This window comes from Paenibacillus sp. FSL H7-0323 (assembly GCF_038002725.1).
Lineage (GTDB): Bacteria > Bacillota > Bacilli > Paenibacillales > Paenibacillaceae > Paenibacillus_AQ > Paenibacillus_AQ odorifer.
On the sequence record NZ_JBBODB010000001.1, the window covers coordinates 5,478,359 to 5,536,029 of the forward strand.

General features: G+C 45.2%; 52 protein-coding genes and 2 riboswitches (2 of these 54 running past the window's edge). Of the genes, 44 read left to right on the forward strand and 8 right to left on the reverse strand.

Annotation, left to right across the window (positions count from 1 at the left end):
* The 11 genes from ctaD to MHH89_RS24710 all read left to right on the forward strand — a co-directional run.
* Window positions 1–1,452 carry the 3' portion of a cytochrome c oxidase subunit I gene (ctaD, locus tag MHH89_RS24660; protein WP_076124740.1) on the forward strand. 396 nt of this gene lie to the left of the window's left edge, so 1,452 of the gene's 1,848 nt are visible here — the last part of the coding sequence; its start codon lies off the left edge, out of view; the stop codon is at window positions 1,450–1,452.
* Window positions 1,449–2,075, forward strand: coding sequence for a cytochrome (ubi)quinol oxidase subunit III (locus MHH89_RS24665; RefSeq protein ID WP_038568531.1), 627 nt, complete (start codon window positions 1,449–1,451; stop codon window positions 2,073–2,075). The genes ctaD and MHH89_RS24665 overlap by 4 nt, the downstream gene beginning before the upstream one ends.
* Window positions 2,076–2,080: 5 nt before the next feature.
* Window positions 2,081–2,407 carry a cytochrome C oxidase subunit IV family protein gene (locus MHH89_RS24670; protein WP_036682505.1) on the forward strand — a complete coding sequence of 109 codons (327 nt, stop codon included), beginning with the start codon at window positions 2,081–2,083 and terminating at the stop codon, window positions 2,405–2,407.
* A gap of 85 nt (window positions 2,408–2,492) precedes the next feature.
* Window positions 2,493–3,413: a cytochrome c oxidase assembly factor CtaG gene (gene ctaG, locus MHH89_RS24675; protein ID WP_341088379.1), complete on the forward strand. Its 921-nt coding sequence runs from the start codon at window positions 2,493–2,495 to the stop codon at window positions 3,411–3,413.
* A gap of 26 nt (window positions 3,414–3,439) precedes the next feature.
* The gene (locus tag MHH89_RS24680) at window positions 3,440–3,904 is read left to right on the forward strand and encodes a DUF420 domain-containing protein (RefSeq protein WP_076124485.1); all 465 of its coding nucleotides are present in this window, start codon (window positions 3,440–3,442) and stop codon (window positions 3,902–3,904) included.
* Between the two features lie 833 nt (window positions 3,905–4,737).
* Window positions 4,738–5,466 carry a hypothetical protein gene (locus tag MHH89_RS24685; RefSeq protein WP_076124484.1) on the forward strand — a complete coding sequence of 243 codons (729 nt, stop codon included), beginning with the start codon at window positions 4,738–4,740 and terminating at the stop codon, window positions 5,464–5,466.
* A 61-nt stretch (window positions 5,467–5,527) separates the two neighbouring features.
* Window positions 5,528–5,923: a GntR family transcriptional regulator gene (locus tag MHH89_RS24690; protein ID WP_076124482.1), complete on the forward strand. Its 396-nt coding sequence runs from the start codon at window positions 5,528–5,530 to the stop codon at window positions 5,921–5,923.
* Window positions 5,924–5,941: 18 nt separating this feature from the next.
* The gene (locus tag MHH89_RS24695; RefSeq protein ID WP_076124480.1) at window positions 5,942–6,871 is read left to right on the forward strand and encodes an ATP-binding cassette domain-containing protein; all 930 of its coding nucleotides are present in this window, start codon (window positions 5,942–5,944) and stop codon (window positions 6,869–6,871) included.
* Window positions 6,872–6,875: 4 nt separating this feature from the next.
* Window positions 6,876–7,778: an ABC transporter ATP-binding protein gene (locus tag MHH89_RS24700; RefSeq protein ID WP_036676693.1), complete on the forward strand. Its 903-nt coding sequence runs from the start codon at window positions 6,876–6,878 to the stop codon at window positions 7,776–7,778.
* Complete coding sequence (locus tag MHH89_RS24705; protein ID WP_076124479.1) at window positions 7,771–9,051, forward strand: ABC transporter permease; 1,281 nt, start codon at window positions 7,771–7,773, stop codon at window positions 9,049–9,051. Before MHH89_RS24700 ends, MHH89_RS24705 begins: the two co-directional genes overlap by 8 nt.
* 31 nt (window positions 9,052–9,082) lie before the next feature.
* Entirely contained in the window at window positions 9,083–9,274 is a 192-nt protein-coding gene (locus MHH89_RS24710) for a hypothetical protein (RefSeq protein WP_312150298.1), read from the forward strand.
* 464 nt (window positions 9,275–9,738) lie between these two features.
* On the opposite strand, the gene MHH89_RS24715 is transcribed toward MHH89_RS24710, so the two are convergent.
* From MHH89_RS24715 to MHH89_RS24725, 3 genes are read right to left on the reverse strand one after another with little or no spacing between them, the layout of a single operon-like run.
* Window positions 9,739–10,191 (reverse strand): hypothetical protein, encoded by a 453-nt coding sequence (locus MHH89_RS24715; RefSeq protein WP_341088380.1) that lies wholly within the window; start codon window positions 10,189–10,191, stop codon window positions 9,739–9,741.
* 40 nt (window positions 10,192–10,231) lie between these two features.
* Window positions 10,232–10,753 carry a hypothetical protein gene (locus MHH89_RS24720; protein ID WP_076282510.1) on the reverse strand — a complete coding sequence of 174 codons (522 nt, stop codon included), beginning with the start codon at window positions 10,751–10,753 and terminating at the stop codon, window positions 10,232–10,234.
* Window positions 10,754–10,767: 14 nt separating this feature from the next.
* Window positions 10,768–11,322, reverse strand: a complete 555-nt coding sequence (locus tag MHH89_RS24725; protein ID WP_076124474.1) for a hypothetical protein — start codon at window positions 11,320–11,322, stop codon at window positions 10,768–10,770.
* Between the two features lie 68 nt (window positions 11,323–11,390).
* A riboswitch (cyclic di-AMP (ydaO/yuaA leader) is annotated at window positions 11,391–11,555 on the reverse strand.
* 419 nt (window positions 11,556–11,974) lie between these two features.
* Window positions 11,975–12,164: riboswitch (cyclic di-AMP (ydaO/yuaA leader) on the forward strand.
* Window positions 12,165–12,414: 250 nt separating this feature from the next.
* Between MHH89_RS24725 and MHH89_RS24730 the strand changes: the two genes are divergently transcribed.
* From MHH89_RS24730 to MHH89_RS24750, 6 genes are all read left to right on the forward strand, one after another.
* Complete coding sequence (locus tag MHH89_RS24730; protein WP_341088382.1) at window positions 12,415–12,831, forward strand: hypothetical protein; 417 nt, start codon at window positions 12,415–12,417, stop codon at window positions 12,829–12,831.
* A 126-nt stretch (window positions 12,832–12,957) separates the two neighbouring features.
* Window positions 12,958–13,035 (forward strand): K(+)-transporting ATPase subunit F, encoded by a 78-nt coding sequence (gene kdpF / locus MHH89_RS31380; protein WP_076101420.1) that lies wholly within the window; start codon window positions 12,958–12,960, stop codon window positions 13,033–13,035.
* A 12-nt stretch (window positions 13,036–13,047) separates the two neighbouring features.
* Complete coding sequence (gene kdpA, locus MHH89_RS24735) at window positions 13,048–14,724, forward strand: potassium-transporting ATPase subunit KdpA (RefSeq protein ID WP_076141854.1); 1,677 nt, start codon at window positions 13,048–13,050, stop codon at window positions 14,722–14,724.
* Between the two features lie 16 nt (window positions 14,725–14,740).
* On the forward strand, window positions 14,741–16,774 hold the full coding sequence (gene kdpB / locus MHH89_RS24740) for a potassium-transporting ATPase subunit KdpB (RefSeq protein WP_341088383.1): 2,034 nt from the start codon (window positions 14,741–14,743) through the stop codon (window positions 16,772–16,774).
* Between the two features lie 76 nt (window positions 16,775–16,850).
* Window positions 16,851–17,438, forward strand: coding sequence for a potassium-transporting ATPase subunit KdpC (gene kdpC, locus MHH89_RS24745; RefSeq protein ID WP_076124738.1), 588 nt, complete (start codon window positions 16,851–16,853; stop codon window positions 17,436–17,438).
* Between the two features lie 104 nt (window positions 17,439–17,542).
* Window positions 17,543–19,867 carry a histidine kinase gene (locus MHH89_RS24750; protein WP_341088384.1) on the forward strand — a complete coding sequence of 775 codons (2,325 nt, stop codon included), beginning with the start codon at window positions 17,543–17,545 and terminating at the stop codon, window positions 19,865–19,867.
* A 99-nt stretch (window positions 19,868–19,966) separates the two neighbouring features.
* Here the strand turns inward: MHH89_RS24750 and MHH89_RS24755 are convergent, their stop codons facing one another.
* Both MHH89_RS24755 and ytxJ read right to left on the reverse strand, forming a co-directional pair.
* Window positions 19,967–20,206, reverse strand: coding sequence for a glutaredoxin family protein (locus tag MHH89_RS24755; protein WP_076124465.1), 240 nt, complete (start codon window positions 20,204–20,206; stop codon window positions 19,967–19,969).
* Window positions 20,203–20,529 (reverse strand): bacillithiol system redox-active protein YtxJ, encoded by a 327-nt coding sequence (gene ytxJ, locus MHH89_RS24760; protein WP_042123836.1) that lies wholly within the window; start codon window positions 20,527–20,529, stop codon window positions 20,203–20,205. The genes MHH89_RS24755 and ytxJ overlap by 4 nt, the downstream gene beginning before the upstream one ends.
* Window positions 20,530–20,757: 228 nt before the next feature.
* Here ytxJ and MHH89_RS24765 point away from each other — a divergent pair, with 228 nt between their 5' ends.
* The 7 genes from MHH89_RS24765 (at window position 20,758) to MHH89_RS24795 (ending at window position 27,254) form a co-directional block, all read left to right on the forward strand.
* On the forward strand, window positions 20,758–21,480 hold the full coding sequence (locus MHH89_RS24765; RefSeq protein ID WP_076124464.1) for an SDR family NAD(P)-dependent oxidoreductase: 723 nt from the start codon (window positions 20,758–20,760) through the stop codon (window positions 21,478–21,480).
* A 49-nt stretch (window positions 21,481–21,529) separates the two neighbouring features.
* A complete protein-coding gene (locus MHH89_RS24770) occupies window positions 21,530–22,165 on the forward strand; it encodes a ThuA domain-containing protein (RefSeq protein ID WP_341088385.1) in 636 nt (211 codons plus the stop codon).
* A gap of 145 nt (window positions 22,166–22,310) precedes the next feature.
* Window positions 22,311–22,703, forward strand: coding sequence for a MerR family transcriptional regulator (locus MHH89_RS24775; protein ID WP_076185170.1), 393 nt, complete (start codon window positions 22,311–22,313; stop codon window positions 22,701–22,703).
* Window positions 22,704–22,740: 37 nt separating this feature from the next.
* Window positions 22,741–23,067 carry a thioredoxin family protein gene (locus tag MHH89_RS24780; RefSeq protein WP_076124458.1) on the forward strand — a complete coding sequence of 109 codons (327 nt, stop codon included), beginning with the start codon at window positions 22,741–22,743 and terminating at the stop codon, window positions 23,065–23,067.
* Between the two features lie 111 nt (window positions 23,068–23,178).
* Window positions 23,179–24,927, forward strand: a complete 1,749-nt coding sequence (locus MHH89_RS24785) for a spore germination protein (protein WP_341088387.1) — start codon at window positions 23,179–23,181, stop codon at window positions 24,925–24,927.
* A gap of 27 nt (window positions 24,928–24,954) precedes the next feature.
* The gene (locus MHH89_RS24790) at window positions 24,955–26,046 is read left to right on the forward strand and encodes a GerAB/ArcD/ProY family transporter (RefSeq protein WP_076282506.1); all 1,092 of its coding nucleotides are present in this window, start codon (window positions 24,955–24,957) and stop codon (window positions 26,044–26,046) included.
* Window positions 26,043–27,254, forward strand: a complete 1,212-nt coding sequence (locus MHH89_RS24795; protein ID WP_076310501.1) for a Ger(x)C family spore germination protein — start codon at window positions 26,043–26,045, stop codon at window positions 27,252–27,254. The genes MHH89_RS24790 and MHH89_RS24795 overlap by 4 nt, the downstream gene beginning before the upstream one ends.
* 28 nt (window positions 27,255–27,282) lie before the next feature.
* On the opposite strand, the gene MHH89_RS24800 is transcribed toward MHH89_RS24795, so the two are convergent.
* Entirely contained in the window at window positions 27,283–28,170 is an 888-nt protein-coding gene (locus tag MHH89_RS24800; protein ID WP_076124450.1) for a CHAD domain-containing protein, read from the reverse strand.
* A gap of 239 nt (window positions 28,171–28,409) precedes the next feature.
* On the opposite strand from MHH89_RS24800, the gene MHH89_RS24805 reads away from it, so the two are divergent.
* The gene (locus tag MHH89_RS24805) at window positions 28,410–29,303 is read left to right on the forward strand and encodes a lipoate--protein ligase family protein (protein WP_076310500.1); all 894 of its coding nucleotides are present in this window, start codon (window positions 28,410–28,412) and stop codon (window positions 29,301–29,303) included.
* A gap of 102 nt (window positions 29,304–29,405) precedes the next feature.
* On the opposite strand, the gene MHH89_RS24810 is transcribed toward MHH89_RS24805, so the two are convergent.
* The gene (locus MHH89_RS24810) at window positions 29,406–30,191 is read right to left on the reverse strand and encodes a carbon-nitrogen family hydrolase (protein WP_341088824.1); all 786 of its coding nucleotides are present in this window, start codon (window positions 30,189–30,191) and stop codon (window positions 29,406–29,408) included.
* A 158-nt stretch (window positions 30,192–30,349) separates the two neighbouring features.
* Here MHH89_RS24810 and MHH89_RS24815 point away from each other — a divergent pair, with 158 nt between their 5' ends.
* The 8 genes from MHH89_RS24815 to MHH89_RS24850 all read left to right on the forward strand — a co-directional run bounded on the left by MHH89_RS24815 (window position 30,350) and on the right by MHH89_RS24850 (window position 37,101).
* Entirely contained in the window at window positions 30,350–30,778 is a 429-nt protein-coding gene (locus MHH89_RS24815) for a MarR family winged helix-turn-helix transcriptional regulator (RefSeq protein ID WP_076304354.1), read from the forward strand.
* 33 nt (window positions 30,779–30,811) lie between these two features.
* The gene (locus MHH89_RS24820) at window positions 30,812–31,447 is read left to right on the forward strand and encodes a nitroreductase family protein (protein WP_076101373.1); all 636 of its coding nucleotides are present in this window, start codon (window positions 30,812–30,814) and stop codon (window positions 31,445–31,447) included.
* Between the two features lie 58 nt (window positions 31,448–31,505).
* Window positions 31,506–31,799, forward strand: a complete 294-nt coding sequence (locus MHH89_RS24825) for a putative quinol monooxygenase (RefSeq protein WP_036676736.1) — start codon at window positions 31,506–31,508, stop codon at window positions 31,797–31,799.
* Window positions 31,800–31,974: 175 nt separating this feature from the next.
* On the forward strand, window positions 31,975–33,543 hold the full coding sequence (locus MHH89_RS24830; protein WP_341088389.1) for a phospholipase D-like domain-containing protein: 1,569 nt from the start codon (window positions 31,975–31,977) through the stop codon (window positions 33,541–33,543).
* Between the two features lie 62 nt (window positions 33,544–33,605).
* Entirely contained in the window at window positions 33,606–33,983 is a 378-nt protein-coding gene (locus tag MHH89_RS24835; RefSeq protein WP_076185165.1) for a hypothetical protein, read from the forward strand.
* Window positions 33,984–34,057: 74 nt separating this feature from the next.
* The gene (locus tag MHH89_RS24840) at window positions 34,058–34,384 is read left to right on the forward strand and encodes an ArsR/SmtB family transcription factor (RefSeq protein ID WP_036676741.1); all 327 of its coding nucleotides are present in this window, start codon (window positions 34,058–34,060) and stop codon (window positions 34,382–34,384) included.
* Window positions 34,385–34,491: 107 nt separating this feature from the next.
* A complete protein-coding gene (locus tag MHH89_RS24845; RefSeq protein ID WP_341088391.1) occupies window positions 34,492–36,255 on the forward strand; it encodes a SulP family inorganic anion transporter in 1,764 nt (587 codons plus the stop codon).
* 150 nt (window positions 36,256–36,405) lie between these two features.
* Window positions 36,406–37,101: a DUF1361 domain-containing protein gene (locus MHH89_RS24850; protein ID WP_076103907.1), complete on the forward strand. Its 696-nt coding sequence runs from the start codon at window positions 36,406–36,408 to the stop codon at window positions 37,099–37,101.
* Here MHH89_RS24850 and MHH89_RS24855 read toward each other — a convergent pair.
* Window positions 37,098–37,415 (reverse strand): MGMT family protein, encoded by a 318-nt coding sequence (locus tag MHH89_RS24855; RefSeq protein ID WP_076124439.1) that lies wholly within the window; start codon window positions 37,413–37,415, stop codon window positions 37,098–37,100. The two genes, MHH89_RS24850 and MHH89_RS24855, sit on opposite strands and share 4 nt — an antisense overlap.
* A 214-nt stretch (window positions 37,416–37,629) precedes the next feature.
* Here MHH89_RS24855 and MHH89_RS24860 point away from each other — a divergent pair, with 214 nt between their 5' ends.
* From MHH89_RS24860 to MHH89_RS24910, 11 genes are all read left to right on the forward strand, one after another.
* On the forward strand, window positions 37,630–38,682 hold the full coding sequence (locus MHH89_RS24860) for a LacI family DNA-binding transcriptional regulator (protein ID WP_076193723.1): 1,053 nt from the start codon (window positions 37,630–37,632) through the stop codon (window positions 38,680–38,682).
* A 67-nt stretch (window positions 38,683–38,749) separates the two neighbouring features.
* Complete coding sequence (locus tag MHH89_RS24865; protein ID WP_341088393.1) at window positions 38,750–41,164, forward strand: hypothetical protein; 2,415 nt, start codon at window positions 38,750–38,752, stop codon at window positions 41,162–41,164.
* 93 nt (window positions 41,165–41,257) lie between these two features.
* Complete coding sequence (locus MHH89_RS24870) at window positions 41,258–42,658, forward strand: extracellular solute-binding protein (RefSeq protein ID WP_076193728.1); 1,401 nt, start codon at window positions 41,258–41,260, stop codon at window positions 42,656–42,658.
* Between the two features lie 34 nt (window positions 42,659–42,692).
* Window positions 42,693–43,670: a carbohydrate ABC transporter permease gene (locus MHH89_RS24875; RefSeq protein ID WP_081383334.1), complete on the forward strand. Its 978-nt coding sequence runs from the start codon at window positions 42,693–42,695 to the stop codon at window positions 43,668–43,670.
* A complete protein-coding gene (locus MHH89_RS24880) occupies window positions 43,670–44,548 on the forward strand; it encodes a carbohydrate ABC transporter permease (protein ID WP_081383335.1) in 879 nt (292 codons plus the stop codon). The genes MHH89_RS24875 and MHH89_RS24880 overlap by 1 nt, the downstream gene beginning before the upstream one ends.
* 19 nt (window positions 44,549–44,567) lie before the next feature.
* A complete protein-coding gene (locus MHH89_RS24885) occupies window positions 44,568–51,014 on the forward strand; it encodes an S-layer homology domain-containing protein (RefSeq protein WP_341088395.1) in 6,447 nt (2,148 codons plus the stop codon).
* Window positions 51,015–52,417: 1,403 nt separating this feature from the next.
* Window positions 52,418–53,968: a spore germination protein gene (locus tag MHH89_RS24890; protein ID WP_139330151.1), complete on the forward strand. Its 1,551-nt coding sequence runs from the start codon at window positions 52,418–52,420 to the stop codon at window positions 53,966–53,968.
* On the forward strand, window positions 53,965–55,122 hold the full coding sequence (locus MHH89_RS24895) for a Ger(x)C family spore germination protein (RefSeq protein WP_076278130.1): 1,158 nt from the start codon (window positions 53,965–53,967) through the stop codon (window positions 55,120–55,122). Before MHH89_RS24890 ends, MHH89_RS24895 begins: the two co-directional genes overlap by 4 nt.
* Before the next feature lie 239 nt (window positions 55,123–55,361).
* Window positions 55,362–56,474, forward strand: a complete 1,113-nt coding sequence (locus MHH89_RS24900) for a GerAB/ArcD/ProY family transporter (RefSeq protein WP_076303404.1) — start codon at window positions 55,362–55,364, stop codon at window positions 56,472–56,474.
* 240 nt (window positions 56,475–56,714) lie between these two features.
* The gene (locus tag MHH89_RS24905; RefSeq protein WP_340397694.1) at window positions 56,715–57,233 is read left to right on the forward strand and encodes a DJ-1/PfpI family protein; all 519 of its coding nucleotides are present in this window, start codon (window positions 56,715–56,717) and stop codon (window positions 57,231–57,233) included.
* Window positions 57,234–57,256: 23 nt separating this feature from the next.
* Window positions 57,257–57,671, forward strand: partial view of a hypothetical protein gene (locus MHH89_RS24910; RefSeq protein WP_340397695.1) — the 5' portion only. It continues 212 nt past the right edge of the window; only the first 415 of its 627 coding nucleotides appear in the window; it begins with the start codon at window positions 57,257–57,259; its stop codon lies off the right edge, out of view.

A 57,671-nucleotide genomic window follows, 5' to 3' on the forward strand; every position in this document is an offset into this window, starting at 1 on the left:
TACAGCACTACACACGGTGTAGACTTCTATACGATCGGCTTGCAAATTGCCGGATTAGGGACCCTCATCGGGGGGATTAACTTTCTAGCCACGATCATTACGATGCGTGCGCCGGGAATGACCTATATGCGGATGCCGATGTTCGCCTGGACTACATTTATTACTTCCGCCATTATTTTGTTTGCTTTTCCAGCAATAACAGTAGGTTTAGTACTGCTGACATTCGACCGGATTCTAGGAGCCAATTTCTTCGAAGTCGGAGCCGGAGGAAGTCCAGTGCTATGGCAGCATATCTTCTGGATATTTGGTCACCCGGAAGTGTATATTCTCATTCTGCCTGCCTTCGGGATTATTTCTGAGGTCATCCCAACCTTTTCGCGTAAAAGACTGTTCGGATATAGCTCCATGGTGTTTGCAACCATCTTGATCGCCTTCTTAGGTTTTATGGTTTGGGCTCACCACATGTTCACAACTGGACTTGGACCTGTAGCTAACGCGTTGTTCTCCGTATCAACGATGTTAATTGCGGTTCCGACCGGGATTAAAATTTTTAACTGGTTGTTCACGATGTGGGGCGGGCAAGTACGTTTCACAACCCCTAACCTGTTCGCTGTAGGATTTATTCCTACATTTACTATGGGGGGAGTAACTGGAGTGATGCTGGCGTCCGCACCTGCTGACTTTCAGTTCCATGATACGTATTTTGTTGTAGCGCATTTCCACTATGTTATTGTAGGTGGTTTGGTGCTTGGCCTGTTCGCAGGTCTGCACTACTGGTGGCCAAAAATGTTCGGAAGGATGCTGAGTGAGACGCTGGGCAAGTGGACTTTCTGGACGTTTATCATCGGATTCCATCTGACCTTTTTTGTACAGCATTTCCTTGGGCTTATGGGGATGCAGCGCCGCGTATTTACTTATTTACCAAATCAGCAATTTGATTTGCTAAATCTAGTCAGTACCATTGGTGCAGGACTTATGGGTGTTGGTATGATTATTTTCTTGGTGAACATCTTCCTGACTTCCAGAAAACCAGCGGATGCAGGCAATGATCCGTGGGAGGATGGACGTACATTGGAATGGACCATTCCTTCACCGCCGCCAGAATATAACTTCAAGCAAACACCTCTTATTCGGGGGATTGATGCCTTCTGGAAAGAAAAAGTAGCAGGGAATAAAGGCATGACACCAGCAGAGCCGGTGGGCTCAATTCATATGCCGTCAGCAACGATTTTACCGTTTACGATGTCTATCGGAATTTTTATCGCTGGGCTTGGCTTTATGTTTAGCCGTGATGAATTCGGCAATGCTTTTATGAGCTTCCTGTTTAATAATTATATCGTTACAGCCATCGGTCTTATTATTACATTTGGATCCATGCTGATGCGTTCGCTGTATGATGATCACGGATGGCATATTGAACCTGAAGAGCTGGAAGGAAGTGAGCGGACATGACAACGGCACATGCAGAAGCTTCTAAGGATACCTTTCCGCACGAGCCGGAAAAAGCTACGCTCGAAGGACGCAACAAGGTTCTTGCCTTTTGGCTGTTTCTAGGCGGCGAAGCGGTATTGTTCGGCACGTTGTTCGCTACTTTCCTCGCACTGCGTAATCAGACGAATGAGGGGCCTTCGGCGAATGAACTGTTTCACCTGCCGCTTGTAGCCGCTGCAACATTCATCCTGCTGGTAAGCAGTCTGACGAGTGTATTCGCTATTCAAGCAATGCACAGAAATCGGCCGGCACTGCTACGGAATTGGCTTTTAGTTACTGTAGGTTTAGGTTTAGGTTTCCTGGTTTTGGAGATCTATGAGTTTACTCAATATGTAAGACACGAAGAATTCGGAATGACCACAAGTGCATTCAGCTCGGCATTCTACACACTGGTAGGATTTCATGGTGCGCACGTAGCCTTCGGGATCGCTTGGATCTCCATCTTGATCGGGCAGCTCGCCCGCAAGGGGTTAACGGTAGTTACTGCACCAAAAGTGTATGTGTCAGCCATGTACTGGCATTTTATCGATGTAGTATGGGTCTTCATCTTTACGGTTGTATACCTACTCGGAAAGGTGGGCTAGGCACTATGACGACGGATCAGCATATGCCAGATAGCGGCGGGTATAAGCAACGTCATCGGCATGAAGGACCACAGAAACATATTGTTGTCTTTATTTTCTCCATTGTCTTAACATTGATTGCTTTCGCTGCTGTTGCGGCTGGGGGCGTAAATGCAACCTTTGCGATTATTTTGCTGCTGGTAATGGCTGTTCTTCAGGTCATTGTGCAGATGGGCTTCTGGATGCATCTAAAAGATAAAGGGCATCTTCTGCCGATTCTCTTCATGCTGGGTGGCTTCTTTATCGCTGGGACCTGTATTGTTATGTCGCTGTATTGGGTTTGGTGGAATTAACGGACGATAATGAAAGAGGTGGGCTGCGATGCCCCCTCTTTTTGATGTTTAGATATATGAATTCCTGCGCTAGGAGGTTGGGATTATGCTGGGATTAGAATACTTTAGTTTTGCTGAACTATGGAGTCCGCTTTTTCTAGCGGTAATGCTGCTGCTGACAGCAGGTTATTTTGTGTGGATTGGTCCGATTGCTGGGCGTTATGCCGATTCATTACCGGTGCCATTTTGGCGTAGAGCGTTATTTGTCTGTGGGATGCTTGCCCTTTACCTGGCACAAGGAGGACCCATTAGCCTTTTAGGGCATATGATGTTTTCCTTCCACATGGTCAGTATGGCCTTGTCTTATCTGGTAGCGGTGCCGCTGATTATGCTTGGAATTCCAGATTTTATCTGGCGCAGGATACTAAAGGTGAATCCGCTTCGGCGGTTATCTTTTTTAGCTCATCCGGTAGTAGCTACTCTATTGTTTAACGGACTTTTTTCCTTGTACCATATTCCTGTTATTCATGATTATGTGATGCTGCATTTTACTGTTCATCGTATTTATTACATTGTTTTGTTCCTGACTTCTGCTTTAATGTGGTGGACACTGATTAATCCGCTGCCGGAACATCGTATGGCGAGTGGGCTTGGGAAGATTGGATTTATTTTTCTGAACATGGTATTGCTGACGCCGGCTTGCGGGCTGATTATATTTGCCGATCATCCGCTCTACGCCACTTACAGTGATCCAGAGACTTGGGCGCGTGCTATGGGCTATTGTATCTCGGGAGACCCCTCTGTTTTACTTCAGAATTTTGGAGGTCCTGCATTCTTTGAAGTGATGTCGCCGAAGGTGGATCAACAGGTGGGAGGCATCGCGATGAAGTTCATTCAGGAATTTATTTTTGCCTCTATGCTTGCTTATGTGTTCTATCATTGGTATAAAAAAGAGAACGGACAAGACGACGATGAATTGTCGACGCCATCCTCAACACTTCAGGAGAGCAACTTGAACCGTGCATAACTGGTAGACTGCCGAGGGGGAGAATCATGGATATTTTCACAGTGTTTCCGACTATTAGTACGTCATTCATCGTGATCAGCGCGGTGCTGGTGGCTATAGGTTGGTGGCTCATTATCAAGGGCAAACGCGAGGCGCATAAGAAAACGATGATTGCTGCCGCTATCGCTGCGCTGCTGTTTTTTATTGTTTACGTATCGAGAACGTTGTTTGTGGGAAATACCTCATGGGGTGGACCGGATGAACTGAAGACAATTTATCAAGTGTTTTTGATCTTCCATATCGTTCTGGCAACCGTAGCTGCGGTATTCGGACTTACTACGTTAACACTTGGTTTCAAGGCGAAGTATTCCAAGCACCGTAAGTGGGGCAGAGTGACATCCATAATCTGGTTTATCACAGCGATTACAGGCGTTATGGTGTACGTGCTGTTGTATGTTTTGTATCCAGGTGGACACACCAAGCCGGTGTGGGAAGTTATTTTGGGTGCGTAAAATAAGTGCTTGAATAGAGCACAGAGTTTAGTGCGTTGAGCGAATGAACAGCACTAGAGTAGCAGAACCGTAAATAGTTATGAAATAAGCCTATATATCTGCATGTTCCTGAGTAGGGATTGCGGGTGATGGGCTTATTTTGGTTTGTAGAGCTTCGGGATCTGTCCTGAAATTGAACGAAGTTAGCTCGAAAAAGACGCAATTAGGGAAAACCTCCCTGATAATGCACGAAATTAGCTAAAAAAGGCCATAATTAGGGAAATCCTCCCTGAAAGTGAATGGATTTAGCTCAATAACGGAGTAATAGCTGAAATTTTGGGGAGGATTTCCCTAAAAACTAATAATCTAAGCTCGGTTGGGCAGATTTTAGGGAGTTTTTCCCTAATGTTAATCCGCCCGGCAGTCGCTCATATCCGAACCCCCGCCCGAACTTGAACCAGTATCCGCTCCGGCACTCGCCTCCATAACGAACATCACACCAACACATTGCATAGAAGCAGAGAGTGAGCTCTTACTACTTCATTTCCAGAATGAATTATCTAATAAACTCAATTATCCCAGTTACATTCGCCCCGTAGCATTCTGCCTCAATTCCCCTTCATTGTATTTAATCTCAATAAATAAGCGTTACCTAACGTTTGAGAGTGTCTTCATAAGCTTGAAGTAGGAGGTTGACCAAACCTCCTATTTCTTTTGAATAATTTCCAGTTACAGGATTGACAATAAAAAACCAAGGTCATATACTGTGTATATAGATATATACAGTAAGCACAGGGATATGAACACCTGCTTCTGCTAGACGCTGAAGACATTGTAAAGCGAGGTTAGCATTAATGAGAACATTAAAAGATTCATGGTTTATGTTGCGCTCTGATTTTCGCGGAGACAAATTAAAAATATTAGGGACCCTCGTAATAACAGTTGTTTTTATGAGTTATCTTGGTGGACTGACTAGCCTGATAGCAAATGATGTACTAGGTGAGCAGGATCGGACGATGCTAGCGGATTTCTTATTTCTCTCCTTTATCCCCTTATTGGGATTAACATTCTCTCGCCGCTCCATGAAATATTGGAGTGAAGACTCTTACACAAAAATGTTGGTTTACTTACGAACTTTACCGATCCCAGCTGCAGTAATATTATCGCGGAGGAAACTTCAGGGTGTGGGCTCCTTTACTCTAAATGGTACGTTATTCTTCGTTATTATTTACTTGTTAGGAGAGAATTTCCGGGCAGAACTGGCGGTTCCTTCGTATATAGCTTTTGCGATTACTTGGCTCGGCTTCGGATTCATGGTCTCAGGTCTATATATTTTTATTGAATATCTTTTTAGCGGCAAAGCTTATCTATGGCTAACATTGCTTATCGTAGTTTTATCGTGGGCAACATCGTTCTTAGTTACACTGGGCGGAGGCAGTTTGTTCTTATACAGTATCTCCTATTCGAAGGAGTGGGGGCTGTTATCTCCGATCATGTGGGGGTCACTTCTGCTGGGAACAATATCTGTGCAGTTATTCTCTAAATGGACTATACATCGGCTGAAAAGTCGCAATCTCATATAAAAAATCGGAAATGGCAAGGACTGCGCTCTAGCACGCTAGAGTGGAAGGCGAGGTGTAAATAATGTGGATACCGGTACAAATCAACGAAAATAGTGCAGAGCCCCTCTATCATCAAATAGAGACTCAGCTTAGATCATTAATCATTAGCGGAGTCATTACAGAAGGTACGCTGCTGCCCTCGATTCGTGAGTTCGCAGGAGATCTGAAATGCAGTGTAATTACCGTGCGGCGGGTATATCAGGATCTGGAGAACGAAGGTTTGCTGCGAACGCGACAAGGAACAGGTACCTTTGTATCCCATGTAGGTGACGGAGCCATGGAAGAATATAAACGTGAAACGGTTGGCAAAGCACTTGAAAGTGCAGTGGATATCGCCCGATCGGTACATTGCAGCAAGGATGAACTTGAACAGATTTTTATGGAGATTGTAGAACGCAAGTATAGAGAAAAGGATTGAGAGGGGGCGCTTACTCATATGGTACAGATGGCTATAGAATTGCGGAATGTACTTAAACGGCGGCGAAACAAGACGATAGGGCCACTGACCCTGAATCTGCCTAAAGGATATATTACAGCTTTGGTAGGTCAGAATGGATCCGGCAAAAGCACGCTGCTGAATCTGCTGATGCAGCTGACTAATCCAGAGGAAGGCGAGATATATTGGTTCGAGAACAGGTATGATAGCGGGTTGTCTCTGGAGCTTCGCCAGACCATTGCCTATGTTCCTGAAACGTCAATTACTGAGGAGAACCACTGGAATGCAGAGGAGGCAGCTCGATTTCGGAAGTATTGGTATCCAAATTGGGACGATCAGTATTTTCACGAGCTGATGGATCGCTTTGAGGTTCCGTATCATATGAGACTTTCGAAGATGTCTAAAGGGGAGCGCCGGAAATTCGAAATTGCTGCAGCACTTGCGGCACGGCCAAGTCTGCTGCTATTGGATGAACCTTCATCGGGTCTTGATCCTTTTGCATGGAAGATTATGATCGAGACACTTCGTAAATATATGGATGAGCACAACGCAACGATTATCATCTCCACACACATTGTGGATGAGGTGCGAAGGCTGGCGGATTATATCGTCCTTATGCATCGGGGAGAACTGCTGGGTATGGCTGAAAAAGACAGTCTGTTCGGTGCTTGGACCGAGGTTTGGGTGAATGCTGCGGATGAAGAGGAGCTTGCGGAGTTATCGGCTGAGTTGCCAGGAGGCTTGCACTTTACCATGGATACACCGGGTGTAGCTTCTTTTATCATAGAACAATTTTCTGAAAACGAGAAACGCATTCATGACTTGGGCGTAAAGGTTATCAAGAGCCGCAGTTTGGAACTGGACGAAATATTAAGTTTATGGACACAGGGTCATCGTCCTATTCTAATTGACCACAAGAGAGGGGACTAGAGAAATGGAAGCCTTAAAGCTGGAAAGTGTAGTTAAGCAATATGGAGAAAAAACCGCAGTAAACGGAATTAACCTAACCGTAGGTAAAGGGGAAATTTACGGATTACTGGGGGCGAACGGCGCGGGGAAAACAACCACGATGCGTATGGTGCTCGGCCTAATCTACCCTGATGAGGGCAAGATTTTGTATAATGGAAAACCTTTCAACAGTGAACTGCAGCAACTTATGGGTTATCTGCCCGAAGAACGTGGACTATATCCTAAGGTGAAGATCAGCGATCAAATCGTTTACTTGGCCCGCCTGCGTGGGATGTCAGCTAGTGATGCAGATAAGAGCTTGCGCTATTGGCTGGATCGATTCGAGGTTCCGGATTATTACAATAAAAAAATAGAAGAGCTTTCCAAAGGAAATCAGCAAAAAATGGGCTTTATCGCCGCTGTCGTTCATAAGCCGCAGATTCTGATTCTAGATGAAGCTTTCAGCGGGCTGGATCCAGTAAACGTGGAGCTGCTGAAAGATACGGTCAAAGAATTACGTGATTCGGGAACAAGTATCCTCTTCTCTACGCACCGGATGGAGCATGTGGAAGAGCTATGCCGTAACATTACGATTCTCGATCGATCCAATACGGTCGTTCAAGGGGATATCCGCACGATCAAGAATGGCTACCCGCGGGAAGAAGTATTGCTGCGTACAGCTAATGAGGTAAAAGGTTTGGAGTCCATCGCAGGTGTTACAGCAGTTAAACGGCTGGAGCGTGGGTATCTGTTATCGATCAGTGAGATCGGTGCAGCACAGCGTATTTTACAGCAGGCGATAGCACAGGGTGAAGTGGAGCATTTTGAAATCAAGGAACCTACGTTAAACCAAATCTTTATCAGAGCGGTGGGTGAATCTAATGAATAAGATGGGGACAATTATCGGCTTTACCTTTAAAAATAAAGTTAGAACGAAATCATTTATGATTACTACTTTGATTCTAGTATTATTGCTCAGCATAGGGATGAATCTTCCCTATATCATCGATCAGTTTAAGGGTGATTCGGCCAAAAGTGAAGTTACTCAAATTGCTGTGATTGCTGAAGAGGGAAATCAGGTTGCAGAATTGTTGAAGGCTTATACTGCGCCAGAGGGCATGCCACAGGCTAAGATAGTACAATATGCTTCTGCGGAGGATGCCGAGTTAAAGAAAGCATTAGATGAAGAGACCGTAGAAGGTTATGTTACTTTTGCGGAACCTACTGGTGAAGGGCTTCCACCCGTTACTTATCATAGTAATGATGGGGAACTAAACGGAGATGTGCAAGTTTATCTCCAAAATGCACTTCAGCAAGCAAACACACAATTCATCGTTGGCGACAAGCTGACCTCTGAACAGATTGCTGCAATGTCAACGCCTGTGCAGATTACTACACAACAGCTTAACGCAGGCGGTGGCAGTGAAAGCTCTCAGGAGGACACTCCAGCCATTAACTACATTATCGTATATGCCATGCTTATGTTGTTCTTTATGTCCATTATGATGACAGGCAACATGATTGCTGCTGAGATAACTTCTGAGAAAAGCTCGCGGATTATGGAGATTCTGATTACAAGTGCCTCACCTTTAGCGCAAATGTTCGGTAAAGTTATCGGTGTTTTCCTAGTAGGAATATTGCAAATTGGGATCTTTGTCGCAGCGATCGTCGTCAATTTGACGCTCCCGCATAATGCGACTGTATTGGCTGATTTTGATCTCGATTTAGGCCAGCTCAATATTAACTTGCTGCTCTATGGATTTGTCTTGTACGTATTAGGTTACTTCCTCTATGCCTTGATGTATGCGGCTGTAGGTTCGATTGTCAGCCGTACGGAGGATCTCGGTCAGGCGGTAATGCCAATCATGATGTTAGGCTTCGTAGCGTTCTATGTTCCACTGTTCAGTATCTCCAATGCAGATACTCTAGTGGTTAAGATAGCGAGTTATGTGCCTTTCACCTCACCATTGACGATGCTGCTCCGAATTGGTGTCGGCGAGGTGGCGATCTGGCAAGTCATTGTATCGCTGCTGATCCTGCTTGTGACTACCTTCATCTTCGGATGGCTGGCAGCCAAGATCTATCGTACCGGCGTACTGATGTACGGCAAACGCCCAAGTATTAAAGAAATCAGAAAAGCAATGAAAGCTTACAAGATCTAAGATGACCTCATATAACTTTTAAGGAGTGCTAATGATGTCTACAAGCGAACAATATACCATTATGCTTTTAATGAGTTCTGTATCGCTGGCTACGGTTAGTAGAATGCTTCCGGATGGCTCCACTTTTATGGATTTCGTTCAAGGCCTATTGACTGGTATTGCTATAGTGGGGATGTTGGCGGGATTGTGGATGTACGGTAAGGCGCGTAAGAGTAAAGCGTAATAGTAAGCACTGAGTTTTCGGGGGTATCCTAACAGCCGTTTATGGTTGCTGGGATATCCCCGTTTTTGAGTTGGCAATCTCTTTGTATACGAGCTGATATAGCTAACGGACCCAGCAGCACTTAAATGCAGCAATCATCGAGATTTAGCAAGATATCGGACACTATAGTCGCTATTGGCATGAAAAAGGGTGAATTAGTAGCTCTTTTAACCAAATAGTTGCACTGGAGTCCGATACTATGCTCAAAAGGCGATAAACGTGCAAGTAACGTCATCTGGGTCCGTAAGGCTTGTCTTGGTGGAAGATGATTAGGGCTTGCTTTAAGACGATCCAAGACGTTCATCGCTCGGGATTTCTACTGGAGTCCGAACGCCGGCCATATTTGTGGAAAAGCTTCAATTAAAGGCTCCTGAGTCCATTAGTCGCTTCATGCGCTCAAAGATCGTTTGAATTCTAGTCAGAGACTAAATTATAGAAAGATTTGCGCTCGTTAGTATATCCGTTTGGGTGGTCATCTGCTCCCGTAGAGCTCTAAGCTGTGTTTTCAGTGCGGGAACACTTTTTTGCAGAATAATGCTTATTTGAGAAAGAGGCAGCTTTAAGCCGTACCACAATACCTTCACAAGCTGTTCCTCCCAAGGTAATGCCTTAGCCGATAGAAGCGAGCGCCGGGCAAAAGAATCAGCACACTGGTGAATACAAGTGCGGTAAGCGTGGATAGAGAATAACTGAGGATCAAAATCATCCTGACGATATATTTTATGAAGCTCTATGAAGGTGCGGATAGTAATCTTGTCTGCCTCATTAGATTGTTCTAACAACATGGAACTAAGTACGTAGACTTCATTAGTATACTTTTGAACACACTCTGCAAATTTAGTACTGTAGGTGGACTCGGGAGGTAAGGGGTCAGGCATGGTGAACACGATCCTTTCAGATTGAGAGATTTGCTTGAATCTATAATATAGAAAAGTAAGAGATGGATTTATTGATGAGATCGGCGGTGTCTGGTTCCGGGCAACTGTGTTTCTGCTGGGAGGCAGTGGATAAAGCTTTTGAAGGCTTGTAGTAGAGCCGTTCACTTCTGGAATTGCTCCCCCCTGCTGCAACACTGTACAGACGCCCTTGCTGAATATGCCCTGCCAAGGATTTACCCTGGAGCTTGGCCTTTAAATCCTGCAAAGCACCCTGAACTAGCTCAAGCTTAACCTGCTCCCAATCTGAACCTTCGCGGCGGACCTTATCCAGCGCTTCTTCAAGACGGCAATGACAGATGGCCCGTAAAAAAGAACTCCATTTAATAAGATCGAAATTTTTGGTGTTGGCAGAGATCAGACAAGCCCCCCAACTGCAGCCTCCCCTACAGGTGAGCTTCAGAATACCATAACGGCAGCCTTCAGCCCCTTCCATTCCATAGTGAATAGGCTCGGGTTCATCCAATACAAATACTTCAATGCGGGATAGTCTGCGCTGGTCCATAGTAGGGTTCCTCCTTAGATTTCCAAAAGCTTTAAGTCAACATGATGAGTGACACTAGCCTTTTCTACACAAGCGAGCATCTCCATTTTATTCTCACAGACTGCGGTATGCTCTAGCCATAGTCGGAACTTCTCTTTTCGTATAACAGATAGATGTAAGGGAAAGGTGCTGCGGGATCTCAAGACATACCAACCGGCGCTTACATCTTTCCAAGGCTCCTTGAAGGCTGTAAACCACGGGAGCTTTTGGTGTGATGACCAATCCTGCTGCTGCTGTTGTTCTCGAATTTTTTTATATATCTCATATACAATCTTAGAGTCTAAACAGTCTTTACAAGAAGAAGGTGTGCTGAACTGGCGAAGGGCTTGGATCTGGTTCTGGCCAAATGCATAGCCTACAATGTACCTGTGATTATGTTCTTCGAACCACAAGGCCCCGAAACAAACGTAATTTAGACTTATCGGCTCAAGCAGCCCTTGATGTATCCCTAAATAATAGTGCTTCAAAACATTCACCCCATCCAGCGTGCTATCACCTAATAAGCTTAGGTAACGCAAAAACCGCAGCAAGAGGAGGACCTCTGCTGCGGTTTTGGATTACAGGCAGATATACCTGGGCCAAAGCGTGGCGGATCAAGGGTCTCTCTCTTTACGCTTACGAGGTTAGCTGTCGGATTCGGACGGTGAGAGTCGCCCTACCTATTGAGACTTATGCAGTCTCCTTTGGATTCACCCCAAGTAGGCCAGGTGGCCTGATGGTTCCCCCGTTCCCTGCGAATGCAGGAACTCAGCGTTGATTGTTTTTCATGAATTAGATTCAACCCGAATCATACTCTTTTCAAGATTTTCTGTAAAAAACGGAAAATGTTCTTTTAGAGCAATTTTAACCATATCCTGCCGACTACGACTGAAAAACGAGGTAAATAGGTATTTATGGCGTGTTATCGCGCCTCTTTCTCGCTCAGCCTCAGCTTCTTGCGTTTCTACCTATAATGGGAATTTGCAGTATTTTCGCTCTAAAAAGGTGAATAAAATCACATGGGTTATAGATAGCGATTAAACGCTCCAAACTCGAGTAAACAAGAGATATAGAGAGATTAGATATCAAGTAAGCGCTATCTAATGGGAAAATAGTTTTTAATTTGCATTATTTTGGCATCATTCAGGTTTTACAAGTCTTCGTGCATAAGAGTATGATTACTCCTGTTTCAACGACAATCGAATATTTGATCCGCTTAATTTCCGGTAAGGAAAGCGGGGGAACCAACAATCGGCAGCCGATGTGAGAGTCGGAAGCCGATTATGGGGTGAATCCTGTAGAGGGTGCGAGTGAGCTCGCATCTATACAGGTAGGGCGACTCTCACCGCCCGAATCCGACAGCTAACCTCGTAAGCGTATGGAGAGAGGATGAGTGCAATGTGACCGCTAGCGAGCCACAGAGGAGATCCTTTGTGGCTTTTTGCTGTGCTCTTAGAAGCAAAGCATTTATGGAGGCCTCCCCTAAGAGGTCGCTAAATTCATCATTAGCGGTATTTGTAAGGCAGCGTCTAATGACGTGACACAACCGAGCTTTAGGTTGTGCCCGAAAATGACGATAGGTCAACATCCTTTCGGAGATTTTCGTTGCCTCCTTGTTGTAAATGAGCAGGAGGAGAAAAAAGATGACGGATCAGAATGAATATGTGCTTGTATGTGCGCCTACAAAGGCGGGAGAACATTTCATTAAACTTCTGAAGTTCAGGGGTATTAAGATGGCGGGATTAACCAACAATGTGGCTGAGAAAGCTTTACTTGAGGAGCTCGGGATTGAGCAGGTTATTCTAGTGGATACCCGCCATCAGAACACTTGGTTTCGCCCATCGTTCCCGGTAGGCAGGGTATATCTGTTTGAGAGCAGCTTTCCGCTTTGCTGCCGCTATATTCAGATGTGCCGTACCTGGACGACACAGCCGATTTTTGTGATTACAAGTTCAATAAATCCTAGATTGGTCTATAAAAGACTTGGTGCGAGCTATGTAATCTATTCCCATAGTGGTGATGCTGATTTTCTAATCGATAGATCACCTCATCAAGGATAATGGAAGGAGTGCGGAAGATATGATGGATCTGTATATGGTGGCTTCGTTAGCTGTAATTTACGGGTTATTTTATGGTTTTATGCGCTGGTGCGCAGGTGTAGTTGAGGATACGGGGAGGGATAAGCTGTGATTCTAGTAATCGCTGTTACCCTACTGTTGTTTATATATCTGGTTTACGCGTTGATTCATCCTGAGAAATTTTAAGGAGGGGCATTCATGGGCATTTTGCAAATAGTCGTCGTAATTGTAATTCTCATCTTGCTGGTCAAGCCGATGGGAACGTATTTATATCATGTATTTTCTAACGAACCGAATCGTACGGATCGCTGGTTTGCAGGCACAGAGAAAGGTATTTATAAGCTGATCGGCCTGAAAAAACGGGACGGAATGTCCTGGAAGAAGTATGCACTCAGCTTTGTTTTAACTAATATCGTACTGGTTGCTTTCAGTTATATTTTTCTAAGATTACAGCGGGGATTGCCGCTGAACCCGAATGGAATTGCCGATATGGAACAGACGCTTTCATTCAATACGGTGATCAGCTTTATGACCAATACGAACCTGCAGCATTATAGCGGGGAGACGGGACTATCGTATTTTTCACAAATGGCAGTCATCACGATGATGATGTTCACGTCTGCAGCGAGCGGATTTTCTGTTGCGGTTGCTTTTGTCAGAGGGATTACAGGACAGAAATCAGTCGGGAACTTTTTCGAGGACTTCGTAAAAGCACATATTCGTGTATTCATTCCATTAGCTCTGCTAGTTTCATTGGTGCTGGTAGGATTGCATGTGCCACAAACGCTCAAGCCATCGCTTGAGGTCACTACACTTGAAGGGCAGACGCAACAAATCGCTATCGGTCCAGTCGCTTCTTTGGAATCAATTAAACACTTAGGTACGAATGGTGGCGGCTTCTTCGGAGCCAATTCAGCACATCCTTTTGAGAACCCTAATCCACTTACGAACGTTCTGGAGATTCTCTCTATGTGGATGCTGCCAGCCTCTTTGCCATATATGTACGGATTGTTCGCTAAGAACAAACGTCAGGGCTGGGTGATTTTCACAGCAATGATGACCTTGTTCGTATTACTGCTGGGATTGAATTATTATGCGGAAACCAAAGGCAATCCAGCTATCAATGCGCTGGGGATCGAGTCTTCGCAAGGCAGCATGGAAGGTAAAGAGGTACGTTTTGGTATCCCGCAATCTTCGCTGTTCACTTCGGTAACAACGGCAGCTACGACAGGTAGTGTTAACAATATGCATGATACGCTGACACCGCTGGGTGGCATTACCCCTCTGGCCCTAATGATGCTCAACAACGTCTTCGGGGGAAAAGGTGTCGGACTAATCAATATGCTGATGTATGCCATCATGGGTGTCTTCTTATGTGGACTAATGGTTGGCAGAACACCAGAGTTTCTCGGGCGAAAGATAGAAGCCAAGGAGATGAAGCTAATTGCGATTGCTATCCTAGTGCATCCATTCATTATCCTTGTACCAACAGCAGGTGCGTTCTTAACGGACTTGGGCAACGGTTCCATCACGAATCCCGGATTCCATGGACTTAGCCAAGTGTTATATGAATATGTCTCTTCTGCCGCGAACAATGGTTCAGGATTTGAAGGGCTTGCGGACAACACCACCTTTTGGAATGTTACAACCGGGATCGTAATGCTGCTTGGCCGTTATGTCTCTATAATCGCGATGCTGGCAGTTGCAGGCTCACTGATCCAGAAGAAGCCAGTTCCTGAGACGATTGGCACATTCCGCACAGACAATGGTCTGTTCACCGGAATTCTGATTGGTACCGTTGTAATTATCGGGGCTCTGACGTTTCTGCCAGTCATTGTGCTCGGCCCGATTGCAGAATATTTGACCTTACGGTAGGAAGAGGGAGAACAAGATGAGTACTGTAAAAAGAAAAAAGCTGCTGACGGGACCCATACTCCTAAGCGCTGTAAAGGATAGCTTTATTAAGCTTAACCCGGTGACGTTAATTAAAAATCCGGTCATGTTCGTAGTCGAAATCGGTACGATTATTGTATTGCTTATGGTACTGGCCCCCGGATATTTTAATGCAGAGAAATCGGTAGGCTTCAATATCACAGTGTTGTTCATTCTGCTATTCACAGTGCTGTTTGCCAACTTCGCTGAAGCGCTGGCTGAAGGCCGCGGGAAAGCCCAGGCGGATTCACTCAAGAAAACGAAACAGGATATCACAGCTAACAAACTCGTTGGAGGGTCTGTGAAGACCGTTTCTTCTTCCGAGCTTCGTAAAGGAGATATTGTCATCGTCAGTCAGGGAGAACTTATCCCTGGCGATGGTGAAGTAATTGAAGGGCTGGCCTCCGTAGATGAATCTGCAATTACAGGTGAATCTGCACCTGTTATTAAGGAAGCCGGCGGAGATTTTGGCTCAGTCACAGGCGGCACCCGGGTAGTCAGTGATGAGATTAAAGTCAAAATTACCAGTGATCCCGGTGAGTCATTCCTGGATCGGATGATCTCCCTCGTTGAAGGGGCGAAACGTCAAAAGACACCCAATGAAATTGCACTAAATACACTCTTGATCAGTCTGACGTTGATTTTCCTGATTGTAGTAGTGACCTTGCGGCCAATTGCGACTTATCTGGGCGTTGATCTAGATATTCCTGTTATGATCGCCTTGCTGGTCTGTCTGATCCCGACCACAATCGGGGGACTGCTCTCCGCTATCGGGATAGCAGGGATGGACCGCGTCACACAGTTTAATGTCCTTGCTATGTCAGGGAAGGCCGTTGAAGCTGCCGGCGACATTAATACAATGATTCTAGATAAGACCGGTACGATTACTTTCGGAAACCGGATGGCGAGTGATTTTGTGCCTGTTGGAGATGAAACGGAAGCTGAGCTTACGGCTTGGGCAGCTATTAGTTCGCTAAAGGATGAGACTCCGGAAGGACGTTCGGTTATTGAGCTGGCTAAGAAGCTGGAGCGCAGCTATGACAGCAAACTTGCTGAAGGCGGAGAGTTCGTAGAGTTTAAGGCTGAGACCCGGATGAGTGGTATAGATCTCTTTGATGGACGATCTGTTCGTAAAGGGGCAGTCGATTCCGTGAAGAAATGGGTACAGTCGAAGGGCGGAGTCATTCCCGCGAACCTCGACAGTAATTCCGATGCTATCGCTCGGATGGGGGGGACCCCGCTTGCTGTTGCGGTAGACAACCGGATTTATGGACTTATTTACTTAAAGGATACGGTTAAGCCAGGCATGAAAGAGCGGTTTGATGAGCTGCGAAAAATGGGAATCAAGACTATCATGTGTACAGGGGACAATCCGCTGACCGCAGCTACTATTGCCCGTGAAGCAGGGGTAGATGATTTTATTGCAGAGAGTACACCTGAGGATAAAATAGCGGTTATCCGCCGTGAGCAGAACGAAGGCAAGCTGGTGGCAATGACTGGTGATGGTACGAATGACGCACCTGCCCTTGCCCAAGCTGATGTGGGCTTAGCGATGAACAGTGGGACTACAGCCGCTAAGGAAGCAGCAAACATGGTTGATCTGGACTCCGATCCCTCGAAGATCATTGAGGTTGTAGCTATTGGTAAACAGCTACTGATGACGCGGGGCGCGTTGACAACGTTCAGTATTGCGAATGATATCGCTAAATACTTCGCAATTATTCCGGCAATGTTCATGCTCGCCATTCCTGAAATGGAAGCCCTGAATGTCATGGGATTGGGTTCACCTAGCTCGGCAATTATATCTGCATTAATATTTAATGCGATTATTATTCCGCTGCTGATCCCATTGGCTATGAAAGGTGTCTCGTATAAAGCGATGAGTTCTACGAAGCTGCTGGGACGTAATATTTTTATCTATGGTTTAGGTGGAGTAGTCGTTCCTTTTGCGGGCATCAAGCTTATTGATTTGCTCGTAAGTGTATGGATTTAACAACGGATTGACTAATCATTGAAAGGGTGAGAGCATCGTGAATAACAGAAAATCGATTGCGGACGCTGAAGAACAGTTGTCATCATCGAAGGGTGCTAATTTCTTTATTATATTACGGCTATGTCTAGTGTTTATTGTTCTTTGCGGAGTGATTTATCCTCTGACTACTACAGCGATTGCTCAAGTTCTGATGCCATCGCAAGCGAACGGCAGTCAGCTGAAGAATGACGCTGGAGTAGTTGTGGGCTCAGAACTCATCGGGCAAAGCTTTACGGACCCGGCATTATTCCATGGCCGTGTATCCAGCATTGATTATAAAGCGGAAGCCTCAGGCTCCAATAACTACGGCCCATCCAACCCGGATATGCTGCAGCGGACGAAGGATTCCATTACACAGTGGCAGCTGGATAATCCGGATGTGCCTGTAAACAAGCTGCCGGTTGATTTAGTAACCAACTCGGGTTCAGGTCTTGATCCGCATATCACTCCTGCGTCGGCAATTGTGCAGATTCCCCGGATCAGTAATTTGACTGGGATTCCAGCCGCGCAGCTGGAAGAGCTAGTGAATAAGCAGACCGAAGGTCGTGATCTAGGGCTGTTTGGTGAAAAGCGGGTAAATGTTCTGAAGCTGAACATGGAGCTGCAGAAATTAACGAACAAATAAATATAGCTAATATCCCTGCCCGATTGTTCAAACTGGGTCAGGGATATCTTGCTTTCTGGCATAGAAGAGTGAATGGATGAACGGGTTATTAAGGAGTGGTCTTGATGGGAACATATCGGAGGAAGACGCCGGAGGAACTGCTGCTCTCTATTTATGAGCTGCATCGTGGACGCCTGAAGATCTATATAGGTCCGGTCAGTGGATCAGGCAAGACCTATCAGATGCTGCGTGAGGGTCAGGCGCTGAAAGCACAGGGCATCGATGTTGTAATCTGTGCGGTTTCAACCAACCAAAGTCCAGAAACAAGGGATCAGCTGGGTGACTTGGAACGGATTCCAAGTATTCATTGGTTTCAGAAGGAGATCGAGAAGAAGGATCTGGACGTGGGGGCCATTGTGGCGCGTAATCCAGAGGTTGTACTGACCGATGGATTGGCTCATCATAATCGCGAGGGTGCGGTGAGATCAACTAGGCTGGAGGATATCAAATATTTATTGGGCTGTGGAATTAGTGTCATCACAACTGTAAACGTATACGAGCTGGAGGGCGCAGCAGATCTTGCGCGGAAGTGGACGGGGATTGAGGTGGAATATTCCTTGCCTGCGGAAGTGCTCACCCTTGCAGATGATATCGTTCTAATTGATGTGACTCCGGAAAAGATACTTCAACGTTTGTCCGAAGGACATTTGGGCAAGAAGCAGCGGACTTCGCTTTTTAACAAAGGGAATCTAAGCAAGCTGCGGGAGCTGGCGCTGAGAATGGTTGCGGAGGATGTTAATGGTTCGCTGGAGAAGCATCGGGAGGAGCAAGGATTGCTGGGGGCTTCGGGGATTGCCGAAAAAGTGTTGGTGTCCGCACAGTATTATTGGAATGGCTCGATTCATATCCGCCGTGGGCAGCAAATCGCTAAACGGTTAAACGGAGATCTGGCGGTGGTATCCTTCTGGAAGCAGGGCCTGACGCCCTCTAAGGAAGCAGCAACCTTCAAGCGATCCCTATGGAAGCTGACTGAGAAGATTGGGGCCTCGATGGAGGAGATTTCTTTTCGCTCGAAGAGGGAGATTCCGGGACTTCTAGTGAAATACGCCATCCAGCATAATATTACCCGTATCGTTATGGGTCACTCTAAGCAAACGGCGTGGCAGGAGCTGTGGAAGGGTTCGATTGCTAACTCATTGTTAAAGCAAATCCGTGGAGTAGATGTGTTTTTCGTGGCTGATCGTGCTGAGCGTGAGGGAGAACGTGTTCTTCCTACCCGGCAGAGCCGAAATGAGCGGAAAGCTGATGCCTATCACAGATTAAGCACTCAGGAAGTAAAGGATAAAATCGATGCGATTCGTGGGGGCACATTTAAAGTGTACATTGGTGCTGCTCCCGGGGTGGGCAAGACTTATAAGATGCTGCGAGAAGGAAATGATCTCTTAAAGAGAGGGATCGATGTTGTTATTGGACTACTAGAAACGCATGGACGTAAAGAAACCCTTGAACAGATCGGTGAGCTGGAGATCCTTCCGCGACTGAGCATTGACTATCGGGGGACTGTCCTTGAGGAAATGGATACGGCAGCTATTATTAAGCGTAATCCGGAGGTCGTACTGGTAGATGAACTGGCACATACCAATATGCCGGGCAGCAAGCATAAGAAGCGGTATATGGATGTTATGGAGTTATTGGATGCGGGGATCTCTGTAATCTCCACAGTGAATGTTCAGCATTTAGAAAGCTTGAATGATGCAGTAGAACAAATTACCGGAGTTAGAGTTAGAGAGACTTTCCCGGACAGCATTCTGCAACGGGCCGACGAAGTTGAACTTATCGATGTATCCCCCAAAACACTGCAAGAGCGGATGAAGGATGGAAAAATATATGCGATGACCAAAGTGGATCAGGCGCTGGGTGCTTTTTTCAAAATCGGCAATCTAATCGCCCTCCGTGAACTGGCGCTGCGGGAAATTGCTGATGATGTGGATGAACGTCTGGAGGCCTGGGAACGTGTCGGGTCGCTGCGGGGACCTTGGCGGCGGCAGGAAGTGATCTATGTGTGCATCACCTTAGGAGATCATGCGGAACGTCTGATTCGGCGCGGTTTTCGGATTGCCTATCGTCTAAAAGCTTGCTGGTATGTTACGTACGTACAGGAATATAAGCAGAGCGGGCCTTCTTACGATAAACGAATTAATGATTTGAAAGAATTGACGGAACGACTGGGTGGAACGTTTAAGATGATTCCTAACGTGCTCCCGGCACGAGTGTCTTCCTTGCTGCTTGAAAGGTCTCAAGCCTTACAGAGCACACAGATTATTATCGGCCAGTCCCAACGCTCATGGGTGCGCAAATGGCTACGCGGGGATGTCACTAAACAGATTTTGCGTTCGGCCAGAAATGTAGATGTACTGGTCGTGGCAAATCTTATGCGTGAGGAACCCTAAGCTTTAGAACAATGAAAAAAAGGGATTCCTTGCCGAGTGGCTGCTGGAATCCCCTTTTTTGTAAGCATATATCAAGTGCTAAATAATTAAACGAATGAATTACTGAGCAGCTTCGAGAAGTGCTTTCAGCTCGGGAAGATTGAATCCTTTGGTGGCGTGATCCCCTGCTACAGTAACAGGAACACCCATGAAACCAAGCTTTTCGACTTCCTCTTGATAGACGGTGCTAGTCATAACATCTCTTACTTCAAAAGGGATACCTTGCTCCGTAAGATATTGTTTGACCAGATTACAGTCGCTGCAGCCTGCTGTTGAATAAACAATCACTTGCTGGCTCATTGGTTCACAGCCTCTTTGATAGCATCTCTTGTGATCTTCCAGTGGGAAGTGTTCCAGCGGACCTCATTATCCTCAAGCAGGAAGAGCTGTGGAGATTCATGCTTAATCCCGAAATCCTCGGCAATTTGATTGGAAACTGGACGATCCTCGATGACTAGAACTACTGCTGCTGCAGTATCCGCATCCTTTAGATAAGCCTGGAATTCTTCATTAGCTTTGGCGCTAATCGGGCAGGTAGTGCTGTGTTTGAACAGCAGCTTCTTGCCAGGTTTAGCCACATACTGCTCAAGATCTTCCAATGTATGAAGTTGTTGAATAGACATAGATATCACCCTCCTGGGATCGGTATTTTGCTAACCATTGTGTTGTTAACAACCTGTAATCATGATTGTAACATATATTAAATTTAAAACAAAAAGGATTCTGGAGCAGCTAATCCAAGGATGACTAAACCCTCATTTTAGTGCGTTGAAAAAAAGAGGACGGCATGCTAAGGTGAAAGGAAGACAACTTGCTTCAATAATCCTTACTAGGTAGGAGTGTTGATAAGAATGAACAGAGTCGCATGTGTGACTGGAGCTGATCGGGGTCTCGGATTGTCTCTTGTGCACTCTCTTTTAGAGAAACAGTTCTCAGTATTTGCTGGACAATACATGAGAGATACAGATGAATTGAAAGCGCTTAAAGAGGAGTATCCGGAACAGCTGGAACTTATTCCACTCGATATTGGTAGTAAGGACAGTGTAAAGCAGGCAGCAAGGGCTATCGCCAGCAGAACTGGGCATGTTGATATTCTTATTAATAATGCCGGAATTATTCATTCCGCAGATGATGCTACGATGCTGGTGGATATGGATGATGAGGGCATGGCGGAGATTTATAATGTGAATACGCTAGGCGCGTTGAGAGTCAGCAATGCACTTATGGGACTTTTATTGCAAAGTAAGGATAAATTGATTGTTAATATTTCTTCGGAAGCGGGCAGCATTGGCAGAAATAAACGTATTAATATGTACGGCTACTGCATGTCTAAGGCGGCTCTCAATATGCAATCCTCCCTGATGCACAATCATCTAAAGACGCTTGGGGGTCAAGTGATGGTGTTTCACCCCGGCTGGATGAAGACTTATATGCATGGCGAAAAAAATGAGCAAGCGGATATTTCACCCGATGTGTCTGCAGACCAGATTATAAGTCAGGTTATGGAGTATAAAAAGCATCTAGGGGATGAGCCGGCCTATCTTGACGTGGATGGAAATACATGGCCTTGGTAGATGGGCTTCCCGTAATCAAAAAAACTACACGAAGAAAGGCGATGATAGGATGTCTACACTAAAAGCACTGGCACTCGGAAGTTATTCGGAGGTTAAATATCACCCATTTGCGGGAGTAGACCGGGAGATTGAGCAGATCCTTGCCAATGATCTGCAGGTATTCTCCTCGGAGGATTATGGGCTGCTTAATAAAGAAACATTATCTGACTACAAGCTGGTGATCTCTTATACCGAATTCTCCGATTATAAAATACCGGCGGAACAAAGCAGCGCATTGCTCTCCTATGTGGTTAACGGTGGCGGATTACTAGTGGTACATAACGGAATCTCCTTACAGCGTAATCAGGAGCTAGGCGCTATGCTGGGAGCGCATTTCACTCATCATCCAGAATTCACTTCGCTCCAGATGTCCATACCGGCACGGGAGCATCCCATTATGCAGGGGATCGAAGAATTTGTGATCGATGATGAGCCTTATTATTTTGAGCAGCATCCCTATTTCGAAACAACTGTGCTTATGGAATATCCTCATGATGGGGCAATGAGACAGGCAGCTTGGTGCCATGAATTTGGTCTAGGCCGGGTTGTTTATTTAATGCCTGGTCATCATTTGCCGTCATTTTCCGTAGAGCCCTTTCGCCAGATGATTCTTAGAGGTGGACTTTGGGCGGCAGGATTATTGTAGGATATAAGCGGATATACCTGTTGTAAAATAAAACACGAGTCCAACTGCGGGTTAGCCGCGGTTGGATTTTTTTTGTTGACTCTAACATTGGTGTCAGGGTTTATACTGGTGTAGAACAATTCTCATGAACCCCGGGGAGAATGCTATGAAAATAGGTGAGCTTGCTAAACTGACGGGCGTAAGCGTCCGTTCACTTCGTTACTATGAGAGTCAAGGATTAATCTCGCCGATCCGTCAGGCCAACGGATATCGGGAGTATTCTTCACTTGCTGTAGAGACGGTAGAAACGATTAAACTATATTTGAACCTGGGTCTGTCGACAGAGCAGATCGCGGGCTTTCTACATTGTGTCTTGAAGAACAAAGAAGCTTTCTGCGCAGAAGTGATGCCACTATACCGCAGTAAATTGGAAGATATTGAACGTCAGCTTGTAGAGCTGAATCAGATCAAGAGAAATTTGGAAGAACGAATGGCATCTATTCTGCAGGAGCAGGATGAGAGCAAGTTGGGAACGTGTCCACTGGAGAACTTGGAATAGTACTGCTGGTGTTGAAAAATATGAGGAGGAATGGCAAATGTCTATTATAAATGCCGATAGTGCGGATTGGGTGCGGTCAGAAATACGTGGTGGAGGAACGGTACTGGTGGATTATGGTGCGCCATGGTGCCCCCCTTGTAAGGTGCTGCTGCCTGTTCTGGAAGATCTTCACCAGGAATATGGAGACGATGTTTCTATTGTTAAGGTGAATTGTGATGAACTGCCGGATTTGGCTGGAGAAGCGGGTGTTATGGGGATGCCTACAGTCATTGTATATAAAGAGGGGCAGCCTGTGGAAAAGCTGGTCGGTCTGCGTCCGAAAGCAGCCTACCAAGGCATACTGAACAAGGTTCTTCAAGCATAAGGCGATAATTTTAAAGATGAAATTAGGGAGACTCCATATTGTGGGGTCTTTTTTGCGTGCATGATTTACCCATCTTCGGTAAAAAATACGAACACAGTTATAAAGGAGGTGATGAGGGTGTGGAATATTATTCTAGAGATAATTCCTAAATGGAGTGTGATTTTCCAAGCTATTATGATCTTTTTCGTTCCGTTTATTCTAATCCGGATGATGAGTTGGGCTAATGTAAAGGAAGATACGATAAGTACTAGAGCAAAAAAAGCTGCCGGCAGCATAGGTGGGGGTGTTCCTTACGGAGAAGCCTCTCTAGGTTCTAGCAATACGAAAAAGGTTGCTAAGGCGGACGATTCTGTTGGAATCATTGAAGAATCTTCTACAGGAGCAAGCTATAGCGGTCAATTTCGGGAGGATTTGCAAAGATTTAAAGAGATGAGCACAGATATGCATGATGTGAGTTTTCGGGAGTTACGTATCGGAGGTATAAAGCTGCAAGCGGCCCTTATATTTGTAGATGGACTGACAGATAAAGATAAAATGGATCGGAATATTCTGAAGCCTTTAATGAATGCCTATAAGGTTTTTAAGGATCCCCATACGATACCGGAAGCAAAGGATCTAAAAGATATTCTCATTCATGAGATCGTGCTTATTTCGGAAGTTGAGTTTACAGATGATGTGAAGCTCTCCCTTCAAAAGGTGTTGTTCGGCTCTGTAGTGCTGTTAGTAGAAGGGATACCGGAGGCTATTGTGCTCAGCACCCCGAAGGGGAACACAAGAGGGATAGAGGAGCCTGAATCAGAAGCTGTCTTGCGGGGATCTCGAAGCGGATTTAATGAGACGTTAAGTGACAACACGGCATTACTGCGCCGACATGGGCAGAGCACAGAGCTAGCCATGATTTCTTTTACTGTAGGCAAGAGGATGAAGAAGGATCTGGTTCTAACTTATATCAAGGACATCGCGAATGATGAACTGGTCGAAGAAGTCAAAAGAAGAATCAGGACGATTGATATAGATGATGTGCAAGAATCTGGTTATGTGGAGCAATTAATCGAAGATAATAGCTTCACGCCATTCCAGCAGATTCAGAATACGGAAAGACCTGACCGCGTAATGGCAGCGTTATTGGAAGGGAGAGTAGCTATCCTGCTGGATGGCACACCCTTTGCCTTGATCATGCCCGTGTCCTTCGGGATGCTGCTGCAATCCCCAGAGGATTATTACGATCGGTGGATGGTGGGGTCGTTGGTGCGCTTACTGCGTTTTCTCGCCGCATTGATATCAATGTTTGCACCGGCACTATATATTTCCTTCCTCTCCTTTCAGCCGGGATTGATTCCGACAAAGTTGGCCATTTCAATCATCAGCTCCCGCCAAGGTGTACCTTTTACAGTATTAATCGAAGCCTTAATCATGGAGACCTCGATTGAAATATTACGGGAGGCTGGACTCCGGCTACCTAAACCTATCGGTCCTGCAATGGGGATTGTAGGCGGTCTGATCATCGGCCAAGCCGCGGTAGAAGCAGGAATCGTGAGTCCTATTCTAGTTATCGTTGTTTCAGTTACAGCAATTTCCTCCTTCACCATCCCTATGTATAGTGCAGGAATGACGCTGCGTATGCTCCGTTTTGTAGCCATGTTTTTTGCAGCAGTCTTTGGATTATATGGAGTGGTGTTATTCTTTCTTTTCATCAGTGCCCATTTAATCAAGCTAAAAAGCTTTGGCATGCCTTATCTTGGCATGTTTATCCCGTATAAGATTAAGGATTGGAAAGATTTTATATTCCGTATGCCGCTGCAATTTCTAACAGGCCGCCCTACGCTGTTGAAGCCGAAGGACCCCCGACGCAAAGGGTGAGAGATCGAAGTAAAGGAGGAAGCGAATATGAGTACCGAGGTGAAGGACCGAATTACTGCTGTTCAAGCGACGATCATATTAGCCAATTATACTATTGCGGCAGGGATACTTACACTTCCTCGGACGATTGTAGAGGCGAGTGAAACTCCAGACGTGTGGATCTCCGTTTTTTTAGGGGGAGTAATTACCTTTTTAACGGGTTTAATTATAGTGAAACTTAGCCAACGGTTTCCAGGTCAAACTATTTTTCAATTTAGCGGGAAAATCATTGGCAAGCCACTTGGAGTGATGCTCTCTATATTAGTGATTGTTTATTTTCTGTGTATAGCCAGTTTTGAAGCACGTTCCGTACAGGAAGTGACCTCTTTTTTTCTGCTGGAGGGAACCCCTCCTTGGGCTATTGTTGCTGTGTTTATTTGGATAGCCTTCTATTTATGCAGAGGAGGACTTAATGCTATCACTAGCATGTGTAGGTTGATTGTTCCGATTACTTGGACAGTTTTTGTTGGAGTATGCTTGCTTAGTATTGAAGTTTTCGATATCGATAATTTGCGGCCTTTTCTTGGAGATGGTTTAGGACCGGTATGGAAGGGCATCAGGCCAACCATTCTGACTTTTACTGCTGGTGAAGCGATGCTGTTCGTTGTTGCTTTTATGGATAAGCCACAAAAAGCAGTAAAGGTAATTATTGCTGGATCATGTATATCAACGTTCTTTTATCTTTTAGCTGTTGTAATGACTATTGGTGCGTTTTCTATAGATGGAGTGGTCACAAGAACTTGGCCATTTCTTGATCTAGTGAGAAGCTTTGAGGTGAATTATCTTATTTTTGAGAGGTTTGAATCGCTGCTGCTGGTAATCTGGATTATGCAAATTTTCTGCACCTTCTGCATCACTATTTATGCTGCTGCTTTGGGAGTTTCTCAAATATTTCATAAACGATTTAATAGCTGCTTATTGGCTATACTTCCAGTAGCCTATCTAGTTTCCAGAATGCCACCAAATGTGAATGCTCTATTTGCATTAGGGACAGTCGTAGGTAATTGGATGATCGTTTTATTTGGATTAATTCCATTGCCGCTATTGATCATCGCACATTTCCGGAGGGCGGCTTCATGAAAAAATGGAGAGTGTCGATTACATTTCTTATAGTATGTATTCTGTTGACCGGTTGCTGGAGCAGTACACCTGTTGAGGAGTTAAGTATGGAGATTGGTGTTGCCCTGGACAGTGCGGAGCAGAACGAGAACGAAGAGGCTACTCAGCAAGGAGGTGGGGGGAAGCCCATGCCTAAACAAATCATGAGTACTTATCAGTTTGCGATTCCTCAAGGCTCGGGAGGGTCAGGTATGAAGTCTGGTGCGGCCTCATCCTCAACCAGAAATTACTATAACATGAGTGAAGTAAGTGATTCTATGTTTGAAGCATTACGGGCACTTTCACTGCGTACTAGACGTACTCCAATCGGACATCACCTTAAGGTCATTGTGATCGGTGAGAAGCTTGCACGCTCTACCAAGTTTTCTGAGTTAATTGATTTCTTTAGCAGGGATAACGATATCCGTCCCAGTGTTCTACTATATGTCAGCAAGGGAAAAGCCAGAGATGTATTGGAAAATGCGCTGCCGGGCCAAACCCCGTCATTTGTATTAGAGGGGATTTTTGTGAATAGAAGTCGGAGCACGAGGATATGGGAGCCGGTTTCAATAGCTAAAGTGGCGGGTCCTTTGCATGGTAAAAGAAGTTTCATGTTGCAGAATGTAATTTCTTTAGAAAAAGAGAAGGAGACAAAGCTGGATGGAGCAGGCGTAATTAAAGGGAAAACGGGAAAGCTCGTTGGTTTTTTAGATGCATCGGAGCTGGAAGGTATGGTTTGGCTGACTGGAAAGGGAGAGGGGGGTGCTCTCAAAGCATACGACCCGTCTAACAATAAGCTCATTACCTATGAAATCAAATCTCTGGGTAGTAAGTATAAAGCTAATGTGAAGGATGGGAAGATCTCTTTTCATGTGAAAATAGAATCTACGGGGAGATATGGTGAGGCTTTTGCCAAGAGTGCAAAGAAGTTACATGACGGCATTGTAAAGGAGGATAAAGCAGTGCTGGAGAAGCATGTCTTAGACATGCTTCAGGTCACTGTGAAAAAAATGCAGAAGGAGCTGCATACAGAGGTTGCAGGTTTCGGCAACGCTTTGCGTATTCAACATCCAGCCGTATGGCGGAGCGTAGAGGATAACTGGGATGAAACCTTTAGTGAGATTCCGATTACCTATGAAGTGAAACTGAATATTGAAGAGTATGGTGCATCAGATACAACGGCTGAATAGAAAGGACCATTTGCAATGTTGTATGGAGCTACTTCGTTTGTGTCTGGATAGGAATGACATCATTATGATGCAGTGCATCGAGCACTTCATCCTTTAATTGCGACGTGAAGGCATTCCATGCTTTTTTACCGATGTCCAGCTCTTCACGTCCAATAGCATTCAGTGTTTCCAGCCATAGACGTTTGTCGTTAATCAGCCCAAGTTGATCTTGAATCTCCTTATAGATCTCCTCATGCGCATGGAATTTCTGATTTAATGCAAAATCGGCTGCACTCGCGGTATAACGCAGTTCCTTAGCAGCGATTCTTAGCTGGTGCAAAGCGTCGAAGGCTTCTTTAGATTCGGCATTGTCTTCATGGAAAATAGCTTTACAGGTTTTTTTCTTCTGCTCATAAGCGATCTCAAGCTCACGCATAACAACGTTAACATTCTTTTTGGCGGCTAGGGCTTCAAGCTGCTCGCTTAGGAAGGTCTTCCACTTTTCCTCGAGGTCTTCATTAATTAGTTCAGGCAGCTCCTTAGCGAGCTTCTTGCGGTAAGTTTTGCGCTTGTCCTTTTGGTACGCAATCACTGCCTTTAACAGGTCTGCAGTTTTGGAATCTCCGTTCTCCTTCGCCTGCTTGCGCTTGTTCTTGAAAGATTCTATTAGAACATCTGCATCTCGCACTTTACCTAATCTCTTTTGCGCTTTTTTGAAAATAGGGTACAGGCCTGAAGTGTGCCGCGGATCAAGAATGGATAATAGACTTAGCAGCTTACGGCAGTTCACTCTTGCCTGGTGGATATCTTCATCAGCGAATTTATTTAATGCGTCATGGCTGTAATCCCAAAAGTTGATATAAAGGTGGTTAAGGGCTTGTTCCCATTGCTTTGTTTTGGTTAGCTGTCGTTCTTTGGTCAGCTTGTCTCCTGTCATGCAGCATCACTCCTTAACGTTTGGGATAGCATGAATTTAGGGCTTCCCCTATTATGCTCTGGGGTAAGTCCATTTACTATAAGAATAGCGTTATCATAACCTCATTTCAATTCTCTACTCACAGCATGGAGACAGATCGGTTACAATATTACTATCATTATTTATACGGATAGGCTTGGATCCTTAGCTGGTAGAGAATAGCAGGTCTCGTGGCTCATATTCGGGAAAGAGGGGCTTTGGTGGATACTCGTGAGTATGATTCAATATTTAGTAAACTTCCTTCAGAAATGGGGCTCTTTCAACATCTGAGTGCAAGGGATGAGAGCAAAGGTATAGAAGTAGATAGCTTAGAGGATATGTTGGTCCCGTTCGCTTTTGAGGAAACCTTATGCCGGGATGTTGGAGCGGGCATTATACCTCCTAGCTTGCATCTGTGGAGTCATTCTGGTGGTGTAGCGCTTGGACTTCGGGACAGTAAGCTACCGTGTGCAGCTCAGGCGATGCTCACGCTTGAGGCGCAAGGGATTAGAACGGCGGTTAGGCATTCCGGCGGGGCTGCGGTGCCTCTGGATGCAGGGATCATTAATGTTTCTCTAGTTCTGCCCAAAGGACGTGGAAAGCTGGACTTTCATGATGACTTTAAGCTCTTGGCTGCTTTGATCACGGAAGCGGTTGCTATAAGTCATCCACAGGCTGCGGCGCAAATTGAGGCTGGTGAGATTGTTGGTTCTTACTGCCCTGGTGATTTCGATCTGGCCATTGGTGGCCGGAAGTTTTGTGGTATTGCTCAGCGTAGGCAGAACAATGCCTATTTTGTACATGCATTTGTTGTAGTTTCTGGCTCGGGACAAGAACGCGGTGAACAAATTCGTAATTTCTATGCGCAAGCCTCCGGAGGAGACTCCTCACTATCATATCCACGGGTTCGTCCAGAGACGATTGCTGGACTGGGTGAACTTGGTGGACCTGAAGTGGCGAAAGTGTTTGTGGAGGGGATTATTCAGGCTTTAATTCGTCGTGGAGTCTCTCTTAGAGCATCCCGCATTTTGCAGCAAGAGACAGGATACAGCTTGGACTATGATGATCCACGTGTGCTCGATGCAACGCGGGTGCTGCGCGAGCGGTATTCCTGAGGGCTGAGCATGGGTTGGAGTCTGTTAAAAAAGGACGTAACGGAAAGCTGGATAGAGCCAGCCTACGTAACGTCTTTTTTAATATTCAACAATGACGCTCTTTTAATTATACAACTCAGGACGTCTGTCCGAAAAAATCGGAATTTGTTTCCTAATCTCACGCACCTGATGTAAATCGATCTCTCCGGTTAGAATTTCTTCCTCTTCAGAAGCCTCACACACAATATCTCCCCAAGGATCAATAATCATTGAATGCCCAGCAAAGATATTGGCAGGATCGCTGCCTGCACGGTTGCAGGCTACAACAAAACATTGGTTCTCGATGGCCCGGCTGATCAACAGCGCCCGCCAGTGGGACAATCTGGGCAGTGGCCATTCAGCGCAGACGAACAGGATTTCCGCTCCTTGTGCGGTATGGGCGCGAACCCACTCCGGAAAACGGATATCATAACAGATTAGCCCTGCACATAACGTATTGTCTAATGTGAATAGTCCTTTGGCTTCTCCCGGCTGCAGATACAAATGTTCATCCATCAGCTGGAACAAATGCAACTTGCTGTATTGTCCGACGAGCTCACCTGATCGATTAAATACATACATACGATTGGTTACACCAGTATCATTTCGGCTAGCGACAGAACCAGCGATGATATTGATGCTGTATTGTTTAGCCAAGCTGGAGATAAATGCCTTGGTAATTTCTCCTTCCGGATCGCCAATATCTTCTAAGCGAGTCAGATCATAACCAGTGGTCCATAGCTCAGGGAGAATCAGACAATCGGGGGCAGCGACAGCGGCTTCTTTTATTTTCTGGACAACAGCAGCATAATTCATAGCGGGATTGCCAAATGCTATATCCAGCTGAATCAGGGATATTCTCATAGGTATCCTCCTCTTTTGTTCAAGCGTATAGCACCGGATGAGGATAAGCAATGTTGATTTTTTAAAAATGATTTGATATATTAGTTGACGGGTCAATGATTATGCGTTAGTATAATTTTATACAAAACAATTGCATGCAATTAAATATAGAAAGGAGGTATATTTTGACGGAGTACTGTCCTGAGGAAGAACATATATTTGAACTGCTGCAGGCCTTAAACAAAGGAATCTCTCCAAAATTCGAACGTTGTGCAGGGATCAGTCCCACACGGCTTCGCCTCCTGCATGAACTGTTTCGGGTAGATGAAGTCAGCCAAATTAGTCTGCAAAAGGAAATGGATATTGATGCGGCAGCCGTCACACGTCATCTGAAGGGATTGGAAGAGAGTGGCATGATCGCTCGCCGCAATAACCCAGCCGATAACAGGGTCACATTGGTCTCATTAACCGATCAAGGTCGGGAAAGAATGGTTAAATATAGCGAAGAGAAAAGGCGGTTTATCGCTACTCTGCTAACAGGTTTTAACGATCAGGAGCGAGCAGTGCTCATTGATATGCTCAATCGTCTGCAATCTAATATCATTCTGTTGTAACTTACAAAACACACTCAAAGGAGAATTAAACATATGAACGCTACACAAACAAATGATTTTCAAGAAATTATTACAGGACGCCGCTCTATCCGCAAATATGATCCATCCGTTAAAATCAGCAAAGAAGAAATGACACAGATCCTTACCGAAGCTACACTTGCTCCATCTTCAGTGAACATGCAGCCTTGGCGTTTTCTGGTCATTGAAAGTGACGAAGCTAAAGCTACCTTAGCGCCTCTCGCTCGTTTTAATAACGTACAAGTAGAGACTTCTGCGGCTATGATTGCCATCTTTGGTGATTTGAACAACTTCGATTACGCTGAAGAAATTTACGGTACGGCTGTTGAACGTGGACTTATGCCTGCTGAAGTAAAAGAAAATCAATTAACCAGATTATCCGCTCATTTCGCTAACCTGCCACGGGAAATTAACAGAGACACCGTGCTTATCGATGGCGCACTTGTTGCTATGCAGCTGATGCTGGTTGCTCGTGCACATGGTTACGATACAAACCCAATTGGTGGATTTGAAAAAGACCAAATCGCTGAAGCGTTTGGTATGGAAAAAGATCGTTATGTTCCTGTAATGCTGCTCTCCATTGGTAAAGCTGTAGATGCAGGTTACCCCTCTGTTCGTCTGCCTATCGATAAAGTTGCTGAGTGGAAATAATTATAAAGTTAGTAAGCCAACGCGCTACCATAAACACTAATCTTAGGAGGAATATACAATGATCATTATTCATGCTGTACTTAAAGTTAATCCAGAGCGTCGTGAACAGTTTTTGACGGAGTCTAAAGCATTACTGGCTGCTACTCATGCTGAAGAGGGTAACCTTTCTTATGAGCTATATGAGAATGCTGGAGAAGCCAACTCATTTATTATGATTGAGCAATGGCGTGATGCTGAAGCAGTATCCAGCCACAATACGAGCGCTCATTTCACTGCTTTCTCAGCTAAAGCTGGCGAATTCTTGGCTGCTCCTCTAGATGTTAAAGTATTTAGCGCAGAACAGGTAAAATAAGCTGTCTCCATTCTTAGCGAATTTTGTTTAAACCTTAACAGGGATGATCTATAGCCATAAAGGCTGTGGGGCATCCCTGTTTTGCATTTCACCCCGTTTATAAAAAGGAAATCTAGGGTATCTATCCTTACCTTGATTCAAAGGCATGCAATATAAACGATGGGGGACTTTACATATGAAGACACAGAGAAATATGATTGATTTCTTGAATTATTATCTATCCGGCGGATCGCTTGCCCGTATTATGGGTGTAGCAGGAGAAGAGGTGGAGCGTAAGCTTGAGGGGATAGACCTAGAGGCTGCCAGAGCCTATCGTCAGACGCTTGGCGGGGTCATTACGACAAGTCAGCAGCTATTCCAGCTTCCTGGATTTAGTCCAAGCTTACTGGAACAACTTACTGAAGTATTGGGCAGACTAGACTCAGGCAAGCTAAAGGTTCTGGCTCCGCAGACTACGTGGAATAATCAAGTAACACCTTACGTGAATGGTCCAGAGTGTCTAGGAATGATATTAGAGGAGATCAGAAAAGCGCAGCATTATATCCACCTGTCTGTCATGCTTTTTTTTAATGATCGTTCGGGGAATCTGGTTGCAGATGAACTGTTTTATGCTCTTAAGCGTGGCGTTAAGGTAAGGGTTATGGTCAATTACACATTGACGGCTTTGGGGTACGGAAATAATCTGGAGTACGGCCAGTTCTCCAAGATTGCTGATCAGCTTGAGAATGCAGGCGCCAAGCTGCTGAATACCTTCAATTCGTATTATACAGCCATTGAATGGCGGGTGAAACGAAAGGCGCTGGAGCAAGAGGGAGTGCCGGAAAGTATCCTGTTTCTGCAGGATAAAGTGCAAGAGGATGTTGAGGTTACAGGACTGAATGTCATCGATCATCGGAAGTTTATGGTCATAGATGGGGTAACCTCGATTATAGGCAGTGTAAATATTGGTGACCAATATACGTATGAGACCCCAGTGCAGGCATCCTCTGCAATGAGTATAGATGGACATCCACAGGGGATTCCTAGTAAAGAGGCTGAGTGGCATGATGGCTGCTTCCGGATTCGCGGCGCAGCAGCGCAGCCTTTGAATGCGATGTTCTATTCTCGCTGGCTGCTTCTAGGCGGAGATCATTTTGATGTGAATGATGTCTTTTATTATCCGGATGTGGATTATCATTTTGGTGAGGAAGAATGTACGCTGTTAGCAAGCTTTCCAGGTAACCCGATTAACCTGATTCAACAATATTATCTGGATTTAATTACTTACGCGGCTGAAGAGACTATCATCGTGAATCCTTATTTGATTGATCAGGATTTTTGGGATCGGCTCGGGCTGCTTGGTCCGGAATGCTCGTGTAATTTGAACATTTGTAACCCGCTGGAGGTTAATGATCATCCTACAAATCGCGCGGCGGTAAGAGGCAATATGTATATGCCGTTTATTAACGGTGTTTCCTTCTATGACTACAGTGCCACCGGTCGATTTTCCCATTGGAAAATTACCTATGATCATAGATCACAAGCCGTTTTTCATGGTTCATATAATATCAACGAAAGAAGTGCCTGCCACGATTTTGAGCTGGGAATGCTGGTAAAAGGGGAGGCCTTTGCAGAGCAGATAAAGTCTATGATCGATTATGACCTGAGTGTTTCGCGGAAGATTACCAGTAAAAGTGAGTTCTTTAAGCATCCTTGGTTACACCCTAGTACTTATCTGAATAAGGCAACCCAGAATTATACTTGATAAATTGGGCTAATTCTCATGATATAATGATCGTTATAAATCATTAGGGTGGAGTATGGGCTATGCAAATCAAAATTACAAAAAGTGGTTTGAAAAAGGACGAGGTATTTTTTCTCACAGAATTTGGGGAGGGCCGGGGAATCTGGTGTGGTGCTCCTGTGAATCCAGGGGCAGAAATGGATGTGGAATTCGAGCTTTCGGAGCTGCTTATGAGGTGGGTGGATATCCATCCTGTGCCTGCAGGTGAGTTCAACATCAGGCTCGAACAGGATAGGGTTATTTTTACGGGCGTGTTGGAGAATATTGAAGAAGATGGCACAGGATTTTTACGAATAGGTGAAGGGTTAGTGATGTTCGAGTGTCTCGGTGAACCTATGGCACTGGGTGTGTTCGTAGAATTGCAGGTCCGTGATGTGCGAATCTATCCCTTCAGTATTTGACGCTTCTTAGGGACTAAGATAACATACAAAGATAACATTAGATTCAGAAAGTTAAGCATGAGGAGTAGAAAGCTATGAACACCGAAATTCAGCAATTTAAGACCGAATTCTTCAAGGCGCTGGCTCATCCGATGCGTATTCGTATTCTGGAGCTGCTTAGCGAAGGTGAGAAGAATGTGAATGAACTGCAGGCTATTCTCGGCTCGGAAGGTTCTGCTGTATCCCAGCAGCTAGCTGTTTTACGCGCCAAAAATGTAGTAACCAGTGTGAAAGAAGGCACCACAGTCATTTATGCCTTACGTGATCCTCTGATCAAGGACCTTCTGGTCGTGGCCAAACAAATATTTGATAACCATCTCGTGAATACCATTTCATTGCTGGAAGGCATGCGCGGCGAGTGAAAATGGAATAGATTAACGTTATTTTGGCGTTGACAACAGTCGCGTCCTAGAGTAATGTTCTTCTTATATTCAAATAATCAGATATTTAAAGAAAAGAAGGTTTGAACATGACAGGGCGGGGTCGTTATAAAGGCTACAACATGAACGCTTTTCGCAAGGATTTGATATCAGGGACAATCGTCGGGGTTATTGCCATTCCTTTAGGGATGGCATTTGCTATTGCTTCTGGTGTAAAGCCGGAATATGGCATTTATACGACAATCGTTGCCGGCATATGTATTTCATTGTTCGGGGGATCGAAATTTCAGATTGGTGGACCGACAGGTGCATTTATTCCTATCTTGTTTGCCGTTGGGATGCAGTATGGTTATGAGAACCTGCTGTTAGCGGGGATGATGGCGGGGGTTATTTTAGTCCTCATGGGATTGTTAAGGCTGGGTGTACTGATTAAATTTATTCCGAAGCCGGTCACGATTGGTTTCACAGCAGGCATAGCGGTTATTATCTTCACCGGACAGATTGCTAACTTCCTTGGGTTAAGGGATATTGAACGGCACGAGAGCTTTGTAGATAACATGAAAGAAATTGGACTTCATCTATCGACGATCAATGGATATAGTATCCTGACCGCCGCGATTTGTCTGGCCGTTGTTATCCTAGCGGTTCGCTTCGCTCCGAAGGTGCCGGGTTCATTGGTCGGTCTTCTTTGTGCAACTGTCATAGCAGCGTTATTTTTTAGCGGTAAGGTGACTACGATTGGTTTGGCCTATGGGAATATCCCTAATACATTGCCAAGCTTCCGTTTTCCGACCATTACCTGGGAGCGGATTACACTGCTGATTCGTCCGGCCTTTATCATCGCGATGTTGGGTGCTATTGAATCCTTATTGTCAGCTGTCGTAGCTGATGGGATGACGGGCAGCCGCCATAACAGCAACCGTGAACTGATTGGTCAGGGAATCGCCAATATTGCAGCTCCATTGTTTGGAGGAATTCCAGCCACAGGTGCCATTGCCAGAACCGCCACAAATATCAAAAGCGGCGCAGTTTCTCCGATCTCAGGGATCGTTCATGGGGTAGTGGTATTCCTAATTCTTCTGTTGTTTGCACCCTATGCTTCTAGTATTCCGTTGGCAGCGATGGCTCCTATCTTGATGGTAGTGGCTTGGAATATGAGTGAGCGTAAACAATTTCTTCATTTGCTTAAAATCAAAACAGGTGATTCTTTGGTATTATTCATCACTTTCTTGTTGACGATATTTGCAGATTTAACGCTGGCCGTAGAGGTGGGATTGATTCTTGCGGTGATTTTGTTTGTGAAACGGATGGGAGAGGTTCATCTGGTATCCAAAGTATTGCCTGATCCTAATTCCGTCAAGGTAGGAGCACATATGGTAACGGAGAGTCATGATTGTCCGCAGATTGGGATTTATACCGTGGAAGGGCCGCTGTTTTTTGGCGCTGCGTATAGATTTGATGATACCATGCCGGGTTATGGCTCAGATCAACCGAAAATTATATTAATGCGGATGGGAAAAGTGCCATTCATGGATACTACGGGTGAATCCAATCTGGCGGAGCTGGTGCGGCATCTCCATGCTGTTGGAGGGAAACTGATGATCTCCGGTGTTCAGCCGCAGCCGCTTGAGCTTCTTAAGAGAACCGGGCTATATGACAAAATAGGAGAGGCACAGTTCTATCATCATACCGGTGAAGCGATCAATGAAGCTCTTAGCAGTATTAATCACAATAAATGTATCGGATGCAGTCATGCGGCGTTTAGGGAGTGTACGGCATTATCCTGTCAGGAGGATGCAGGTGGACTACGAGGTCTGACAGGACGCAAGAAGCCAGCATTGCCTCTGAACTAATCAGCGGTACTTGAGCTTAATAAATAAAGTCGGCCTGGGCGCTATTCTTGCGTCTGGGCTTTTGTATTAAAATTGGACTTCGGAATTCTGAATTTGTACAATTGGGTATAAGTTTAATGTAATCAATATCGATAAGGAGAATATAAGCTCATGAAGGAATTGAATTATCCGAAGGTGTTTATGCTCTTGGCGGGATTGTCTGTCGCTACATTGGCGGTATATCGTGTAGTGTCACTTCAGACGGATTCGTTTTACGCTTTTTTAATTTGGAATTTGTTCTTAGCTTGGATTCCGTTTTTATTCTCCATGGCTGCTTATGAGCTAGACAAAAGGAAGATAGGCGGTCTATTACTTCTTCCTTTGGGTGTCGCGTGGTTGCTGTTCTTTCCCAACGCGCCTTATCTCATGACTGACCTGGTGCATTTAACGGTAAGAAAAAGTAGATATATCGTGGAGGGAGCCATTCAGAATCGCTACTGGTATGACTTGGTCACTCTTTTATTGTTCACCTGGAGTGGATGGTTGACCGGTTTTTTCTCATTGTATCAGTTCCAGACGGTCATTTATCGTAAAAGCAACCTGCTGTGGTCATGGGTATTCGTGCTTGCGGCATGTATGCTCGGGGGATATGGTGTACTGCTTGGCCGAGTCTACAGACTCAATAGCTGGGACGTCCTGACGGACAGGCATCAGTTGTATCAACTTGTTCTGGATAGCCTGAATCTCCAGTCCGTATTTTTCAGCTTGTTCATTGCCTTTGTCCTGCTGGTCATTTACGCGACGATGTATTGTCTACTCAATGCTCTTGGCACCGGAGAAAGACGAAGAGTTACCAGAGGGTACTAATCGGCACACTCCGGCTCAAACTGGAATTGCTTCAGATCTACCACACCTTTTTCATTAAAACTAACTCCCTCTCCCTGTAGATAGAGCCTCTGGAGGGAGTTAGACTCATCCTCAGTTAGTGCGATCATTCCCTTAGCATTAATGACCCGATGCCAGGGCAGCTTATATTTTTTGCTCATGGAGTGAAGGATGCGAACGACCTGCCTCGCTCCTCTTGGGCTGCCTGCCGCGCGGGCAACTCCTCCGTAGGTCATCACTTTACCTTCTGGTATAGACTGTATGATATGAATAACTCTCTCAGTAAATGGTGTCATCGCAAGCTCAAGCTCCTATATCTTATTTTTATCCAATGAACAACAGATAAATCAATTCTAAACGAAACGGGGGACGAACAGGAGGATTTTTTGAGAATAGCAAAAAAGGGGTTGCAAAGCAATAAATACGCGTGGTATATTTTAACTGTAAAAATAATCTAAACGTTTAACAACGTGATTGAAACAGTTCCATAATAAGATAGGAGAAGGTGTAATGAGGAAAACCAGCATTAAAGACATAGCCGCAAAGGCTAATGTTTCGATTGCTACAGTCTCCTATGTGCTTAATGGTACCCGCAATGTACGTTCCGATACAAGGGAACGAGTTGTTGCAGCCATTGAGGAGTTGAATTATAAGCCGAATGCTATTGCGAAGAGTCTCAAACTCAACCGTACGAATACAATAGGTGTTATTGCAGAAGATGTGACGGTATTTAACACCCCCGATATTATCGATGGAATTAATGATTTTGGAGATCGTAATGATTTGCATATTTTACTGGTGAATCTTCGTTTGGACAAGCGTATCGGCCGTAACTTCTCGAATACGGAAGACTATCGAAAGTATGCCGCTAATGCGGTTGCCGAACTGCTCAGTAATCAAGTGGATGGGATTATTTATATCGGTGTTCATCCCCGTGATTTAACGGGTTTAATCGATACGGAAGGTAAGCCTATTGTGTATACCTACTCTTACACACAGGACGATATCTCTATCCAGTATAATGATGAGCAAGCTGCTTACCAAGCCATGTCCTACTTGGTTAACCAAGGACATAGCAGAATTGCTGTAATCAGTGGTTTGATGGATTCAATCCCTTCCAGATTAAGACTGAACGGTTATTACAAGGCCGTTACTGAATATCAATTACCGTTCGATCCACTGTTAATTAAGATGGGAGACTGGGAGAGGGAATCAGGGTATCGTCTTACCTCCGAGTTGCTCGCTTTGCCGGAGCCTCCAACCGCGATTCTTTCCATGAATGATGTAATGGTTGTAGGTATTTTGCAGGCGGCAGAGGAAAAAGGGTTTAAAATACCGGATGATCTGTCGGTTGTCGGTTTTGATAATCGTGAATTCAGTGATTACTTACGCCCGCGTATAACAACAATGGGACTTCCGCTACATGAGATGGGCTATCAAGCTATTGAGGTGTTGTTCAATTTAATCAAGGGGACGAAGATGGATTCACTGACCATGCCGGAGTGCCGGTTGATCGAACGTGATTCTGTGGCTACGTTAAAAAATGCTGTGAGACAAAAATAAGTTTCACAGCTCCTTTTTCCTCATAAATCTAAACGTTTAACTTAAAATATTGAAGAGGTGCTAGGCAATGACGATTCTAGGCAACGAAAATTTCAGGATGGAGTTAAGCGACCGCGGAGCACTTCAGTCTCTGATATTACAGGGCGACCCTAGTGAAATGAACTGGGTAGTTGATCCGTCTTATTTGGAAGAGGCAGGTTATGCGGATACAGATAAGCTATTCGGAGAATGGACAATAGAGCTAGACGGGAATATCATAAAAAGCACTGATCTGTTGCCCAATATCACGCTAGAAGGAAAACACCGTGTAATTGTGGATTTTGAAGGCGCGCCGATTGCAATCAGACTTACATATTCTTTGGAAGATGAGCGACTAAGATGGACTATTGAAGCTATGAACCGCTCAACACAGTCTGTAAGAATTAATGGACTTCATGTGTGGTTTTCGCTCGCTTATGTCATGTACAGAGATGAAAATGTGCAGCGCAATATGAGTCAGTCCTGTGCAGTATTCCCCCATCTTGGTGGAGATTTCGCTAAAATTGCTGCCATTCGACGGAGCAACGAAGCACCACATCTGGGTGTTTATGGTGTTCAGGGCAGAACAGTAACCGTAGGTACTTATTGTAGTTATAAGAATCGTTTTCTTGAGCAGGTTTCCCCTTCTTTGGATGGTCTGCTGTATCATCGGTTATCGTTGGTGGAGGACGGATCATCTATGACCGAATCTGCAGCTGCCGACTGGATATATGGTGGCGCTTACAGTCCGCTGGATCTTGACGCTGGAGAGACCTCCAGCTGGGAATACATATTCCATCCCTGTCAGAATCGAGATGATTTCTATAGGCAGGGTATGGCCTATGGACATCCGCGCTGGAGCTATACGCCTGTATTAACCCGGGGAGGAAGGTTCGAAGCTGTTGTTGATCTGCCGCAGGGCCAGGCTCTACGTGAGCTGCGTTTGTATAGCACTTCAACGGCAACGGAGCTGATCCGCCAGGAGAATATTACGAACGAAGCTGTACGGTTGGAGTCAGGCAGCAGCTACACTATATCTTTACAGCGTTTGGAGCCGGGAGAACATAAGCTGGAGCTGGGGCTAGAAGATGGACGGACCGATATCCTGGTCTGGAATGTACTGGAGTCGATTGACCTGATTCTGGAAAAGAGAGCCGAGTGGTTGGTAAATAACAACTTTGGAGGGACAGGTGAGGCTGAGAGGCCATATGCCTTCCGTCCGCTATCGAATCAGGGAGAATCGCTGGGTAAGGTTGCTTTTCTTCTGATGAAGAATAGCATGGCCAAGGCTGTCCCCGAACAAGTAGCTAAGGCCGAGATTGCCGCAGTATTGGATGTGAAGGAGCATTGGTTTGAAGGCGGAGATTTCAATCATCCGCGTCCCTTGTATGGAGAATTCTACCGCATTTATGATCTGGATTATATTGGGCATGTCTTTTATCTATTGTCACGAATGGATGGTTCATTACTTAAAATTCATTCTCCTAGAGAATATCTACAATGGACTGCCGAAATCATGTGCCTTCGCCTAGACCCTGGTCGGCATAGTGGGCAGCGTGAGCAGGATGAGAGCCGTCTAAATGGTATATTTGTGCTCTATATTCTTGATTTATTAGAGGCACTGAAGCAGAGCGGTCTTTCAGAAGAGTATAAACGTCTACTTACCTTATGGGAGAAATTTGGCAGAAATCTGGAGACAGGGATACAGCAGTATGAGGGAGCTATAACGGAGCATTTTTACGATAATGCAGGATTTGGTCCTACCTGTGAAACATTGTGTCACCTTAGAAATAAAGAGGAGGCTCAGCGTTATGGGCAACTAATTCTGGCAAATATCGGATTCAGCAATGATTACAGAGTGCAGAATCCGGATCGCTGGTGGGAAGCTTTGTCGTATATGATTCATTCCCTTTGGGGTGGATTGGTAGCAGGAGCATCCCGGGTTGCCTATGAATTCCTTGGAGACCCTGAATATTTGGAAGCCGCTTACCGTTCTACGATGGCAGTATTCAATTGTTACGATTGGAATGTACGCTCTACTCCACGCCGTTTGTTGCCTGGAGAGGCAGCCTCTACATATAGTGTGGCAGCTCCTAACCTGAACATGCCAGAATTGTCGCGAAACCGTTTTGGGCAATCCGTATTTGTGGGGGCAAGTGATTCCTTGTTTGCTTCGCTGTTCTCGGGTGTGACAGGAGATGATTGGGATATGGGGGAGGAGCTAGTGGCCTATCTAATGGGCTTCGGGACAACCACATATTTGTACAGGGATCCACGCGGAAAGATGCGCTGTATTAACGGTTATATTGAAGAAGACTCGGAGGGCTGGATCGTAACAAGTTACGCTGCATATCCGTCAAGATATGTGCTGCTTGAGGATAAGCTCGAATATCGCACAACTGAGGGGATACTAGAGCCTCGCGTAAGACTGGCAGGCGGAGGAATATTCAGCCCTTGTCTGTAATCGCTAAGAATGACAAACCATGATGATTTTAGGCTAAAGCTTTAAATGCTTGGCTTGAAATAAATAGATATGAAAAAAAGGGAGGCAACAAACATGAAGTTTGGAAAACGTACTCTAGTTCTATCTTTAGCATCAATGATGGTTTTTTCCGCACTGGCAGGCTGTTCGGGCGATTCCAACAACGCGGCTCCAAAGGCATCTGAAGGGTCTGGAGCAGCCAACAAAGAAACTACGCCTGATAAAGATGTAACCTTGGAATTATTGTATTGGGGTGATGATGTACAGAAAAAGCTGGTAGAAGCGGCAGCAGAAAAATATACAGCCGACACCGGAGTGAAAATCAATGCACAAGTACTTCCAGCAGATGGCTCCTTTGATACATTTATTCAGACCCGGCTCGAATCCGGTGAACTTCCAGATATCAGTTATATGGGTGAAGGCGATATCCAAAAGTACAATGAAATGGGAATTATCGAAGATATCAGCGATTTATTAGCGGACGGAAGCATTCCTGAAAAACTATCAGCGATTACAATCCATTCACCTGAGCAAAAAGTGATTGGAGTCGGCCTATCCAACCAGTTGGAGCTGCTTTACTATAGCAAGTCCAAATTTGATGCAGCAGGTCTTGAATATCCACCCTCCAAAGTTGAAAATGCGTGGGATTGGGATACATTCGTGACAAACGCGAAAAAGCTAACGACAGATACTAAAGGAAAAACAGCGGCAGATGAAGGCTTTGATGCTGCTCTGACCGAGAACTACGGGCTTGGTATGACAGCGGGACGGGAGTTCCACCACTTCTGGGCAGCTTATGCCAACGGTGGCGGGATTGTTTCCCCGGATGGAAGGGAGTTTCAATGGGATTCTCCCAAAACAGTTGATGCCATCCAGAAGCTAGCTGATCTCGTTAACAAAGACAAGGTTGCATCCGCTTTCAATTACACTTGGAATTCTGGAATTGGTTCTGCGGTAGACGCTTTGAGTGGTGGTTATGCCATGGCAATCAGCGGCTCTTGGGATCTAGCTAATATCAAAGGTAATGAAGATATCGGCGTTGGCGTTCTGCCTAAGATGGAAAAGGCAGTAACGATGAACTGTGGTGCTCCGCTTGTTGTGTACAATACATCGAAGCACATTGAGGAAGCCAAGAAATTCTATGCTTACATGGTCAACCCTGAGAACAGCCTGGAGCTGCTGAAGAGTGGTGCGTGGTTGCCGAACCAGGCAGATTGGTATACCGATCCTACCTTGGTTGAAAAGTGGACCTCCGATCTTCCTGAAAGCGCAAAAGAAACTATCCTTAGTTATTCCACAACGAAAGACTCTATCGCACAATGGCCTGCATATTACGTTCCTGCCTACCTCAAGATGAATACTGAATATGAGAAATCTATTGATCAGGCGTTGGCAGGTAAGAAAAGTGTTAAAGAAGTCTATGACGCGATCATGCCAGCGATCAAGCAGTTGTTCGAGAGCGGCAAGGTTTCCTAATTAGAGCTTATATTTGAAAAGAGGGCTATTGCTTATGAACCCAGAGAGCAAAACCGAAACGGCTGCGGTCTATGTTAAAAAGCATGCCAGAGGTGTCACCAAAGAGGCGGTGGCTGGATATTTGTTTGCAGCACCGGCCATTATTGGATTTTTGGTATTGACGCTTTATCCGATGTTGGCCAGTTTGTTTTACAGCTTTCATAAAATAACGATTATGAGCGGAAGCCAAGTTATGGAGTGGATTGGACTGGATAATTTCCGGTACATATTCACCAATACCAGCTCCGAATTCAAAAAATCCATAACGGTAACCTTGATTTATGCCTTCATTAACGTGGCGCTTGTAATCACCTTTTGTCTGATTGTTGCACTCTTATTGAACCGTAAATTTATCGGCAGAAACTTGATGCGGGCTATATTCTTTCTGCCGTCTGTAGTTCCGATGCTGGCGACAACAATTGTGTGGCAGATGCTTCTACAGAACCAAGCCAAGGGTGGATTGCTTAACTGGATTTTATTGCAGATAGGAATAGCCCCTGTTGATTTCCTGACAGATCCCATCCGTATTTTTGAGACATTGTTTATCATGAGCTTGTGGACCTGTGGTGGGACGATTGTTGTGTTCATCGCTACGCTGCAGGATGTTCCGGGAGAATTGCTGGAAGCTATCGAGATGGACGGGGGAAATGCTTGGCACAAGTTCCTCAAAGTAACCTATCCGACGATCAAGCCTGTCCTCTTTTTCCAATTGATTATGTGCATGATGACCTCTATCCAGATTTACACGCAAAGTGTGGTGTTGTCCAGAAATGGTGCACCCGATCGGATGACTTATTTTATCAACGTTATGATCTATGACCATTCATTTGTTCAGGTAGGGATGCGCGGTTTGGCGTCTGCTGAGGCATGGGTCGTCTTCCTAATCACTATGGCTATTACTGGTGTGCTGTTCTACTTCCAGGGCGCATTTAAAAGGGACGATTCGATGGGCAAAAGAAAGAAGGCGAGATAATGGCGGCTACCGCAATTATGAATTATACAAGTATCCAGAAAAAAAAGAAAAGAGCTAAAGCCATCAATACCGGGCTGATTCTGCTCTCCTGTCTGCTCGCAGTGGTGTTTGCTTTTCCTCTTTATTGGCTGCTGCGAGGTGCCTTCGTGAGCCATACAGAAATACTGGCGCGGCCGCCTGTGTTTTTCCCCGAGTCACTAAATGTCGATAATTTTCGGCTTGGGTTGGAACGTATTCAGTTCCTGCGGCAGCTCTGGAATTCAGTTTCGATTGTAGTTCCTTATGTGATCGGGACGGTGCTGACGACAAGCTTTGCGGGGTATGCCTTTGCTAAGCTGAACTTTCCGCTGCGCGGGATGTGGTTCGTGCTGGTCATCAGTACGATGATGCTGCCTAGTGCCGTAACCCTGCTGCCACAATATTCTCTGTACACTTCTTTGGGACTGGCTGGCAAACCTGCTCTTATTATTCCGGCCTTTTTCTGTGCAGGCGGCAACGCGTATTTTGTCTTTTTGCTCCGGCAATTTTTCATGACGATTCCGCTAGAACTCAGTGAAGCTGCCAAGATTGACGGTGCGGGTTACTTCCGTATCTACTCCCGCATCATGCTGCCGCTTATACGTCCCGCAATGATTGTTGTGGCGTTGTTCAGCTTTATCAACTGTTGGAATGAATTTTTCTACACCATGATTTATTTGAAGACTGAAGCAGATTATACGCTGCCTATGGGCTTGTATATTGTGAACGGGATGCGCATTCCGAACTATGAACAGGTCATGGCACTGGCGCTCGTCGTTACAGCTCCTTGTCTAGTATTTTTCTTGATCGGCAACAAATATTTTGTTGAGGGCATTACATTAACAGGAATCAAGGGATAAAAAGGAGGAATTCATCCAAATGACAAGTCATAAATGGCCCAGAAGAGCTTCTGTAGCGGCATTATGCGCGGCTGTGGTATTAAATGCAGGGATTGTTCCCGTATCGGCTAACTACACGACTGATTTCTATCATGAAGGTGTAGGCACCGATTACGGGCAGGCGAAGTGGAAGGATAATTCTATTGTTAAGGAAGGCGTTAATTTCAGCGATGTCACCGTCGGAGAAATGATGCAAGCGATTGAAGCTTTTGATTTTGAGGCTTTTGCAAAAGATAATTCCGATTTGCCTTGGCTTGATGCCTTGCTTGTTAACGAAGGTGTCATTCCGGATGATGTCAACGATGAAGTTAGCGCCAATACTCTGTTCAGCCGGGGAAGCGCTTTGTACATGAAGACTCAGGATAATACCAAGCTGGGTTTTGTGGGAACAGTGCATTACGCGGATACTTTGAACAAGGACACGATGTATAACATCACCCTTTCTACAGGAGACTTGGCGGAACAGAAAAATGTGCGGAAGAACTACCCGAGTCATGAGAATCAGACCTACACAAGCGGAGGCCTGGAGATTAACCAGCGGAAATTTATTTCCAGCTATAACAGTGCTGTAACGCTGCTTCAATTGAAGAATCCTACAGCCAGCGATATAACGTTGACGATGAAGGTTAAATCACCTTTCGTCTCAGCGGCTGAGGGTGATGAGCTGGTGGGTTACAGAGTGGCTGCTCCGCTAATGATAGGCAAAGCCGGGCAAAAGGTAGTTGAAGCAATGTCCTACGTGGATGTTCACCTGAGCGGAAACGGCATGAGTCCTTCCGGAAATGAACTGGTTAAAGAGATTACAGTGCCCGCCGGTGGCTCCGTTGACCAAAAGGTAGTCATGGGTTGGCTCGCGGATGAAATACCAGGCTCAAAGCTGCATTATGAGAGCTTTAAGGCTGCTGATAGCAATGATACAGCCTTCTCCGCACAGGTGCGGGAGTACAACGAGTGGTGGGCAGAGAACATTCCATATATCGATGTTCCCGATGAGAATGTGAAGAAGGTACTTTATTATCGTTGGTGGTGTAACCGCTTTAATTTGCTGGATGCCAACATTCCGGGCAATGACTGGCAGTTCCCGATGAACATGGAGGGCGTTCTCGGCTACAACAACGGGATTACGGTCAGTGTACCATGGGCGATGCAGGATCTGAAATGGCTGCGTGATCCTTCCTACTTGTATGGAACCTGGCTGGCTCAAGGGGAATATTCCGAGAATAAGAACTATAAAAATAATCCCGGACGTCCTAACATCTGGACTTGGGATATGATGCAGAACACGTCGCAAGTAGGCTGGGATGCTTACAAGATTTACGGTGGTGGTCAGGAAATACTGAAGAAGTTCGCTGATTTTTCCGCCACTGATGTTACCGGCACACTTGAACATTTTAAAGGCACTAATCCAAATCTTGTTTATTATAACCACGGTCCGATTACAGGTAATGACGGAGATACCGTATCCATGCACTGGAATGGCAGTGGTAACTATGCCCGGCTGGATGGCTCTTCTACTACCTACGCCAATGCAGTGGCAACAGCGAAGATGTACGAGCAGCTTGGGGATACTGCGGGTGCAGCTAAAATGACCACTGTGGCGCAGAATATTAAGAATTCAATTCTGAATGAGATGTGGTACGACAAGGCTGACTTTGATGGTGACGGTGTGGCAGATACGAATGGTACAGGCAGCTTTTTGCACAAAAAAGTTGTGGGTGGTACCGATGTATTCAACCCTTGGCGGGATAATAACATGTTTGTCTTTAACTTTGGTGTAGTACCAACTGAAGGTGAAGAAGGATATGAGGCGAAATATTTATCCCAGTTGTCTGATTACGCAGATCCGAATTATTATCCGATCTTTCCTTTCTTTACAGCGGATCAGAACAGCATTATGAAGCGGGTGGAAGATTTCAAGAATGGCAAGACGGATGCCTTCGGTACAGACCAGTTCGCATGGTGTAACTTCGGCAACTATATTAATACCGTTCGTGCCTCTCTGCGCTATTATCCTATAGATAACATCAATAGTGACGTTTACAAAACACTGTTTGATTGGGGCGCTTGGTTGCATACAGTGGAGCCGGGCAATACGGACCACCTGGACTCTAATGAATTTTTCTGGCTGGAGGATTACTTCTTCGGCACGCCATGGACAAAAGACAATCCTCCTAACCCTAGTGGAGATATGGTACGGGCATGGATTCACCACGATACGCTTGGCATGATGAATTACACTGTGGTTGAAGATATGGCGGGTATTCAGCCACGGACAGATGACAAGATCGAGCTATGGCCGATTAATGTTGATTATGACTATTTTGCTGTAGATAACGTGCGTTATCATGATGCTAACTTATCTATCGTATGGCAGGATCCTGCTAAATACAGCGACAATCCTCATTATCAAGGTATTCCAGCAGGTTATTCGCTCTTCATTAATGATGAACTCGTAATGACAACTAACGAAATGTCCCATCTGATTTATGATACAGCTACTGGTAAGGTGGAAAAACCTTCAGGTGATGTAACTGGGGCTGTTGGCGATAACTCGAAGACACAGGTGTTATATGAAAAAGGCAGTGCTACGACACTTGCTGCGGCAGATCAAACATCCCTAGCTAGCAATGAGAAGACTGTCGATATGTTTAATAAAGCAGGCGTAGATATTGTTAATGACGGTACGAATCTGGCTGTTGCTTCAGGCACTACTGTTGAATCGACTTATATCAAGAGCGGTTCGAACATCCGCAACCTGGCGGACAATTCGACAATCGCATCGATTAATCATACCTCAAACACAGCTTTATTCGGAGGTTCGCCGAATTCCGTCGATACGGTTACGTTCAAATTTGATGGAGTCCAGGCTGTGGACAATGTAAAAGTCTATTTCTATAATGACCGGCTTCTGAACGGTTATGGTACACCACAGACATTCGGTGTCGAATATCAGGATGCTGATGGAAGCTGGAAACCAGTGGAGGGGCAATTCCGCTATCCGGAGTATATTGCTTCCAACTATAACAATGTAGAGTTCCAAAAGGTTAACACTGCAGCGATTCGCATTCATGTGACGCATTCGCTGGAACTTGCGACCGCCATAAAGGAGATTCAGATCTACAACAATAATCTGGAGGTTAAGGCGGCTGCCAATCAGGCACCAAAGGTTTATCTAGAAACACCATTGAAGGTTGAGCAAAATGCGCCTCTGACGATTATGCCGCAAATCGTTGATGATGGATTGCCAAGTGGCAAGCTGACTTATACCTGGGAGAAGATTTCAGGTGAAGGAGAAGTAGCGGAGACAGGGCTTGATAAGGCCATGCTGCAAGCAACCTTTAAGGCGACTGGTGAATATGAATACCGCCTGACTGTTAGCGATGGGGAACTTGAAACTGTCGTGAAGGTTCCAGTCACCGTATTTGTAGCTACTGCAGAACTGACAGAGATGATCGCGAAGTTTGCGGATCGGGATTCCGGCAGACTTGTCCGGAACAAGGATGATTTTACTGCGGCAACATGGCAAGAGCTGCAAGCTGCACTGACTGCTGCCAAGGCATTGCTGGCTCAGGGAGAATATACACTGGAAGAGATCAAAGTGGCAACGGATCAAATGCGGATGGCGGTGGATAACCTTAGATACAGAAATGCTGCCCTTTTGGCTACGCCTAGTGCCTCTTACACTTCGGCATGGGAGTCTGTGTATGGCATTAATGATGGTTATATCCCTTATACTTCAGCAAGTATTTACAATAGCGAAGCAGAAACTCAGTATGGGAACTGGGGCGGTCCCGGTGAAAGCCATTGGCTACAACTGACCTGGAAAGAGCCCGTGACTTTGTCAGGCAGCTCCGTGTACTTCTATGATGATGAAGGCGGTGTACAGGTACCGGGAGATTATAGCTTCGAATATTGGGATAAGGATGCCGGAAAATATGTGCCGGTAACGGGCTTGAGCGAGAAAGGCAAAGCAAGAAATGCATTTAACGAGGTAACCTTTGACGAGGTGAAGACGGATAAACTCCGTTTGATTCTTAATAAGCAGTCCACTAGTATTTGGACAGGCGTTAAGGAATGGCGGGCAATTTCGTCTAAGCCAGAAGGAGAAGTTCCTGCTCCCGGCGACCATGGTGCGATTGTAAGCATTGAACAGATTGCGGTGAGTACGACAGTTAACGTCGTGCCTAATCTTCCAGCTAAGGTTACGGTAACTTACGCCGATAAAACGACAGGCTTGGCAAGTGTGGTATGGGAGGAAATTCCCCTTAACAAACTCACCATTGCTACAGACTTCACTATATTTGGTAAAGTGGCGGGCACCGATATTGCTGCCAGCTGCCGCATCAGTGTGAGGTACGATAAATCTAAACTTAAAGCAGCCATTGATACAGCGGAAGATCCTTCGGTAAATGAAGAAAATTATACCGGAACGCCTGAGCAATGGGAGGCACTACGCATTGCACTAGAGGCTGCTAAAGCCACTTATGCAAATGACGGTGCTACCGATGGTGATATTAATGTGGCATATTCCAATTTGAAAAATGCCTTTGAAGCCTTACAGCCTGTCGAAGCTCATGATGCAATGATCAGCGGAATCACAATTCCGGGCGGATCTATTGATCAGGTAGCCAAAGAAATTATTTTACCGGATACGACTACACTTGATGAGCTGAAGGAAGGACTTACTGTTCCGGTAGGGGTTACCTTCGCTGTGTATGAACCCGATAGCATTACTATTGCGGGAGAAATTCAAACGGGTTACAAGGTCATTGTGACGGCACTGGATAAAACAACGACCAGAACGTATACCTTAACATTAGTTTCTGTAAATCCACCTCTCATAACGGCAGCCTTGGAGGAGAAGCTTAGAGCAATAGAGGCTCTGGATAAGAGCCTTTATGTAGAGGAGAGCTGGAATACTCTTGAGAAAGAGGTAGCACGTGCAGTGATGTTGATGGAGAGTGGAACTGCTACTCAGGCAGACATTGATGAGGCATTAAGTCAGCTTACTGCGGCGGTTGCGGGCCTGAAGTTGCTTTCAGAAGCTACGCCAACACCTACGCCAACATCAACACCTGCACCGACAACGACACCTACACCAACATCAACACCTGCACCGACAACGACACCTACACCAACATCAACACCTGCACCGACAGCGACACCAACGTCAACGCCGAAATCAACAGAGGCACCGGGTACTTATGTGCCGGTAGCCACGGCAAAACCGTCGCCTAGCGCGTCTGCGACAGCTGCCCCTGCTGTAAGCAATGGTAAAATCGTTGTCCAGACGATCATCGGAGCAGATGGAAAATCATTGGCTGAACTCGCTGCCGCAGATGTTGAAAAGGCAGCAAAGGATGCAAGGGATGGTATTCTATCCATTGTCGTGAAACCTACCGGAAACGCGAAACAAATTGTAGTTGAGCTGCCACTGCAGTCACTGGCAGCAGCGGGGAATGTTAAATCCCTCAAGATTGATACAGGAACAGCAAGCATAATGCTGCCGGAAAATTTCCTGAAGACTTACAAAGATGCTAAGAACAGCAAACTTAAGCTTATTGTGGGCACTGGAGATATATCCGGATTGCCACTTTCGGTAAGCAGTCAGTTGAATGCAGGTACAATTAAAGACATCAGTCTTAGCGTAGATGGTGTGGTTATTCCAGGCGATGTACTGAAGACATCGGGGATCAAGCTGGCACTTCCTTATACGCTGAAGTCTGGTGAGAAAGCTCATAAAGTAGTGGTTTATTACTTGAACAGTAATCAGCAACTAGAGATCGTTAAGAACGGAAGATTTAATACAGGAACACAGATGCTTGAGTTAAATTTGCAACAGCTTGGCAGTTATGTAGTGGTTCACTCGAATGTTTCATTCAAAGATATCGCTACAGCTAATTGGGCGGTAAACAGTATTGAAGCACTCGCAGCACGAGGCGCAATCCAAGGGATGGATGCTGAACACTTTAATCCAAGTGGAAATGTGACCCGTGCAGAATTCATCAAAATATTGATGAACGCTTTTGATTTACTAGATGAGACGGCTGTAAGCACATTTACAGACGTTAAGGATGGGGCATGGTATGCCAGTCCGATTGCGAGCGCTCAAAAGCTCGGTATTGTTAAAGGCAAAGCGGATGGCAACTTTGGTGCAAGCGAGGAGATTACTCGTCAGGAAATGGCGGTCATGATTTATCGTTTGGCTCAGACGATTAATATCCCATTGACCGACGGAACAAAGGCTTCTGGTGAAGCATTCTCTGATGTGAACCAGTTGTCTGCGGATGCAGCCAAAGCTGTAGAAGCGATGCGTATTAGTGGAATTATTAACGGTATGACATCCAACCAATTTGGACCAAACGGCAAGGCTACAAGAGCGCAAGCAGCGACCGTGATCTTCCGCCTGTTTGAGCAGCTTCAATAATCATGCAGCAATACAAGATATAAAAAAGACGCAGGTGTCCCGTAGTCATGATCATGACTGCTGGGCACCTGTGTTTTTTTGCTGCCAACCCCAAACACCTAATCTCATGCTCGTATCCACCACGCTCTTAAAACAAACTTTGCTTCATGGTATGTAATTTGCACGCAAGAGATCGCTAACGGACCCAGTAGCCCCTAAACGTTGCATTTATCGACTTTTGGCATGCTATCGGACCCAATAGTCGCTATTGGCATGAAAATCGCCCGATTAGAGCCACTTTTGATGAGATAGCTGCACTGGAGTCCGAAAATGTGCCCAAAAGGCGGTAATTGAGCCAATAACGTCTCCTGAGCCCGTAAGCGTCTGAGGATGCACTCGGTGTTATCGTGTCTGAGTCTGTAGGCCTCAGGGGATGTGTTCGGTGTTATTGCGCTAGGTCAGTAAGCTCCAAAGGATGAGTGTGACTCGGCGGCAACGGACCCAGGAGCCCCTAAACGTTGCATTTATCGACTTTTGGTGTGCTATCGGACCCCATAGTCGCTATTGGTATAAAAAAAAGGCCGATTAGAGCCACTTTTGATGAAATAGCTGCACTGGAGTCCGAAAATGTGCCAAAAAGGCGATAAACGAGCAAATAACGCCTCCTGAGTCCTTAAGCGTCTGAGGATGCACTCGGTGTTATCGTATCTGAGTCCGTAAGCGTCTGAGGATGCACTCGGTGTTATCGTGGCCGAGTCCGTAAGCGCCTGAGGATGCACTCGGTGTTATTCTGTCTGAGTCCGTAAGCGTCTGAGGATGCACTCGGTGTTATCGTGTCTGAGTCTGTAGGCCTCAGGGGATGTGTTCGGTGTTATTGCGCTAGGTCAGTAAGCTCCAAAGGATGAGTGTGACTCGGCGGCAACGGACCCAGGAGCCCCTAAACGTTGCATTTATCGACTTTTGGTGTGCTATCGGACCCCATAGTCGCTATTGGCATGAAAACCGCCCGATTAGAGCCACTTTTGATGAGATAGCTGCACTGGAGTCCGAAACTGTGCCCAAAAGGCGATAATTGAGCAAATAACGCCTTCTGAGTCCATAAGTGTCTGAGGATGTATGCGGTGTTGCGTGCCTGAGCCGAAAGCGTCTGAGGATGTATGCGGTGTTGCGTGCCTGAGTCCATAAGTGTCTGAGGATGTATGCGGTGTTGCGTGCCTGAGCCGAAAGTGTCTGAGGATGTATGTGGTGAGTCGCTATTGGCATGACCCCAAGGGCTGATTTAGTGACTTACCTGCGGAACCCAGCCTATGGAGCAGTCTCATTTTCTTTCTTGTTGATCCCTTTTCAGTATAATTTTGGCGGATAGGATTTGGAGAGACGGGGGATAATTTCTAGGAAACCTAATTCTGACAGGAGTGACTACTGTGGAGGAACGGCCAGCAGGTGGGAACAGCAATACGTCTCAAAAAAACACAAAATCTGAGCAGACTCTGAGTACGTCACTGGATGAAATGATGACTTTGTTTAGAGACATATTCAAGAACGATGGAACGCTTAGAATCAGAGTGTTTAGCAACATGTTTAGTGATAGTCTTCGCTTTGGATTAGTCTATGTTGACGGAATGGTTGACAAACATATGATCCAAGAGGGGATTATCAAGCCCGTCATGGCATTTGATTTTACCGAAAAGGATTGTGGCAATAAAGCCGAGCTGATGGAGAACATCCGGACGCAGGTCATTAGTATTAGCGATGTGGTTGCCTCTGAGAATTTTGATGAAATGATCTATGCGATTATAGCTGGCAAGACCTTACTGTTGATGGACGGTTATGCCGGTGTTCTGAACATTGGTGCACAGGGTTGGGAGACGAAAGCTCTTGCGGAACCGGTTACCGAAAAAAGTGTGAAAGGTCCAAGGGAGGGATTTACGGAATCACTGTTAGTAAATCTCACTCTTATTCGGCGCAGGGTACAAGATTCCGAGTTAAAATTTGTTTTTAGTTCACTGGGAACACGGTCCAAAACACCGATATGTATCTGTTACATGGAGGGGTTAGCATCACCGGCTATTCTCAAAGAATTACAGAATCGAATGGAACAGATTGACATAGATCTTATTCTAGATACGGCATCTCTGGCGGAATTAATTAGAGACGAGCCCTATTCGCCCTTTGAAATGACAGGAAGTACAGAGCGCCCGGATGCCGTAGTCAGTAACATGATGGAGGGCAGAGTTGCCGTGCTCATTGAAGGCAGCCCGTTTGCAATGACTGTTCCCTATGTATTTGTAGAGAATTTTCAAGCCAGCTCGGATTATTACATTAACTTTTATTTTGGTTCCTTCAATCGAATGTTGAGAGTTTTTGGAGCTTTTTTGTCGATCAGTATACCTGCTCTTTACGTAGCTTTAGTTACCTATAGCCAGGAAATGATCCCAACCATGTTGTTGCTCAGTATTTCTACTGCAAGAGTAGCAGTCCCTTTTCCTACAATAGTAGAAGCGTTATTCATGTTAACTATATTTGAAATATTAAGAGAGGCGGGTGAGCGGATACCTACCTATATAGGACAGGCTATCAGTATCGTAGGCGCTCTCGTGTTAGGACAAGCAGCAGTGGAGGCTAGAATAGTTAGTGCTCCAATGATTATTGTAGTCGGTTTAACAGGGATCATGACGCTACTTAACCCTAGGTTGACCGGTCCTTTAATTATCGTAAGAACATTGCTGCTGGGTGCGAGTTTTTTTCTAGGGATATATGGTTATTTTCTTGGAATGCTTGGTTTAGTAGTTCATTTGATGAGTCTGCGTAGTTTTGGGGTTCCATACATGCTTGGAGTAGGCTCAATCCGTCCTCAGGACATTAAAGATACAGCGATCAGGGCGCCGTGGTGGCATATGTATCTGCGTCCGGCGTTAATTGGGGCACGAAATATGAGGAGAAAAGGTTCCAATAAAATAAGGAGAAGACCATGAGCAAGCTGAAAAGGATACTTCTGATTGTTACATCCATGATGCTTCTGATCTGCAATACAGGCTGCTGGAACTACTTTGAAATTGACGATATGTCGATTGTTGCCGGGGTCGCGATTGATAAGGGGAAAAAAGACGGTCAGTTATTGGTGACAACAGAGATTGTAGATACAAAGGAAGGAATGAAATCAAGTCAGGCTGGCTTCAAAATGATCACGCTCGCGGGCGAGACCATGTTTGATATTGTGAGGGGAATGATCTCGATCACTGGAAAAAAGTTATTTTGGAGCCATTCTAAGGCGATTATCCTTAGTGAGGAGATTGCAAGGGAGGGAGTCACCAAAGTAATAGATTGGTACAACAGGGATACGGAAACCCGATCGGATGTGTATATTTTTGTCGCTAAAGAGAAGTCGGCTCAAGAAATCATAAGTCTCAGCAGTTCGACTGAGAGTATTATGTCCTATGCACTTGCACAGCAGATGAGGACTGAGAAAAATGTAAGTACAGCGCCGGTTGTGGAAATTTGGGACTTCATAGATAAGCTCGAGGCTTCTGGTGAATATGCCATCGCTCCATTAATTTATGTTCATGAACAAAATAAGACGAAGAATGCACGAGTTAGCGGAACAGCTATTTTCAGGATGGATAAAATGATCGGTATGATCAGTGGCGAAGAAACGAAATACATGTTGTTTGCCAACAATCAAATCCAGGGAGGTGTGTTAATCGTAAAGGATGAAAGTGGAGAACCTGCCTTTTCCCTCGAAATTTTATCCAATCGTACAAAAATAAAACCTGTATGGATAAACGGTAAGCTCCAAATAAAGCTTAATACACTGACACACGCAGGACTGGACGAGGTCAAATCTTCGGGGGAATTCAATAATCTGGACAGCAAGAAGACTATAGAAAGGTGGGCTGAAAAAGAACTGGAGGAGCAGATTCTCTCCGTTATTCATAAGGTTCAGAAGGATTACCAAGCAGATATTTTTGGATTTGGAGAGCTTCTTCATGAGAAAATGCCACGGACCTGGGAGAAAATCGAGAAAAACTGGGGGAAGGAATTTTCCAACGTAGAGATAGTAGTGAATTCCAAGGTGATTATCGAGAGCAGTGCACAAACGTCAAGGTCTATCAAGATTCATCAAAAATAGGTGATAAAATTGGTTGTTGTGGTCATATTTATCTATGCGGTAATTGTTTTGAGTGATCCTTATGGTCTATGGAAACAGGGGATGAAGCGGGATTTTTATGTTTCTTCCGCACTATGTCTGGTATCATTCTGTATTGCTTTTGCATTGGCAATGAGATGGTCACTCCCTAGTCCTTCACCATACCTAGAACACTGGATTAAGATGCTATTTTAGGGGACAAGCCTAAGGGAGAATAGAGTATGAACAAAGAGATCGTATCAACAGGGCATGCTATTAGTATTGCTGTCTTGTTTATTATGGGGACTTCAATATTTATGGGTGTGCCGGGAGAATCCGGTAACAGTAACTGGATCGCCGTATTATTAGCCATGGTACTGGTGGTCCCACTGCTGCTGATATATGCCAGACTACACATCTTATTACCAGGCAAGGATCTATTTGATATGTTGATTACCGTGTTTGGAGGCGTCTTGGGTCGAATCATTTCTTGTCTCTATATTTGGTATACCTTTCATCTAGGGACACTAATTCTTAGGGTTTTTGGAGAATTCAGTAGATCCGTTACTTTAACCGAAACACCAATGATAGCACCTATGGCATGTCTTGGACTGTTGTGTATATGGATAGTTAAGGCTGGGATTGAAGTGCTGGGGAGAAGTTCTAAGCTTCTATTACTGTTCGCAATATTTGTTAATCTAGTCATTGTCACCTTAGCTTTTTCCAAAATGGAATATCATCACTTACTTCCGCTGTTGGATAAAGGCTGGAAGCCATTATTTAACGATACGCTGGGCACATTTTCTTTTCCATTTGCAGAGGTTGTAGTCTTTCTGGGGGTATTCGGTAATTTATCGAAGAAGAGCTCAGCGAAGAAGGTATTATTTGGTGGTGTAGCGATTGCTGGGGCAATTATTATTATGGCTACACTACGGAACCTATTGATGCTGGGTCCTGAGGTCTTGTCTAGTTTATATTTTCCGGCTTATGTGTCTGCAGGGCGTATTAATGTAGGAGATTTTTTGACCCGAATTGAAGCGTCATCGGCAGTGGCTTTTGTAATCACAACATTTATAAAAGGAAGTTTATGCCTTTACGTATCTTGCATTGGAGTAGCTAAAGTATTCAAGCTCAAGAGTTACCGCTCCGTTGTGCTTCAGATGGGACTACTCATGATCTATTTTGCGGATTTTGTGTACAAGGATATTATGGAAATGTACTATTTCTCTTACCATATTTATAAAATATACGCCTTTCCTTTCCAGGTGATTATTCCGTTGATATTATGGATTTGCGCTGAAATTGTTGTGAGCCGAGGTAAAAATAAACAGATAGCGCCGCAGTCGCAGCAATAGCTCTAAATAGGAGGATACAGGTGTCTCGTGAGCCATAAAAGGTGGCTGTTGGGATGCTTGTGTCCTTTTTGTTATGAGTAATTAGGTGAAATCCCACATTCGGAATCTTAGCGGAGCGCATAGTTGTTATTGATTAGCGTCCTCTGAGTCCGTAAGTTTCAGGAGAGGGCGATGATGCTATAATGATAGATACATAGAATAGAGGTTACTTTTTTTGAGAACAGGGGAGCTGATCCATCATTGAATACATATATTCTTATATATGATAGCTTTGTGCAGTTTGAGGTTACATTGGCAGCTTATTTTATGAAAACAAAGGGTGAGGTTTATACCTTAAGTTTGGAAGATAAGGCGTTAATCTCCTGCGAGGGTTTTTCTGTGAATCCATCCGTATTGGTTGAAAATGTGGACGTTAGCACCATAGATTTATTGATTATCCCTGGTGGGGAAACAGATAATTTAATAGGGCAGGAGGCTCTATTAGATTTAATCAGAAGCCTGAATCGAGCAGGCAAAGTCATCGCGGGCATTTGCGGTGGGGTATCCATTCTTAAGGCAGCCGGAGTACTGGATGGTAAGGTTTATGTGGACAATGAATCCGGCGTATCTAACGTCGTTGTCGATGGAACAATCATTACCGCTAAGCCGAATGGATATGTAGATTTTGCGCTTGAAATTGGGCGAGTAATGAGTATCTATAAAGATGAGGCAGATTTGCAAGAAACGATAGATTTCTTTAAACATTTTAAATCCGTCTAAGGAGTAGAAGAGGGGAAACATGTATGAACGTTAGCAATATCATTATGTCCTCTTATTGGGGTAGAGAGGTTAAACATAAATATATCACCCAAGGTTCCAAAACGCTGGCTGTTATTTTTCCGGGTAAAAATTATTCAGCTGATCGCTCTCTGCTGGATTATGCGGCTAAAGCTGCCCGGGAGCATAATTGTGATGTTCTGCTTTTAGAATATGGTTACCAGAGTGCTAGGGTGGATTTCAAGCGTGAAGAAATGAGTATTATCATTGAGGAATGTAAAGCCGTGATTGCTTCTCTGCCGGATTATAAGAGGTTTCTTTTTATAAGTAAAAGCATGGGAGCTGTTATTGCAGGTAGAATAGCTGATGAGCTAGAAATACAGAAGAAGACGTCTCATCTATATATCACCCCGTTGCCTGAGGCGGTTCCGCTGATTCAGC

Bases quoted from the DNA above. Each gene is read 5' to 3' on its own strand.
- MHH89_RS24665 (WP_038568531.1), top strand. From the start codon at position 1,449: ATGACAACGGCACATGCAGAAGCTTCTAAGGATACCTTTCCGCACGAG.
- MHH89_RS24670 (WP_036682505.1), top strand. From the start codon at position 2,081: ATGACGACGGATCAGCATATGCCAGATAGCGGCGGGTATAAGCAACGT.
- ctaG (WP_341088379.1), top strand. From the start codon at position 2,493: ATGCTGGGATTAGAATACTTTAGTTTTGCTGAACTATGGAGTCCGCTT.
- MHH89_RS24680 (WP_076124485.1), top strand. From the start codon at position 3,440: ATGGATATTTTCACAGTGTTTCCGACTATTAGTACGTCATTCATCGTG.
- MHH89_RS24685 (WP_076124484.1), top strand. From the start codon at position 4,738: ATGAGAACATTAAAAGATTCATGGTTTATGTTGCGCTCTGATTTTCGC.
- MHH89_RS24690 (WP_076124482.1), top strand. From the start codon at position 5,528: ATGTGGATACCGGTACAAATCAACGAAAATAGTGCAGAGCCCCTCTAT.
- MHH89_RS24695 (WP_076124480.1), top strand. From the start codon at position 5,942: ATGGTACAGATGGCTATAGAATTGCGGAATGTACTTAAACGGCGGCGA.
- MHH89_RS24700 (WP_036676693.1), top strand. From the start codon at position 6,876: ATGGAAGCCTTAAAGCTGGAAAGTGTAGTTAAGCAATATGGAGAAAAA.
- MHH89_RS24705 (WP_076124479.1), top strand. From the start codon at position 7,771: ATGAATAAGATGGGGACAATTATCGGCTTTACCTTTAAAAATAAAGTT.
- MHH89_RS24710 (WP_312150298.1), top strand. From the start codon at position 9,083: ATGATGTCTACAAGCGAACAATATACCATTATGCTTTTAATGAGTTCT.
- MHH89_RS24715 (WP_341088380.1), bottom strand. From the start codon at position 10,191: ATGCCTGACCCCTTACCTCCCGAGTCCACCTACAGTACTAAATTTGCA.
- MHH89_RS24720 (WP_076282510.1), bottom strand. From the start codon at position 10,753: ATGGACCAGCGCAGACTATCCCGCATTGAAGTATTTGTATTGGATGAA.
- MHH89_RS24730 (WP_341088382.1), top strand. From the start codon at position 12,415: ATGACGGATCAGAATGAATATGTGCTTGTATGTGCGCCTACAAAGGCG.
- kdpA (WP_076141854.1), top strand. From the start codon at position 13,048: ATGGGCATTTTGCAAATAGTCGTCGTAATTGTAATTCTCATCTTGCTG.
- kdpB (WP_341088383.1), top strand. From the start codon at position 14,741: ATGAGTACTGTAAAAAGAAAAAAGCTGCTGACGGGACCCATACTCCTA.
- MHH89_RS24750 (WP_341088384.1), top strand. From the start codon at position 17,543: ATGGGAACATATCGGAGGAAGACGCCGGAGGAACTGCTGCTCTCTATT.
- MHH89_RS24755 (WP_076124465.1), bottom strand. From the start codon at position 20,206: ATGAGCCAGCAAGTGATTGTTTATTCAACAGCAGGCTGCAGCGACTGT.
- ytxJ (WP_042123836.1), bottom strand. From the start codon at position 20,529: ATGTCTATTCAACAACTTCATACATTGGAAGATCTTGAGCAGTATGTG.
- MHH89_RS24765 (WP_076124464.1), top strand. From the start codon at position 20,758: ATGAACAGAGTCGCATGTGTGACTGGAGCTGATCGGGGTCTCGGATTG.
- MHH89_RS24770 (WP_341088385.1), top strand. From the start codon at position 21,530: ATGTCTACACTAAAAGCACTGGCACTCGGAAGTTATTCGGAGGTTAAA.
- MHH89_RS24775 (WP_076185170.1), top strand. From the start codon at position 22,311: ATGAAAATAGGTGAGCTTGCTAAACTGACGGGCGTAAGCGTCCGTTCA.
- MHH89_RS24780 (WP_076124458.1), top strand. From the start codon at position 22,741: ATGTCTATTATAAATGCCGATAGTGCGGATTGGGTGCGGTCAGAAATA.
- MHH89_RS24785 (WP_341088387.1), top strand. From the start codon at position 23,179: ATGAGGGTGTGGAATATTATTCTAGAGATAATTCCTAAATGGAGTGTG.
- MHH89_RS24790 (WP_076282506.1), top strand. From the start codon at position 24,955: ATGAGTACCGAGGTGAAGGACCGAATTACTGCTGTTCAAGCGACGATC.
- MHH89_RS24795 (WP_076310501.1), top strand. From the start codon at position 26,043: ATGAAAAAATGGAGAGTGTCGATTACATTTCTTATAGTATGTATTCTG.
- MHH89_RS24800 (WP_076124450.1), bottom strand. From the start codon at position 28,170: ATGACAGGAGACAAGCTGACCAAAGAACGACAGCTAACCAAAACAAAG.
- MHH89_RS24820 (WP_076101373.1), top strand. From the start codon at position 30,812: ATGAACGCTACACAAACAAATGATTTTCAAGAAATTATTACAGGACGC.
- MHH89_RS24825 (WP_036676736.1), top strand. From the start codon at position 31,506: ATGATCATTATTCATGCTGTACTTAAAGTTAATCCAGAGCGTCGTGAA.
- MHH89_RS24830 (WP_341088389.1), top strand. From the start codon at position 31,975: ATGAAGACACAGAGAAATATGATTGATTTCTTGAATTATTATCTATCC.
- MHH89_RS24835 (WP_076185165.1), top strand. From the start codon at position 33,606: ATGCAAATCAAAATTACAAAAAGTGGTTTGAAAAAGGACGAGGTATTT.
- MHH89_RS24840 (WP_036676741.1), top strand. From the start codon at position 34,058: ATGAACACCGAAATTCAGCAATTTAAGACCGAATTCTTCAAGGCGCTG.
- MHH89_RS24845 (WP_341088391.1), top strand. From the start codon at position 34,492: ATGACAGGGCGGGGTCGTTATAAAGGCTACAACATGAACGCTTTTCGC.
- MHH89_RS24850 (WP_076103907.1), top strand. From the start codon at position 36,406: ATGAAGGAATTGAATTATCCGAAGGTGTTTATGCTCTTGGCGGGATTG.
- MHH89_RS24855 (WP_076124439.1), bottom strand. From the start codon at position 37,415: ATGACACCATTTACTGAGAGAGTTATTCATATCATACAGTCTATACCA.
- MHH89_RS24860 (WP_076193723.1), top strand. From the start codon at position 37,630: ATGAGGAAAACCAGCATTAAAGACATAGCCGCAAAGGCTAATGTTTCG.
- MHH89_RS24865 (WP_341088393.1), top strand. From the start codon at position 38,750: ATGACGATTCTAGGCAACGAAAATTTCAGGATGGAGTTAAGCGACCGC.
- MHH89_RS24870 (WP_076193728.1), top strand. From the start codon at position 41,258: ATGAAGTTTGGAAAACGTACTCTAGTTCTATCTTTAGCATCAATGATG.
- MHH89_RS24875 (WP_081383334.1), top strand. From the start codon at position 42,693: ATGAACCCAGAGAGCAAAACCGAAACGGCTGCGGTCTATGTTAAAAAG.
- MHH89_RS24880 (WP_081383335.1), top strand. From the start codon at position 43,670: ATGGCGGCTACCGCAATTATGAATTATACAAGTATCCAGAAAAAAAAG.
- MHH89_RS24885 (WP_341088395.1), top strand. From the start codon at position 44,568: ATGACAAGTCATAAATGGCCCAGAAGAGCTTCTGTAGCGGCATTATGC.
- MHH89_RS24895 (WP_076278130.1), top strand. From the start codon at position 53,965: ATGAGCAAGCTGAAAAGGATACTTCTGATTGTTACATCCATGATGCTT.
- MHH89_RS24900 (WP_076303404.1), top strand. From the start codon at position 55,362: ATGAACAAAGAGATCGTATCAACAGGGCATGCTATTAGTATTGCTGTC.